37 protein-coding genes and 1 tRNA gene are annotated in these 41,044 nt (G+C 41.1%); 10 read left to right on the forward strand and 28 right to left on the reverse strand.

Going from position 1 to position 41,044, the window contains the following annotated elements:
* Window positions 1–230 precede the first annotated feature (230 nt).
* The 6 genes from F0227_RS19040 to dusA form a co-directional block, all read right to left on the reverse strand.
* Window positions 231–1,010 carry a phosphoadenylyl-sulfate reductase gene (locus tag F0227_RS19040; protein ID WP_171754835.1) on the reverse strand — a complete coding sequence of 260 codons (780 nt, stop codon included), beginning with the start codon at window positions 1,008–1,010 and terminating at the stop codon, window positions 231–233.
* Window positions 1,003–2,736 carry an assimilatory sulfite reductase (NADPH) hemoprotein subunit gene (gene cysI / locus F0227_RS19045; protein ID WP_171754836.1) on the reverse strand — a complete coding sequence of 578 codons (1,734 nt, stop codon included), beginning with the start codon at window positions 2,734–2,736 and terminating at the stop codon, window positions 1,003–1,005. Before cysI ends, F0227_RS19040 begins: the two co-directional genes overlap by 8 nt.
* Window positions 2,736–4,565: an assimilatory sulfite reductase (NADPH) flavoprotein subunit gene (locus tag F0227_RS19050; protein WP_171754837.1), complete on the reverse strand. Its 1,830-nt coding sequence runs from the start codon at window positions 4,563–4,565 to the stop codon at window positions 2,736–2,738. Before F0227_RS19050 ends, cysI begins: the two co-directional genes overlap by 1 nt.
* Before the next feature lie 87 nt (window positions 4,566–4,652).
* Window positions 4,653–4,883, reverse strand: coding sequence for a hypothetical protein (locus tag F0227_RS19055; protein WP_171754838.1), 231 nt, complete (start codon window positions 4,881–4,883; stop codon window positions 4,653–4,655).
* Window positions 4,884–5,093: 210 nt separating this feature from the next.
* On the reverse strand, window positions 5,094–5,303 hold the full coding sequence (gene pspG, locus F0227_RS19060) for an envelope stress response protein PspG (protein ID WP_171754839.1): 210 nt from the start codon (window positions 5,301–5,303) through the stop codon (window positions 5,094–5,096).
* Window positions 5,304–5,448: 145 nt separating this feature from the next.
* The gene (dusA, locus tag F0227_RS19065) at window positions 5,449–6,429 is read right to left on the reverse strand and encodes a tRNA dihydrouridine(20/20a) synthase DusA (protein WP_171754840.1); all 981 of its coding nucleotides are present in this window, start codon (window positions 6,427–6,429) and stop codon (window positions 5,449–5,451) included.
* 273 nt (window positions 6,430–6,702) lie between these two features.
* Here dusA and zur point away from each other — a divergent pair, with 273 nt between their 5' ends.
* A complete protein-coding gene (gene zur, locus F0227_RS19070) occupies window positions 6,703–7,152 on the forward strand; it encodes a zinc uptake transcriptional repressor Zur (protein ID WP_171754868.1) in 450 nt (149 codons plus the stop codon).
* Between the two features lie 15 nt (window positions 7,153–7,167).
* Window positions 7,168–7,629: a chemotaxis protein CheX gene (locus F0227_RS19075; protein ID WP_171754841.1), complete on the forward strand. Its 462-nt coding sequence runs from the start codon at window positions 7,168–7,170 to the stop codon at window positions 7,627–7,629.
* 84 nt (window positions 7,630–7,713) lie between these two features.
* Here F0227_RS19075 and pgi read toward each other — a convergent pair whose 3' ends face one another.
* Window positions 7,714–9,366, reverse strand: coding sequence for a glucose-6-phosphate isomerase (gene pgi / locus F0227_RS19080; protein WP_171754842.1), 1,653 nt, complete (start codon window positions 9,364–9,366; stop codon window positions 7,714–7,716).
* A gap of 276 nt (window positions 9,367–9,642) precedes the next feature.
* On the opposite strand from pgi, the gene F0227_RS19085 reads away from it, so the two are divergent.
* Window positions 9,643–10,062 carry a secondary thiamine-phosphate synthase enzyme YjbQ gene (locus F0227_RS19085; RefSeq protein ID WP_171754843.1) on the forward strand — a complete coding sequence of 140 codons (420 nt, stop codon included), beginning with the start codon at window positions 9,643–9,645 and terminating at the stop codon, window positions 10,060–10,062.
* A gap of 61 nt (window positions 10,063–10,123) precedes the next feature.
* Here F0227_RS19085 and F0227_RS19090 read toward each other — a convergent pair whose 3' ends face one another.
* Genes F0227_RS19090 through F0227_RS19100 form a run of 3 tightly spaced genes read right to left on the reverse strand, consistent with a single transcriptional unit; the run spans window position 10,124 to window position 13,837 of the window.
* On the reverse strand, window positions 10,124–11,335 hold the full coding sequence (locus tag F0227_RS19090; protein WP_317916671.1) for a BamA/TamA family outer membrane protein: 1,212 nt from the start codon (window positions 11,333–11,335) through the stop codon (window positions 10,124–10,126).
* Between the two features lie 3 nt (window positions 11,336–11,338).
* The gene (alr, locus tag F0227_RS19095) at window positions 11,339–12,433 is read right to left on the reverse strand and encodes an alanine racemase (RefSeq protein WP_171754844.1); all 1,095 of its coding nucleotides are present in this window, start codon (window positions 12,431–12,433) and stop codon (window positions 11,339–11,341) included.
* Window positions 12,434–12,442: 9 nt separating this feature from the next.
* Entirely contained in the window at window positions 12,443–13,837 is a 1,395-nt protein-coding gene (locus tag F0227_RS19100; RefSeq protein WP_171754845.1) for a replicative DNA helicase, read from the reverse strand.
* 189 nt (window positions 13,838–14,026) lie between these two features.
* Here F0227_RS19100 and F0227_RS19105 point away from each other — a divergent pair, with 189 nt between their 5' ends.
* The gene (locus F0227_RS19105; RefSeq protein WP_171754846.1) at window positions 14,027–14,788 is read left to right on the forward strand and encodes a DUF481 domain-containing protein; all 762 of its coding nucleotides are present in this window, start codon (window positions 14,027–14,029) and stop codon (window positions 14,786–14,788) included.
* Window positions 14,789–14,841: 53 nt separating this feature from the next.
* Here the strand turns inward: F0227_RS19105 and rplI are convergent, their stop codons facing one another.
* The 7 genes from rplI to F0227_RS19140 form a co-directional block, all read right to left on the reverse strand.
* Window positions 14,842–15,294 (reverse strand): 50S ribosomal protein L9, encoded by a 453-nt coding sequence (rplI, locus tag F0227_RS19110; protein WP_171754847.1) that lies wholly within the window; start codon window positions 15,292–15,294, stop codon window positions 14,842–14,844.
* A 32-nt stretch (window positions 15,295–15,326) separates the two neighbouring features.
* On the reverse strand, window positions 15,327–15,554 hold the full coding sequence (rpsR, locus tag F0227_RS19115) for a 30S ribosomal protein S18 (RefSeq protein WP_000090472.1): 228 nt from the start codon (window positions 15,552–15,554) through the stop codon (window positions 15,327–15,329).
* Window positions 15,555–15,624: 70 nt separating this feature from the next.
* The gene (gene rpsF, locus F0227_RS19120; protein ID WP_171754848.1) at window positions 15,625–16,023 is read right to left on the reverse strand and encodes a 30S ribosomal protein S6; all 399 of its coding nucleotides are present in this window, start codon (window positions 16,021–16,023) and stop codon (window positions 15,625–15,627) included.
* A gap of 463 nt (window positions 16,024–16,486) precedes the next feature.
* Window positions 16,487–17,224, reverse strand: coding sequence for a 23S rRNA (guanosine(2251)-2'-O)-methyltransferase RlmB (gene rlmB / locus F0227_RS19125; RefSeq protein ID WP_171754849.1), 738 nt, complete (start codon window positions 17,222–17,224; stop codon window positions 16,487–16,489).
* 9 nt (window positions 17,225–17,233) lie between these two features.
* Window positions 17,234–19,714 carry a ribonuclease R gene (gene rnr, locus F0227_RS19130; RefSeq protein WP_171754850.1) on the reverse strand — a complete coding sequence of 827 codons (2,481 nt, stop codon included), beginning with the start codon at window positions 19,712–19,714 and terminating at the stop codon, window positions 17,234–17,236.
* Window positions 19,715–19,877: 163 nt separating this feature from the next.
* Window positions 19,878–20,516 carry a tetratricopeptide repeat protein gene (locus tag F0227_RS19135; RefSeq protein WP_171754851.1) on the reverse strand — a complete coding sequence of 213 codons (639 nt, stop codon included), beginning with the start codon at window positions 20,514–20,516 and terminating at the stop codon, window positions 19,878–19,880.
* 209 nt (window positions 20,517–20,725) lie between these two features.
* A complete protein-coding gene (locus F0227_RS19140) occupies window positions 20,726–22,042 on the reverse strand; it encodes an adenylosuccinate synthase (protein ID WP_171754852.1) in 1,317 nt (438 codons plus the stop codon).
* 193 nt (window positions 22,043–22,235) lie between these two features.
* Between F0227_RS19140 and F0227_RS19145 the strand changes: the two genes are divergently transcribed.
* Entirely contained in the window at window positions 22,236–22,421 is a 186-nt protein-coding gene (locus tag F0227_RS19145; protein WP_171754853.1) for a DUF2065 domain-containing protein, read from the forward strand.
* Window positions 22,422–22,518: 97 nt separating this feature from the next.
* Here F0227_RS19145 and hflC read toward each other — a convergent pair whose 3' ends face one another.
* The 8 genes from hflC to tsaE form a co-directional block, all read right to left on the reverse strand.
* Window positions 22,519–23,487 (reverse strand): protease modulator HflC, encoded by a 969-nt coding sequence (hflC, locus tag F0227_RS19150; RefSeq protein WP_171754854.1) that lies wholly within the window; start codon window positions 23,485–23,487, stop codon window positions 22,519–22,521.
* Window positions 23,488–23,489: 2 nt separating this feature from the next.
* Complete coding sequence (gene hflK / locus F0227_RS19155; protein WP_171754855.1) at window positions 23,490–24,692, reverse strand: FtsH protease activity modulator HflK; 1,203 nt, start codon at window positions 24,690–24,692, stop codon at window positions 23,490–23,492.
* A gap of 27 nt (window positions 24,693–24,719) precedes the next feature.
* Window positions 24,720–26,027, reverse strand: coding sequence for a ribosome rescue GTPase HflX (gene hflX, locus F0227_RS19160; protein WP_171754856.1), 1,308 nt, complete (start codon window positions 26,025–26,027; stop codon window positions 24,720–24,722).
* Between the two features lie 29 nt (window positions 26,028–26,056).
* Entirely contained in the window at window positions 26,057–26,323 is a 267-nt protein-coding gene (hfq, locus tag F0227_RS19165) for an RNA chaperone Hfq (RefSeq protein ID WP_171754857.1), read from the reverse strand.
* A 171-nt stretch (window positions 26,324–26,494) separates the two neighbouring features.
* On the reverse strand, window positions 26,495–27,427 hold the full coding sequence (miaA, locus tag F0227_RS19170; RefSeq protein ID WP_171754858.1) for a tRNA (adenosine(37)-N6)-dimethylallyltransferase MiaA: 933 nt from the start codon (window positions 27,425–27,427) through the stop codon (window positions 26,495–26,497).
* Between the two features lie 8 nt (window positions 27,428–27,435).
* The gene (gene mutL / locus F0227_RS19175) at window positions 27,436–29,421 is read right to left on the reverse strand and encodes a DNA mismatch repair endonuclease MutL (RefSeq protein ID WP_171754859.1); all 1,986 of its coding nucleotides are present in this window, start codon (window positions 29,419–29,421) and stop codon (window positions 27,436–27,438) included.
* Entirely contained in the window at window positions 29,418–31,118 is a 1,701-nt protein-coding gene (locus F0227_RS19180; protein WP_317918059.1) for a LysM peptidoglycan-binding domain-containing protein, read from the reverse strand. The genes mutL and F0227_RS19180 overlap by 4 nt, the downstream gene beginning before the upstream one ends.
* A 17-nt stretch (window positions 31,119–31,135) precedes the next feature.
* Window positions 31,136–31,600 carry a tRNA (adenosine(37)-N6)-threonylcarbamoyltransferase complex ATPase subunit type 1 TsaE gene (gene tsaE, locus F0227_RS19185; protein WP_171754860.1) on the reverse strand — a complete coding sequence of 155 codons (465 nt, stop codon included), beginning with the start codon at window positions 31,598–31,600 and terminating at the stop codon, window positions 31,136–31,138.
* A 264-nt stretch (window positions 31,601–31,864) separates the two neighbouring features.
* On the opposite strand from tsaE, the gene queG reads away from it, so the two are divergent.
* A complete protein-coding gene (gene queG, locus F0227_RS19190; protein WP_171754861.1) occupies window positions 31,865–32,977 on the forward strand; it encodes a tRNA epoxyqueuosine(34) reductase QueG in 1,113 nt (370 codons plus the stop codon).
* Window positions 32,978–33,902: 925 nt separating this feature from the next.
* Here queG and F0227_RS19195 read toward each other — a convergent pair.
* Both F0227_RS19195 and orn read right to left on the reverse strand, forming a co-directional pair.
* Window positions 33,903–33,978, reverse strand: a tRNA-Gly gene (locus tag F0227_RS19195).
* Window positions 33,979–34,164: 186 nt separating this feature from the next.
* Window positions 34,165–34,710 carry an oligoribonuclease gene (orn, locus tag F0227_RS19200; protein WP_171754862.1) on the reverse strand — a complete coding sequence of 182 codons (546 nt, stop codon included), beginning with the start codon at window positions 34,708–34,710 and terminating at the stop codon, window positions 34,165–34,167.
* 141 nt (window positions 34,711–34,851) lie between these two features.
* Here orn and rsgA point away from each other — a divergent pair, with 141 nt between their 5' ends.
* The 4 genes from rsgA (at window position 34,852) to F0227_RS19220 (ending at window position 39,647) form a co-directional block, all read left to right on the forward strand.
* Window positions 34,852–35,907 carry a small ribosomal subunit biogenesis GTPase RsgA gene (gene rsgA / locus F0227_RS19205; protein WP_171754863.1) on the forward strand — a complete coding sequence of 352 codons (1,056 nt, stop codon included), beginning with the start codon at window positions 34,852–34,854 and terminating at the stop codon, window positions 35,905–35,907.
* An 83-nt stretch (window positions 35,908–35,990) separates the two neighbouring features.
* Window positions 35,991–36,857, forward strand: a complete 867-nt coding sequence (gene asd, locus F0227_RS19210) for an archaetidylserine decarboxylase (protein ID WP_171754864.1) — start codon at window positions 35,991–35,993, stop codon at window positions 36,855–36,857.
* A gap of 298 nt (window positions 36,858–37,155) precedes the next feature.
* A complete protein-coding gene (locus tag F0227_RS19215; RefSeq protein WP_171754865.1) occupies window positions 37,156–38,574 on the forward strand; it encodes an SLC13 family permease in 1,419 nt (472 codons plus the stop codon).
* Window positions 38,575–38,759: 185 nt separating this feature from the next.
* Complete coding sequence (locus F0227_RS19220; RefSeq protein WP_171754866.1) at window positions 38,760–39,647, forward strand: EamA family transporter; 888 nt, start codon at window positions 38,760–38,762, stop codon at window positions 39,645–39,647.
* Window positions 39,648–39,714: 67 nt separating this feature from the next.
* Here the strand turns inward: F0227_RS19220 and epmA are convergent, their stop codons facing one another.
* Window positions 39,715–40,689: an elongation factor P--(R)-beta-lysine ligase gene (gene epmA, locus F0227_RS19225; RefSeq protein ID WP_171754867.1), complete on the reverse strand. Its 975-nt coding sequence runs from the start codon at window positions 40,687–40,689 to the stop codon at window positions 39,715–39,717.
* Window positions 40,690–41,044 lie beyond the last annotated feature (355 nt).

Here is a 41,044-nt window from a genome sequence, read left to right on the forward strand (position 1 = left end):
GCTAGGCTGCTGCCTGACTGATTTTGCCAGTTAACCCTTGTGGGCTCTGCCGTGTCAGTGAGGGCGCATTATAGAGATCGAATTCACATTGGCAACCCTTTTTTTGCTCTTTTTTGTAAAAAACTCACTTTATGATTAGAAAACCATCAGAACTGCTATTTCTATAACTTTACTCAGTTTTAAAACACAACTTATCCACAGTTTTATTCAATACTGGTTGTTTATTGAGCTTATATTCCTAGCCCATCATTCTGTAATTCATTATCTTCATGTAAGCCACACTCTCTTTTTAGCCCAAAAAAACGAGTTTCATCTTCTCTCATCCCTTCTTTCCACTTACTTGTTGTATGTGTATCGCCTAAAGAACGGTAGCCACTCTCTTTTAAAGGATGATAAGGCAAATGATTCTCAGACAAGAAAGTATCTATATCCTCATCATTCCAATCAACAATAGGTAGAAATTTAAAAACACCATTTTGCACAGAAAGTATTGGTAAATGAGAACGAGTATCTGACTGCCCTCTTCTTAAGCCCGAGAACCAAGTAGTCGCACACAGTTCTTGCAATGCTCTTCTCATAGGCTCAACTTTATTAATCAAATTGTACTTCTTGATACCGTCAATGCCTTGTAACCACAACTTACCGTAACGTGCTTCTTGCCAGTTGGGGCTATCTTCTGCACGGTACACTTTAATATTGAGTTGCAACTTCTCGGTTAGCTCATCAATGAACAGGTATGTTTCAGGAAATAAATAGCCTGTGTCCGTTAGTATCACCGGAATATCCGGTGATTCATTTTTCAATAGCCCAAGCATGACGGCAGCTTGAATACCAAAGCTAGAGGAAACTACATGATTTCCTTCTATATGAACTAGTGCCCACTTAATCCGTTCTTCAGCAGTTAAACTTTCCAGCTCAGCATTGATTTCTGCTAGCTGTAAGCTTTGAGCCGCTTTATTTAGCTTAAGGTAGTCATCTAACCGATAAACTTTCTTCAAAGCATTAAGCATAAAAGTCTCTCTTAGAGATAATAACTTCCTCAATGACTCCTGTTCGTATTACAAAATCACCAAACGCTTCATCTTTTAGGCGATTGCTGGCCCATTCACTGACGAGCTGATCGATTTCTTCGAGTATCTGTTTATCGGTAATGTTCTCTTTATACATTTTTGGTACCCGAGTACCGGCTTTATTCCCACCAAGGTGTAAATTGTAACGACCGGGGGCTTTTCCTACTAAACCAATCTCTGCCAGCATGGCTCGACCACAACCATTGGGGCATCCCGTTACCCGCAAAATGATACTGTCATCTTTTGCTATACCATGTTTATCCAAAATGGCTTCTACATCAGTCACGAAAGAAGGTAAAAATCGCTCCGCTTCTGACATCGCTAATGGACAGGTAGGAAAGGCAACACACGCCATTGAGTTTTTACGCTGCTCAGACGTATCATCGTCAATTAAACCGTGTTCTTTTGCTATCTTCTCTATCTGCGCCGCATCTTCATTTGCTACCCCGGCAATAATAAGGTTCTGATTCGCTGTCATTCTAAAATCGCCTTTATGTATCTTGGCAATTTCAGCAACCCCCGTTTTTAAAGGTCGATCAGCAAAATCAAGTAAACGTCCATTCTCAATAAATAGCGTTAAATGTTGCTTACCATCAATACCATCAACCCAACCAATACGGTCTCCTCTGTGAGTAAATGAATATTGGCGAGTTTCGGCAAATGAAACACCGGCTCTACGTTCGACTTCTGCTTTAAATACATCAATACCAACTCGATCTAATGTGTATTTGGTTTTAGCGTTCTTTCTATTCGAGCGGTTTCCCCAATCTCTTTGCGTGCCTACGACTGCAGCGGCTATATCGAGTGTCTTATCTAACGGGATGAAACCAAAATCGTCGGCTTTTCTTGGATAAGTAGTTTCATCACCATGTGTCATGGCCAGTCCACCACCAACCAATACATTGAATCCAATAAGTTCGCCTTTTTCAGCGATGGCCACAAAGTTAAGATCATTGGCATGCACATCAACATCATTAACCGGTGGAACCACCACTGTCGTTTTGAACTTACGTGGTAAGTAATTGCTGCCTAATATTGGCTCTTCATCTGTTGTTTCAACTTTATCGCCATTCAGCCAGATCTCTGCGTACGCTTTCGTCTTCGGCAGTAGATGTTCACTAATTTTCTTCGCCCATTGGTAAGCCTGTTGATGTAACTCAGACTCAATCGGGTTGCTGGTACATAAAACATTTCGGTTTACATCACCAGCCGTTGCTATTGAATCGATACCAATATCATTTAGCGTTTGGTGCATAAGCTTAATATCTGGCTTTAATACACCATGAAACTGAAAAGTCTGTCGCGTAGTTAAGCGAATACTTCCATATGACGTGTGTTCATCAGCAAACTTATCGATAGCTAACCACTGCTTAGGAGTGATAATCCCTCCCGGCATGCGAGCTCTAAGCATTACATTATGTAGAGGTTCCAGCTTTTGCTTCTGTCTTTCAGCTCGAATATCTCTATCATCTTGTTGATACATTCCATGAAAACGAATCAGTTGAAAGTTATCTGCGGTAAAACCACCTGTAATTTGGTCTTGTAGATCGTTCTCAATTGTTCCTCTCAAAAAGTCACTGCTCTTTTTAAGACGCTCATTATCGGATAAAGGGCCTAAAACCTCTCCCAATACAGTTTGTTTGTCGGTTTGGTTTTGCTTGCTCATTAGTAGACATCCCTTTGATAACGTTTTTCTTTACGCAGATTATTTAGCAATTGCTCTGCTTCTTCTTTGTTAAGCTGACTTTCAGTTTCAATAATGTTGATAAGAGTATTGTGCACATCCTTTGCCATTAGATTTGCGTCACCACACACGTAGATATAAGCGCCTTCCTCTATCCACTTCCATACTTGTGGTGCGTTTTCTAAAAGTCGGTCTTGTACGTAAATTTTGTCTTTTTGATCACGGCTAAAAGCAACATCTAGTTTATTCAGCACGCCACTTTTTAAATATTTTTGCCATTCCACTTGGTATAAGAAGTCTTGCGTAAAAGTACGTTCGCCAAAGATTAGCCAATTTTTACCTGATGCTTCTCTGTTATCTCGCTCTTGAATAAAGCTTCTAAATGGAGCGATTCCTGTTCCAGGACCAATCATGATGATGGGAACATCATCACTTGGAAGTTTGAAGTTGTTATTGTGCTCTACAAAAACCTTTACTTTATCGTCTTCTTGCAGTCTCTCAGCAAGGTAGCTAGACGCTCCCCCTTGACGAGTTTCTCCGTTATTATCGTAGGCAACTAAACCAACAGTAAGATGCACTTCATCTTCTACTTCTAGTTGACTCGATGAAATGGAATATAGCCTTGGGGTTAAACGTCTCAATAGTTCAACCAACTGCTCAGCCGTTAACACTGTTTTCTTTATAGTTAGTACGTCGATGATTTGAGTTTTTGCAGCGAAAGTTCGTAACTTATTTTTGTCATCCACCAGCTTTTGTAACTTTTTACTAGCTGACAGTTCGGCAAATTTAGTGATCAACTGCGGGTTACTAGAGGTAATTTCGAACTTACTGATTAGTGCACTTCGGATAGACAATGAATCCCCATCGACATCAACACTTTCTACGCCAGACAAACCAACCGCTTCAAGTATTTTATCTGCAAGTTCTGCACTATTTTCATACCAAACGCCCAGTGCATCTCCCGGAGCGTATGTTATTCCTGAGCCTTCAAGATCGATCTCAATATGACGGATATCTTTATCTGATTCTCTACCAGTAATTTTTTGATTGGTAAGTAAGCTCGCGGAAAAAGGCGTACTTTTGGAATAGTGAGAAACATCCGTTGTCGCAATAGGTAATGGCACGACTTCAGCATCGTTCGATGCCTCAAACGCTTCTTTTATCTTTTCAAGAGCACTTTGCTGCCACGTTGACACTGAAGATTCATAATCAACATCACAATCAATACGTTCAATAAACGAAGTCGCACCTAATTTGGAGAGATAGCTGTCGAAATCTTTACCGGTTTGGCAGAAAAACTCATAACTGGAGTCCCCTAAGCCAATGACTCCATATTGTAAGTTCGTTAACTTAGGTGCTTTCTTTGACTGCAAAAACTCATGCAACTCAATGGCATTATCAGGAGCTTCTCCTTCTCCATTTGTTGATGCCACAATAATAACGTGAGTCTCTTTTGCTAAGTTCTTTCCTTTATAATCACTTGCATCATAAACGTTCGCTGTAATTCCACGAGCCACTGCATCTTGCATTAAAGCTTCCGCAACCCCTTTCGCATTACCTGTTTGCGAAGCGAATATAATCGATAGCTGGCTCGATATTTGAGTGGCAACTTGAGAAAGTGCAGGTTGAGAAGCAACTGGAGAGGTCGCGGCTTGCTGACTTATTCCCCAAAAATAACCACTAACCCAAGCCAATTGTTGAGGTGATAATTCCGACGTAGCCGACTGGAGTTGATTAATTTGCTGATCATTTAATGGGCTAGATAGCGCAGAGAGTTCCTTTAATAACATAGTCACGACATTCCTATTCATTGCGTAACTATAGATTAACCACTCCTTTTAATAACAAGAAAGAATAGAAGTTCATGTTTTATAACTTTTAGAGATATAGCAACACTATCACTTCTCTTCAATACGAACTTGATTAAAGCCAACAGCCATCGCAGACTTTGACGCTAAATCAAGATCTAAGTACTGACACTCTTCTCCGTGAGAATCCGTTAGCAACACAAACCCTCCTCTTGCATGCCTAAACTCAACAACCCAGCTTCCATCCTGAATCGAAGGCTCAATAATCGCTTCTACTAACTGCTTTTCTCGATATAGCAATTTTAACTCTGTAATCGTCATTGCTCCTTTCCTTGTCACTTTGCTTTATTACTATTTCATTCATCACTATTTTTAGCTTTGTCCCTATTAAGAATGGCTGATAGTTAACAATTTGCTAACTTTTGTTTGTTCTTATAAATAATAGCTATAAAAAACGCCCTAGTAGGGCGTTTAGTAACAATAAAGTCGATTTATTCTGTGGCTGTACTCTGTTTTTAAGCTGCGCTTTTCTTAACGAGCAGTAATCACATAGTTTTTATAGAACCATACACCAAGTGCAATCACTATCAACCAAGGGAGTAACTTCAGTGCAAACCCTAACATTCCCATCAGAAACATCATAAATATAGAGATGCCTATTGCGAGAAAAATGGTCACCATTGTTACACCAGTGAAAAACAGAACCCCTAAGAATACAAATAAGAACAATAGCTCGAACATAATATTTCTCCTTTTCTATTCATAGAGCAGGAATTAAGCCAACTTTAAAAATCAATGTAAATCATAAAGTTAAGATCCAGCCAAACAAAAAGCCACCTTTATAGCTGTGATAACTTGGTAAAAATAACCTATTTATTGGTTAAATTTACACATTTAGCTCTTTAGGGATTTTTGCTAAAGCTTGCTCTACCACTTCTATTCCCGCACCTTGCTTATGTGCATTCTCACTAATATGCCTTCTCCACTGACGAGCACCGGGCATACTCTGAAAGAGACCTAGCATATGTCGAGTGATATGGCCAAGATAGCTGCCATTTGATAACTGTTGCTCGATGTATGGATACATCTCTTCGACGATTTGGCTACGCTTCTTAATCTGTTTATCTTCTCCAAAGATCTTCTGATCGACCTGAGCCAATAGATAAGGACTTTGGTACGCCTCACGCCCAACCATAACCCCATCAACAAACTCTAAATGCTCTAGAGACTCTTCTAATGTTTTAATACCACCATTAAGGCCAATATTAAGATGAGGAAAATCTTTCTTAACTTGATAAGCCCTTGAGTAATCCAAAGGGGGGATTTCTCTATTTTCTTTTGGGCTAAGACCACTTAACCATGCTTTTCGCGCATGTATAATAAAGTCATCACAGCCCCCTTTCTCGTTTACAGTTGAGATAAACTCCGTCAAGAATTGATAGCTATCTTGATCATCAATACCAATTCTTGTTTTTACTGTGACGGGAATACTCACCACATCCTTCATGGCTTTAATACAGTCAGCAACCAATTCAGGTTCCGCCATTAGACAAGCGCCAAAACGACCATTTTGAACTCGATCTGAAGGACACCCAACGTTTAAATTGATTTCATCATAACCACGATCTTGCGCCAACTTAGCGCATACAGCTAAATCTTTTGCATTTGAGCCACCGAGTTGTAACGCTACGGGATGTTCTTCTTGGTTATAAGCCAAGAAATCGCCTTTACCATGAATAATTGCACCCGTTGTCACCATCTCGGTGTATAACAGAGACTGCTGTGTTAACAGACGATGGAAATAGCGGCAATGTCTATCTGTCCAATCGAGCATGGGTGCAATGGAAAAGCGAGATGAATGGTGCATAGAAAAGAACCTTGATAAATTCGATGAAAAGCAACCTGTGGTTGCCAATATCAAGCCTAAAAGCTTGCTTCTGATTGGCGCGCATTGTAATCGATCTTGTCATTTTCAGATAGCAAAGTTGTCAACAAGCGCAAATATTCTCAATTAAAATTACGCAAAATGATCTATTTACTTGATCCACAATAGGCTTTTATCTTAGGGTTACATTTCATAACGAACTATAATGTTTGTCTATAAATAGTGTATTATTAACATAGTTCGTGTATTTAGGGGATCAAATTGGATCAAGCGCTACTTGAACATGTCACGGGAATTTGTGAATCTCGAGGTGTGAGGTTTACTCCACAACGTAAGCGAGTATTTGAGCTTATATGCTGCAATAAAAGTGCGTCTAGCGCTTACGATTTATTAGAGCAGTTAAAAGAGAGTGAACCACAGGCCAAACCCCCTACAATATATCGAGCTCTGGACTTTTTGTTAGAGCAAGGCTTTATACATAAAGTTGAATCTAATAATAGTTTTATATCTTGTCGTCTATGTGGTCAGCACAAGCATCACTCTCAACTACTTATTTGTGACCAATGCGGTAACGTAATAGAGCAACAAGATGATAACCTGATGGCTTTGCTGGCTAGTAATGCTGAACAGCACGGTTTTCATATAACAGATCATGTCATTGAAACGCACGGTACCTGTCGGTCCTGCTTATCAACCCATGAATAATTAAGATAGAGTGTTATGCGCGCTGAATTTGTAAATCCGTTTTTAGCTTCATTAATGAACGTGTTAAAAACGATGGCTTCCTTAGAGTTGAAGCCTCAGAAACCAAGAGTTAAAAAAGATGAAATTGCCCGAGGCGATGTTTCTGGACTCATTGGTATGGTTGGAGATCAATCAAAAGGATCGATGTCGATAACTTTTGATGAAGGCTTAGCATTAGAAATAATGCAAAACATGCTAGGTGAGAGACCCAACGGTATTAATGAAGAAGTGACGGATATGGTGGGCGAAATAACCAACATGGTAACAGGAGGCGCAAAACGTATCCTTTCCGATAGTGGGTTTGAGTTCGATATGGCAACGCCAATTGTTGTATCAGGAAAAGGACATACAATTCGTCATAAATGCGAAGGGGCAATTATTATTATGCCTTTTACTTCTGAATGGGGTAACGCATTTATCGAAATCTGTTTTGAGTAAGTATCAAGTACTCTACATTTCTGTTTTGTCATAAAAAAAGCTGATGCATTGCATCAGCTTTTTCTCTATTACAAGCTTACTAACTTACGCTTTAAACACCTTGAAAGCGTTGATTAAGCCGTTAGTGGAGCTATCATGTGAATCTACCGGAGACTCATCAGTCAGCTCTGGCAAAATTTGGTTAGCTAACTGTTTACCCAGTTCTACTCCCCACTGATCAAAGCTAAAGATATTCCAGATAACACCTTGAACAAAGATCTTATGTTCATACATAGCAACAAGGTTACCAAGTACTCGCGGAGTAATCTTTTTAACCAAAATAGAGTTTGTTGGGCGGTTACCTTCAAATACCTTAAATGGAACCAACTCTTTTACTTCTTCAAGTGATTTACCTGCAGCAGCAAATTCCGCTTCAACTTGCTGTTTGGTTTTACCAAACGCCAACGCTTCTGTTTGTGCAAAGAAGTTAGACATCAATTTTTGATGATGATCACTTGCTGGATTATGACTCAATGCAGGAGCAATAAAGTCACATGGGATCAGTTTAGTGCCTTGGTGAATCAACTGATAAAACGCGTGTTGACCATTTGTTCCCGGCTCACCCCAAATGATTGGGCCAGTTTGATAATCAACTTCAACACCGTTTCTATCAACGCACTTACCATTAGATTCCATATTACCTTGCTGGAAATACGCGGCAAAGCGGTGCATATACTGATCATACGGTAAAATAGCTTCCGATTCTGCACCATGGAAGTTGTTATACCACAAGCCAATAACCGCTAAAATCACAGGTACATTACTTTCTAATTCCGTCTCAGAAAAATGCTTGTCCATTTCATGAGCACCATCCAGTAACTCAATATAGTTATCGTATCCAACACATAGAGCAATGGATAAACCAATAGCAGACCATAAAGAGTAACGACCACCAACCCAGTCCCAAAACTCAAACATATTGTCTGTATCAATGCCAAACTCAGAAACTGACTTAGCATTTGTTGATAAAGCAGCAAAGTGTTTTGCAACGTGCGCCTCATCACCAGCTTCAGCTAAGAACCAATCACGAGCAGAATGTGCATTGGTCATGGTTTCTTGAGTAGTAAATGTTTTAGACGCGATCAAAAACAACGTTGTTTCTGGGTTTACTTTTTTAAGCGTCTCAACGATATGAGTGCCATCTACGTTTGATACGAAATGCATATTCAAATGATTTTTATAAGGTGCAAGAGCTTCTGTCACCATATAAGGGCCAAGATCTGAACCACCAATACCAATATTAACAACATCGGTAATCGCTTTTCCTGTATAGCCTTTCCAGTCACCTGAAATTACACGCTCAGTGAATAGTTTGATTTTTTCAAGAACTGCATTCACAGCAGGCATAACATCTTGTCCATCAACAATAACTGGCGTGTTACTACGATTTCTAAGAGCAGTATGAAGAACAGCACGACCCTCAGTTTGGTTGATGGCCTCTCCTGAGAACATAGCATCAATAGCGGCTTTCAATTCTGTTTCATTTGCCAAAGCAAATAATTTATCCATTGTCTCCTGATCGACTAGGTTTTTAGAGTAGTCAACCAGAATGTCTGAACCAAACTGAGTAGAGAAGTTTTCAAAACGCGCTTCATCCTTTGCAAATAGCGTCTTAAGGTCCATATCTTGAGCAGATTCAAAATGCTCTGTTAAAGCTTTCCATGCTTGTGTTTGCGTTGGATTGATGTTTTTCAACATGGTAATTATCCCGATGTTACAATTGGCTATATTCGACTAACAGCAAAAAATGCGGTTAAATCGAACCCCGATTAAGCAAATCATATCCGTTTTACTCAATATCTATTTTAACTCAACATTGAGCAAAGCGTTGTTATTTATTTTCAGCTTCGAATTATGACGTAACTCGACAATGCTATCATTGAGTTATATCAGATTACCGATTAATCTCTGTCATAGTCGAAAAACAGTGTACTAAGAACACCTCAACAGAGTTATTTTGAGAGAAGAAACTATATGTGGCAGCAAAAAGAGCTTAACTTAAAAGCAAGAAAACGAGGGTTTCATCTTATAACTGATGAAATTGAACAACATATTTCTGAGATTTCTCAATTATCAGTGGGGATTGTTCATCTGTTTATGCAGCATACATCTGCAAGCCTAACTTTAAATGAAAACGCGGATCCTACAGTTAGAACAGACATGGAAAACCATTTTCATCAGATGGTTCCAGAAAATATGCCCTATTATCGTCATACATACGAAGGTTCTGATGATATGCCAGCCCACATAAAAACCTCTTTACTTGGTGCAAGTGTGACAATTCCAATTCGTAATGGACGACTAGCATTAGGAACTTGGCAAGGGATTTATCTCGGTGAGCATAGGAACAATGGCGGCAGTAGAAAGATTATCGCGACAATCAATGGCGAGTAGCGGCAATGATGAGTAGCGGCACAACTGCTACTCAATTCAAACTAACTGATTAGCTAACAGATTAAAATGGTTGGTTAACCATCACCCTAAACAGACTTTCTCCACTTCCCCAGGCCATTTCTGTGCGAACAACAATACCTTCAACTTGAAAACGAATCGCTCCTCCGGCGCTCCATTTCATATCTCTATGAAGTGTTTTAAGGTCATACTCATCTGCTACCCTACCGACATCAACAAACGCGACCCATTGCCACCAAGGTACTTGATACAAGTTGAAAATGGGCCAATCTCCAAGTGGTTGCCACTCAGGCATTACCCGATACTCTGCGCTATAGCTTACTGCACTCCTACCATGGAAGCGACCAGAAGTGTAACTCCTCAGTCGATACAAGCCTCCCAACTTTATCCCTTCATACTCTGAAGGACGATTGCAATGGCCACTCGAGCATTGATTCCATGTTGGTGTATCCGCGGTATATAAACTTAAAGCAAAAACCTGTTTATTAAACAGATCATTTATTGGGCCTAAATCCCAGTAATGGCTGTTTTCTAAAGACACCGTCGCCCATGACTCATCATCTCTATATTGAGGTGAGTAAGTCATATTGACGCTTGTTTTAGATCCTTGAGTGGGGTTCCTTGTATCATTCCTATTATCCCAATCAAATTGAACGGCGACGCCCCATGTCTGTTGTGGCTCCTCAAAAGTCACATCCAATTTTCGGGTAGAAAAGAAAGGCTGAATATTTAAAGAGGAAACACCACTTTCAAAAGGGGTTTTGCCTGAGATATCTCGACTGGGGGTGTAACCTGCTTGCGTTCCTTGCTTTTCTCCTTCTCCCCAAGGAAAGACATACCGAAAAGAAGCACGATACTTGGCTTCTTTGCCAGTTGTGACCGTCACATCACCTACATTGGAATCATTACTTCCTTGCTCACCAAGATAATAGTTACTATCAACATAGTTGCCTTGGTATAACTCGAAACCAAGTAACCAGTTATTATCTGTTTGATAATTAGCTACAGAGCCGTAGGTCATAAACGAATTTTTGTCGGTATAAAAGCCAGTGGCTAACACACTCATTTGGGGCTGCAATACCCCTTTGGCTACACCGGCTATTCCAATGGCGTTTCCGAGGCTGTCAGAAGTAAAAGCGAAAGGAACGACAGCGGATTCAGGCACCCAATTTGGCCAGCCATCTGCATATAAGAGATCGCTGTTAACCATTGATAACGAAAACAGGAGTGCACCATAAGTGCGAGGAATAGACACTCGCTACTCTTGGTGAGAGAGGTATATCATTTCTACACGGTCGGTTAATTTAGTGACCAACTCATAACCAATGGTTCCTATATGATTAGAAACATCTTCTGCTGGTAACTCCTCTCCCCACATAATCGCTTCATCACCCACTTTATCCTTAGCGTCAATACCAAGATCCACGGTTAACATATCCATAGAGACACGACCAACTAGAGGAACAATACGACCATTAACAAAAACAGGAGTACCATTTGGGGCCGTTCGAGGATAACCATCTCCATAACCAACAGCAATAACGCCGACTTTTGTCTCTTTCTCACATGTCCACGCACCACCATAACCGACTTTTTCACCTGCTTTAACCACTCGTACAGCAATCAAACACGACTTTAACGTCATTACAGGTTTATAACCTAAGGTCTTAGCAGGCTTATCATTAAATGGAGAAACACCATATAAAATGATTCCGGGGCGGTTCCACTCCAGTCGGCTTTCTGGCCATGATAGGATGCCAGCCGATGCTGCTAGTGAGCGCTCACCATCACAATGCTTGGTTATAGATAAAAATAGCTCTATTTGTTGCTGAGTCACGGGACTATCTAAATCATCTGCGCTGGCAAAGTGGCTCATAACATTGACGGGCTGTTGAACGTTCTTACAACGATTTAGTCTCGTAATGTACTCATCATACTCTTCCGGCTGTATGCCGAGTCGATGCATTCCTGTATCAACTTTTAACCATACTTTTATGGGAGTATCGATATTGGCCTTTTCAAGAGCTTCGAGTTGCTCAATATTATGAACAGCGGTATGCAAATTATTTGCAGATAGGATATCGAGATCTTCTGGGAAATAGAAACCTTCAAGCAATAGAAGTGGCTTAACGATTCCCGCAGATTTAAGCTGCAATGCTTCTTCAATTCTTGCAACACCAAAAGCATCGGCTTGTTTAATGCTATTAGCAATATTTAGGATGCCATGCCCGTAAGCATTGGCTTTAATGATGGCAACAATTTTACTGCCTGGTGACTGCTCTGCAATCTTATTAAAATTGTATTTTAATGCATCCAGATTAATACAAGCGGTGGCCGCTTTAATGTTGCTCATTCAATATCCTTATTCGTCGTCAAACGCAGGTCCAGCGTAATTATCAAAACGAGAAAACTGCCCTTGGAAAGTTAATCGTACCGAACCAATGGGGCCGTTACGTTGCTTACCAAGAATAATTTCTGCAATACCTTTTAATGTGCTGTCTGGGTGATAAACCTCATCTCGATAGATAAACATAATCAAATCGGCATCCTGCTCTATCGATCCAGATTCACGCAAATCGGAGTTAACTGGGCGCTTATCAGCTCGCTGCTCCAAAGAACGGTTAAGCTGTGAAAGAGCAACAACTGGAACATTCAGCTCTTTTGCCAACGCTTTTAGTGAGCGCGATATTTCCGCTATTTCCAATGTACGGTTATCACTTAAAGATGGCACACGCATTAATTGAAGGTAATCGATCATAATCATGCTAACGCCACCATACTCGCGAGCAACGCGACGAGCGCGTGAGCGTAACTCCGTCGGCGTCAGACCTGAGCTATCATCAATCAGCATGTTTTTCTTCTCCATCAAAATTCCCATGGTAGAAGAAATTCTCGCCCAGTCTTCATCATCCAACTGACCCGTCCGGATCTTAGTTTGATCCACTCGAGATAAAGAAGCCAACATACGCATCATCAGCTGTTCTGATGGCATCTCTAATGAAAATATAAGTACAGGCTTATCTTGAGCCATTGCGGCATTTTCACACAAGTTCATCGCAAATGTGGTTTTACCCATGGATGGACGAGCGGCAACAATAATAAGATCCGAGCCTTGCAAACCCGCTGTCTTCTTATTTAAGTCGGTAAAACCCGTATCTAAACCTGTTACTCCGTCTTGAGGAGATTTATAGAGTATTTCAATCCGCTCTAAGGTTTTCTCTAATATAGATTCAACGCTTTGCGGGCCTTCGTTTTCACTTGTTCGCTCTTCCGCAATGGCAAATACTTTTGTCTCTGCCAAGTCCAACAGGTCTTCTGATGTTCGACCTTGCGGATCATAACCTGCATCCGCGATCTCATTGGCAACACCAATTAAGTTACGAACTAAAGCTCTTTCCGCTACAATTTCTGCATAAGCGTTAATATTAGCCGCGGTAGGCGTATTTTTTGCTAAGTCAGCCAGATAAGCAAAGCCACCAACATCATCAAGTTGCTCTCTCTGCTCCAAAAACTCTGACAAAGTGATCAAATCTAGCGGATCACTATTCTCCAAAATTGATTTAACAGCTTCAAAAATATATCGATGAGGACGACTATAAAAATCTTTCGCTACTACTTTTTCGGCAACAGTATCCCAACGCTCATTATCCAATAATAAGCCACCAATAACTGACTGCTCTGCTTCCAATGAGTGAGGAGGCGCTTTGATCGCTTCAACTTGAGAATCAGTTCTGTTTTTATTGTGGACTTCAGCCATGGTTATACTCTATTACTCGTTATAGCCGGACATTATAGCGGCATTAGCCGCACTATAGTCAATCGATATTACTTAAAAATTGAAGTCATATTTTAAACTGTTCGAGCAGTTAATTAACATCGTTCTGACTAATATAATTTAACAAAACTTATACTCATTAAATTAACCGATAAATGAAAAGGGCAATGAGTGTCAACTAGGTCGCTAATCTTACTTGGGCTAATAACAAGTTCCGTTGTTTATGCAAATGATGATGTGGATGAAACATCTGAAAAACAGCCATCACCACTAAGTACTGAAGTTGAATTTGGTTATCAATCACACTCCGGCAACTCAGATACTCAGTCTCTGAACTCTCGTTTAGAAGCTGAGTACACTTCAGGGCAACATCGTCATTCTGGCGAATTTAAGCTGTATAAATTGGATAAAGATGGCGAAGAAGATAAGTTTCAGACCTCTTATCAACTACAAAGTGACTATAAACTCGGCAGCAAACTGTATCTTTATGGTAGTTTTCAAGGCATTGACTCCCGTCACAGTGCCTACTTTAAAGACTACACACTGTCAGGAGGACTTGGTTATCAATTTGCACACTCAGACGAGCTGCAATTAGAAGTCGAGTTTGGCCCCGGTTATCGTTATCAAGAGCCGAACTTAGACGAACTCGACGACGACGATTTGATTTTTCCCGATATAGTGCAAGAGCCTATTTTTAGAGGCAATGTCGCGCTGGATTGGCAACTGTTAGATACGCTATCTCTGTCTGGCCAAGTAACATTGGTTGCGGGGGAAAGTAATATGAGAACGGATTCAGAAATCAGTTTTACCAACAATATTACTGATGATATTGCTTTAAAAGTTTCTCAATCACGTCAGTACCATGACAAGGTGCCTGATGGGTTGAGTAAATCCGATAGCGTTTTATCGGTCAATCTTCTCTTTTCATTCTAAAAAAAACACCAGCACAAAGGCTGGTGTTTTTAATATCGTATCGATACCGAATATTACTCAGCAGCAACAACTTCTAGTTTAACTGTTGCAAAAACTTCAGAATGAAGTTGGATGCTAATGTCAAACTCACCAGTGTTACGTAGAGCACCTTCAGGTAGACGAACTTCGCTCTTAGCTACTTCAACACCTGCCGCAGAAACTGCGTCAGCGATGTCACGAGTACCGATAGAACCGAATAGTTTGCCTTCGTCACCAGCTTTAGATGCGATAACAACCGCTTCTAGTGCTGCAACTTTGTCTGCACGAGCTTGAGCAGCTGATAGTTGCTCAGCAACTTTAGCTTCAAGTTCAGCACGACGTGCTTCAAACATTTCAACGTTAGCTTTAGTTGCCATTACTGCCTTATTCTGAGGAATAAGGAAGTTACGAGCGTAACCAGATTTAACGTTAACAGTATCGCCAAGGCCACCTAGGTTGCCGATTTTATCAAGTAGAATAACTTGCATTGTTTAATCCTCTCTCTTAATAAAACGTGCGATTACTGATGCTTATCAGTGTAAGGCAGTAGTGCTAGGTAACGAGAACGCTTAATAGCGCGTGCTAGCTGACGCTGATACTTAGCGCTCGTACCAGTGATACGGCTAGGTACAATTTTACCAGCTTCAGTGATGTAGTTTTTAAGAGTTGCTACATCTTTGTAGTCAATCTCTTGTACGCCTTCTGCTGTAAAACGGCAGAATTTACGACGACGGAAGAAACGAGCCATGGGCTATCTCCTAATCTTAAATTTGAGTTAAGTTGATTGAGAAATTTCAAAGACTTTGCAGTCTACAAAATTACTCAGCTGCTTCTGGCTTAGCTTCTGGCTTAGCTTCTGAACGCTCTTCACGACGAGGAGCACGCTCTGCACGCTCTTCTTTTTGCTTAAGCATGATAGATTGTTCAGTGATAGCAGATTTAGTACGCATAATCATGTTACGTAGAACTGCATCGTTAAAACGGAAAGCAGTTTCTAGCTCATCAATCACAGCTTGATCAGCTTCAACGTTCATAAGAACGTAGTGAGCTTTGTGAAGCTTGTTGATTGGGTAAGCCATTTGACGGCGGCCCCAGTCTTCTAGACGGTGTACAGTACCGCCAGCTTCAGTGATAGAACCAGTGTAACGCTCGATCATGCCAGCAACTTGCTCGCTTTGATCAGGGTGCACCATGAATACGATTTCGTAATGACGCATTGGTTGCTCCTTACGGATTAGTAGCTTCCACGAATGGCTCGGTCGTCCAGGGGAAGCAAGGAACTAAGATAAATGACCGAGAATTAAGGACGGCAAATAGTATAGAAAATAGACGTCAGTAGCAAGGTATTTTTAACGAATCACCACGTTATATTTTTAGGTCAGTTAAAGGGGCAGAGTTTAGAGCTTCACTAAGGTATTCCACCGATGAGATATCGCTAGAAAAATACGCCCATATCAAGGCTAGATAATGCTCTGATAGGCATGTCGATTCGCAACAAAATAGGCCGTTAAACCGGCTTGTATTCCATGATTTAAACTAATCAGTATATCGCTATTAGAAAGGCCAGATTCAGTGAGAATCTGGCCTTTCTACATTGACAATTTGATAGCGACTAAGCTTGCAGAGGAGCAGAATCTATAGCCGCATAACCTCTGGATGTTTGAACCGCTATATTTGTTGCTATTTTAATCGCTGGCGAACCGCTTCAAATAAACAGACACCACTTGCGACTGACACATTCAAGCTAGACACCGAACCTGACATTGGTATTTTTATCAGGTCATCACATGTTTCGCGAGTTAATCGCCTCATACCGTCACCTTCTGCACCCATAACGATGGCTAATGGCCCAGTCAGTTTAGATTGATAGATATCATGAGTCGCTTCTCCCGCAGTACCAACAAACCAAACATTTTGCTGCTGCATAGCACGCATTGTTCTCGCTAAGTTAGTCACTCTAACCAAAGGTACCGTCTCAGCAGCACCACAAGCGACCTTACTTACAGTCGCGGTTAAAGGAGCCGACTTATCTTTAGGTACGATTACGGCTGCGACACCTGCTGCATCTGCGTTCCTTAGACAAGCACCTAAATTATGCGGATCGGTAACACCATCCAAAACTAAAAACAGTGGCTGATCATGCTGTGCAATAATGTCATCCAGATCATTCTCATTTAAAGCTTTGGCTGGTTTCACACGGGCAATAATACCTTGATGATTTGCGCCATTGGCTTTGTCATCAAGAGCTTTTCGGCCTGCTTGCTGAATAGAAACACCAAAATTTTGCAGTTGCTTAAGCAAAGGCATAAGACGTTCGTCTTCCCTTCCTTTCAGCACAAATGCTTCGATAAATCGAGCGGGATCTTTTTCTAATACCGCTTTTACCGCGTGTATTCCATATATAAATTCGTTACTCATTATTTAACTCTATTTAGATGCTTTGTTTTTTCCACGAGCTTTACTTTTATTTGCTCTGGACTTTTTCTTGCGTGCTTTTTCCGCTTTATTCTTTTTATTAGCAGGCTTTTTAGAACCAGATTCATCACTGGAACCGTCTGGACGCTTAGTTGGCTCAACCAAAGGTTTTGCACCTTTGCCTGATCGTCGAGACTTCACTTCTGCTTTTTTCTTCGACGCAAATTTTTTGTCTGCATTCGCTGCTCTTTTTTTGGCAGACTTTCCTTTGCCGCGTAGCTTACGACTTGTTTCCACTAATTCAAAGTCAATTTGTCGATCATCTAAATTAACCGACAATACTTTTACAGTAACGCAATCCCCTAGGCGATAAATCTGTCCAGAAGCTTCACCAACTAATCGTTGGCCTATCGCATCATACTGATAGTAGTCATTGGCTAATGCGGAGATATGCACCAAACCGTCGATATGCAGCTCAGACAAGCGTACAAAGAAACCAAAGCCTGTCACATTGGCAATCACGCCTTCTAACTGCTCACCCACATGATCTTGCATATATTCACATTTAAGCCAGTCAGAGACTTCTCGGGTAGCATCATCTGCTCTTCGCTCAGTCATGGAGCACTGTTCACCGTATACATCCATATCATCAAACGAATAATGATACCCACCCGTTGGTGTCCAGCGATCTTTGTTCTTCCCTTCCATTTTGGCGATAAGATATTTAATGGCTCGGTGCAACAGTAAATCCGGATAGCGACGAATCGGTGAAGTAAAGTGTGCATAGCGTTTTAAAGCTAAGCCAAAGTGTCCTGCATTGTCTGGGTTGTAAACCGCCTGCTTCATTGAACGCAAAAGCATGGTTTGGATCAGCTCTTTATCTGGACGCTGACTAATCGCAATCATTAATTCGGCATAATCAGTCGGAGATGGCTCTAACCCGCCATTCAGCGTTAAACCAAGTTCACTAAGGAAATCTTTAAAGCCTGTTAAACGTTGCTCCCCTGGAGACTCATGTATACGGAAAAGTGCAGGCTCTTTAAGCTTTTCAACCAATGATGCAGAAGCAATATTCGCTAATATCATGCACTCCTCAATCAGCTTATGAGCATCATTTCGGATTACAGGTTCTATTCGGTCTATCTTGCGCTCAGCATTAAAAATAAACTTCGTCTCGACGGTCTCAAACTCGATTGCCCCGCGGTTATCTCGCGCTTTTTTAAGAACCTTGTACATGTTGTGTAGTTCTTGAATATGCGGAACAACATTGGAGTAGCGCTCAATCAGCTCCTCATTTCCATTCAGCATTGCATCAACTTTGGTGTACGTCAGACGGGCGTGAGAGTTCATTACCGCTTCATAATGCTTGTAACCCGACAGTTTGCCACTAGCGGAGACCGTCATCTCACACACCATACACAAACGATCAACTTGCGGATTCAAAGAACAGAGGCCATTGGATAGTACTTCTGGCAGCATTGGTACGACTTGAGATGGGAAATAGACAGAGTTTCCTCGATTAATCGCTTCTTTGTCTAATGCAGTATCGGGTCTAACATAGTAACTCACATCAGCAATCGCAACCCAAAGACGCCATCCTCCAGTCGCTTTTTTCTCACAATAAACCGCATCATCGAAGTCTCGGGCATCTTCACCGTCGATGGTCACTAAAGGCAGGTCACGAAGATCAACTCGACCCGCTTTTGCTTCTTCTGGTACTTCTTCACCCAAATTAGCAATCTGAGCGTCGACCTCTTCAGGCCATTCGTTTGGTATTTGATGTGTTCGTATGGCAATTTGAGTTTCCATGCCCGGTGCCAAGTTTTCCCCAAGCACTTCAACGACTCGACCAGTCATACCTCTAGTTCGGCTTCCTCTATCGGTAATCTCAATCACCACCACATTACCCATTCTCGCCCCTAGACGAACATCATCAGGGATCAAAATATCTTGGCTAATTCGTGAGTCATCAGGAACAACATAAGCGTAACCCTGATCTAAAAAGAACCGTCCCACAATTTGGGTTTTTCGTTCTTCCAAAACGCGAACAAGACGACCTTCTTTCCTACCACGTTTATCTTTTCCGGTCGGTTGAACCAGAACTAAATCACCATGAATAATGGTTCGCATTTGATGGTGCGGCAGTAATATGTCGTTGTCTTTACCAACACTTCCTTCCGGTCTAACCCAGCCGTGACCATCTTTATGACCAATGACACTGCCTTTGATCATTTCGAGCTTATCAGGCAGTGCATAACATTGACGGCGAGTGAAAACCAACTGTCCATCTCTTTCCATTGCTCTTAAGCGTCGACGCAACCCTTCGTACTGGTCTTCACCGGTCAATCCAAGTACAGCAAACAGATCATTTCTGTTCATTGGTACATTGGCTTCTTGAAGATACTCTAAGATAAATTCTCTGCTTGGAATTGGGTTTTCATAATTATTAGCTTCGCGAGCGGCAAATTGATCAATAGGTGTTTTGTCCGACATAAGCAAACCTGCTCTTTTAGGAAGGAATATAGTAGTAAGTATACGCGATATATCGAGAAGAATCTGATTAAGCTACCGAAATGATTAATAAATTCATTTGAGGGAATAAAAAACGCCCTGATCATATCAGAGCGCTCTACATAAAATTTCTTAGCACGTTACCTTACCAAAAAACATCTCGCCGCTTCGCACGCGCAATAATGTTTTCAGGCATCCGTTGGGCGAGCCCAGTACGTAACATAGCGATTCTTTTATGCTCTCTTTTATCTGATGTCACTGAGTTATACAGCCAACGATAAGCATCTTCATAGTCTAAGGGGCTGCCATAGTCTCTTAGCAGTAACTCCGCAAGCTGAATACGCGCTCTAACATTCCCCATGGCCGCAGCTTCACGAAGGTAAGGAATCGCCCTCTCTTTGTCTTGCTGAACAAGAGTACCACGAGAATAATAACGCCCTAACTTCTCAAGCGCAGAAGGAAGACCTTGATGTGCGGCATTTTCAATATAGTAAAGACCGAGCTCGACGTCCTGCTCAACACACACACCCCAAGAGAGCATATCACCATAAAGAAATTCATACGCAGGCAGGCTTATACGTGTCGCACGCGCAACAATATCCTCAACCAGCTGACACTTATCTGCCTTAACTCGTTCTAGATGCTTATTGTCATCGATTAATCTGATTAGCTCTGCTTCTGTATATATCGGCACAGGAGCCCCTATCTCTGCTGTTTCAGCTTTTGCTTTCGACAGCGGGGACAACGCCAATAATAAAGAAGCGGCTATGATCTTAAGCTTCATACCTGCACTCTTTCTTTATACCGTGCTCTGTTATCGGCAATAACTAACCGGACTTTAGCGAAAAACTAATATCTAAGGCAGAATATTGCCGAGCTAAGTTAAAAACATACCGTTCAAAAGAGTATATGACAATAGCGATTGTCTATTATGCTAACAGTATAAAAAAACCGACCTGATTAGGTCGGTTTTTTTATTACAGAGTCTCAGATTTAAGAGTTAAAAGGATGAACCTTTATAATCGTCTCATTACGATCTGGACCAGTAGAAATAATATCAATCGGTACACCTGTTAGCTCTTCAATACGCTTAATGTAATCGATAGCAGCTTGTGGTAACTCATCAAGGTTTTTAACACCAAATGTACTTTCAGACCAACCTGGGACGGTCTCGTAGATAGGTGTTGCTTCTTCAAATGCTTCAGCAGCCATTGGAGAGACTTCCAGCACTGAGCCATCTTTCATCTCATAGCCAGTACAGATTTTCAGTTCTTTTAGGCCATCTAATACATCAAGCTTAGTTAAGCAAAAGCCTGAAATCGAGTTAAGCTGAACAGCACGACGCATAGCAACGGCATCAAACCAACCCGTACGGCGTAAACGACCAGTTGTTGCGCCAAACTCTTGGCCAACATCACCTAAATGTTTACCTACAGGGTCTTGCTTATCGATACCATCGTAAAGCTCTGTCGGGAATGGCCCTGACCCTACACGAGTACAATAAGCTTTAGTAATTCCAAGAATATAGCCGATATGACGAGGACCAAAACCAGAACCCGCAGCAACACCACCAGCAGTCGTATTTGAAGAGGTTACGTATGGGTAAGTACCGTGGTCAATGTCTAACAGTGTGCCTTGCGCACCTTCGAACATAATCTTATCACCACGTTGACGAGCTTTATCTAACTCATCTGTCACGTCGATAACCATAGAAGTCAGTAGGTCGGCATAACCCATGGCTTGCTCTAAAACATCTTCATAGCTAACAGGTTCTGCTTTATAAAAATGTTTAAGTTGGAAGTTATGGAAATCCATGACTTCTTTTAATTTTTCAGCAAATGCTTCTTTATCAAAAAGGTCGCCGACACGAAGGCCACGACGAGCAACTTTATCTTCATAAGCCGGACCAATACCTCGGCCAGTTGTACCAATGGCTTTTTTACCACGAGCGGCTTCGCGAGCTTGATCAAGAGCAATATGATAAGGAAGAATTAACGGGCATGCTTCAGAAATGAAAAGACGCTCACGAACAGGAATACCGCGTTCTTCTAAAGGTTTCATCTCTGTGAGTAGTGCATCAGGAGAGAGCACAACACCATTGCCAATCACGCATTTTACGTTGTCTCGAAGAATACCTGATGGAATTAAGTGGAGAACGGTTTTTTCACCGTCAATGACTAGAGTGTGACCTGCATTGTGACCGCCTTGATAGCGAACGGTATATTTTGCATCTTCCGTTAGTAGGTCAACAATTTTTCCTTTACCTTCGTCACCCCATTGGGTGCCTAGAACGACTACGTTATTTCCCATCTTTCCAGTTCTGCCTGCTAGTTAAAAATGGATTCTAGCACCTAACTTGATATCTTGCAGTCATTTTTTTGCCATAGAATGTCATAATGTAGTAACTCCTTAATTTAATTATAAATGTGACATAAAGCATATTTCCAAAAAAGGCATTCGTTTGCCTTCAGATTCATGTCACATAAAAGCAGGTAACATAAACATGACAAATTCAATCTGGTTAGCGATTGGTCTTTTATTGATTGCAGAAGGTCTCGGTCCACTGATCGCACCTAATGGATGGCGAAATATGGTGGCTGAAATGAGTAAGCAGCCAGACAATCAATTACGGCGAATTGGAGGTTGCCTAGTCGTTTCTGGGGCTGTGATTGCGTTTATGGTGCTATAAATTCAACTCATTATAAGTTAAGCCAATAATAAATCAGCAGACATAAAAAAGGCTTCATCACTGAAGCCTTTTATCACTATTAGTAATCACAAAAAGATTACTTACCAATCACACCTTTAGCGTCATTCATATATTTGAAGAACTCGCTCTTAGGATCAAGTACTAAGATATCATTCTTACTACTAAATGAACGCTCATATGCTCTAAGAGAACGTAAGAAACTAAAGAACTCAGCATCTTTCTTATACGCATCTGCGTAGATTGCTGCTGCTTTAGCATCCGCAGAACCTCGAGTCACACGTGCCGTTCTATCTGCTTCTGCAAGTACGGTAGCAACTTCAAGCTCAGCTTGAGCACGGATAACTTCCGCTTTCTCACGACCTTGAGAACGGTGTTTACGAGCAACAGATTCACGCTCTGCACGCATACGACGATAGATTGATTCACTGATTTCATCAGGTAAGTTGATTTTCTTCATTCTGAAGTCAACCAACGCAACACCAAGGTCGTTCATCGCACTTTCACGAGTACCATTTAATACTTCGCTCATGATAACGTCACGCTCACCTTCAATCTCTAATACTTCTTTAGAGACTTCAGATATACCATCATCAGCAAGAACAATAGCACCGGAACGAGGACCAGATACGATCTGCTTGATCTCTCTAGCACCGATTTCTGCACGAAGAATATCCGTTACTTTTCTTTCAAGTAGTGCCTGAGCAGTTAGTGTATCACCACCGCCAGTTGCCAAGTAAAATTGTCCAAAATCTTCGATTCGCCACTTAACGTAGGAGTCGATGATGACATCTTTTTTCTCGGAGGTCACAAAACGGTCAGCTCTACCATCCATTGTTTGGATAAGTGCGTTCAGCTCTTTAACTCGATCGAAGAGTGGCATTTTAAAATGCAAACCAGGCTCATAGATGCGAGACATTTCTGTATTGTCTTTCAGGACTCGGCCAAATCGAATAACGATTCCGCGCTCACCCTCTGGAATAACAAAAACAGACATTAGCAGCATCGCTAGCGCAGCGAAAATAACAGGGATCATTAACTTACGCATTCTTAGTATCTCCCTTGACGTGTGCTAGTTGAACTAGAGGATGATGTCTGATTTTGATTGTCAGATCTTTGTGATTCAAGCTCAATATCATCATAAGCAGATGTTGATTGTGCTTTACGTTTTGTCGACGTTTCACTTGAAGATTGGCCTAACTTATCAATAGGTAAGTACAACAGGTTACCACTTGATTCAGAATCAATTAACACTTTAGATGTAGCTGTGTAAACTTCTTCCATTGTGTCTAAGTAAAGACGATCACGGGTAACGTTTGGTGCCGCTTGGTATTCTGGTAGTAATTTCTCAAACTGAGCTACCTGACCAAAAGCTTCATTAACAATACGTTCGGTATAACCTTGAGCTTCTTTCTTCAAACGTTCTGCTCGACCAGTCGCTTTCGGCAAGATCTCATTTTTATACGCTTCCGCTTCACGAATGAAACGCTCTTCATCTTCTCGCGCTGCGATAGCATCATCGAAAGCATCTTTTACTTGCTCAGGAGGACGTGCTGACTGGAAGTTCACATCAACAACTATCAAACCCATATCGTAGTTATCGATAATACGGTTCAACGTTTCTTGAGTACTTTGACGAATTTGTTGACGACCACTGGTCAAAATGCTGTCCATCAATGAGTCACCAATCACTGCACGCAATGCAGAATCAGTTGCTTGACGCAAACTATCGTCAGCATTGGTTACTCTATACAGATATTTATAAGGATCCGACACACGGTACTGAACCCCCATTTCAACGGTTACTACATTTTCGTCTTTCGTTAACATGGTACCAGATGCACGTAATGCACGGATGGCTTGAACGTTAACCGGAGTAACTTCATCAATAAAGCGAGGACGCCAGTTCAAACCAGGATCAACGATATGATCGTATTTTCCTAGGCGTAAAACTACCCCTCTTTCTGCTTCACCAATTGTATAGAAACCAGAGAACACCCAGATAGCAATTGCTACGATGGCAATAAGACCTATTCCCATCGCTCCGCCGCTGCCACCTACTGAAGGTATTCCACCTTTTTTACCAAATTTTCCACCCAGCTTTTGACTTAGTTTATTGAACACTTCGTCCAAGTCTGGCGGTCCTTGATCTCGGCCACCGGAATTCCGGTTGCCACGATCTTTATTACCCCAAGGGTCATTATCGCGGCCATTATTATCGCCGTTATTGTTACCAGGCTCATTCCACGCCATTAGAAAGCTCCATCATTTGATATGACGTTATACTGTAGCAGTCCTTTGGTGAACGATAAAGTCACCTAAAACTGCCCCTTCTCTTTTCTCAAGTCTAGACCAATCTACTTGTTGCATTCGGATATTGATCAATAAGTTACCATCTGATTCATACTCTTCTTTTTGAATACTTTTCATATTGAAGAATGTACTACGAAAACGACCCTGATATTGGGGGGGAATTCGCAGCTGATACTGAACCATTTGGCTTGCCAAGCGCTCAGTGAGTGCTTGGAACAATAAATCAATGCCATTACCTTCCATTGCAGAAACCCAGACAGTTTGAGGTAAACCCTCTTCATCTCGTTCAATACGAGGTTGTTGTCCTTCAAGATTATCAATTTTGTTCATCACTACCAAAGAAGGGATTTCATTTGCTTCAATCTCTTCTAGTACTTCATGAACAGCACTCATATTCTCTCGAAAACGATCATCACTGGCATCGACAACATGCAGTAGGATGTCCGCTTCTTGTGTTTCTTGCAGCGTTGCTTTAAAGGCCGCAACTAGATCATGGGGGAGATGTCGGATAAAACCAACCGTATCCGCTAAAATAGCCACACCAACATCATCTAATTCGATCTTTCTTAAGGTAGGATCCAGTGTTGCGAACAGTTGATCCGCAGCATAGACACCCGCCTCAGTAATACGATTAAACAGTGTTGATTTCCCCGCATTGGTATAACCAACCAACGAGATTGTCGGAATCTCAGCTCGATGACGAGCTCGTCGGCCTTGTTCTCGTTGTTTAGCAACTTTCGCCAAACGACGTAAGATTGCTTTTATTCTGTCACGCAGTAGACGCCTATCGGTTTCTAACTGTGTTTCACCAGGGCCTCTTAAACCGATACCACCCTTTTGTCTTTCAAGGTGAGTCCAACCACGAATAAGTCTCGTTGAAAGGTGACGTAGTTGAGCTAATTCAACTTGCAACTTACCTTCGTGGGTTCGGGCTCTTTGAGCAAAAATATCCAATATTAGGCCAGTACGGTCTACTACTCGACATTTGCACAACAGTTCAAGATTTCGCTCTTGAGCAGGAGAGAGGGCGTGATTAAAAATCACAATTTCAGCACCAGTCAACTGAACAGCTTGAGCTATTTCTTGGGCTTTCCCTTCTCCAACATAGTATTTGGAGTGCGGAGCTTGTCGGCTACCGGTGATTACCTGTAACGTATTGACTCCAGCAGAAGATACCAGCATTTCACATTCGCTAAGATCTTCCCACTCACCATCCTGAGTGAAATTTATATGAACAAGAATAGCCTGTTCACCGGCTTCATAACGGTCAAACAAGCAACTAACCTCGTGTTAAATTATAACTATTAATCTTCAGATTTCTCTTGTTGACGCTCTCCATGAGGGCGTTCTGTGTTGCTGTGGTGTGTTACCGCACGTGCAGGTACTACTGTAGAAATCGCATGCTTATACACCATTTGATTTACTGTATTCTTCAAAAGAATCACAAATTGATCAAAAGACTCGATCTGTCCTTGAAGTTTAATACCATTAACTAGGTAGATTGAAACTGGCACACGTTCGCGACGTAGCGCGTTTAAGAACGGGTCTTGTAAAGATTGCCCCTTAGCCATTTTATATTCCTTATTTGTTTGTTGTTGTAATTATTTAGCTTATGGTGCTCGGCAATATTATTATTCTGCTTTTGCATTCGAGCTAAATGAATCAAATCAGCCTTTCCCATAACCTATAGATCATAAGAGAAAGACTTTCACGCAAAAACGATCACATTATACACAGCAAAATCAGTTTGAAGCTATTGCCTCTGACATGATCTTATACGACTGTTCAATGTTCTCGCTATCTAACCAAGTTAAATTATCCCAACTGCGTAACCAGGTAATTTGTCGCTTGGCCAATTGACGGGTCGCGCAGATTCCACGAAATTTCGCTTCCTCTAAATCACAATTCCCATCTAAATAATCCCACATCTGTCGATAACCAACACACCTAATAGAAGGTAAATCCGGATGAAGCTCTTTACGAGAATAGAGTGATTTCATCTCTTGTTCAAATCCGGCGTCGATCATTTTATCAAACCTAAGCTCAATTCGACGATGCAGCTCTGCCCTTTCCTTAGGCGCTATTGCAAATTGCTTTACGTTAAAAGGCAGTTCATCCCCTTTAACTTGAGTCAATTCAGTTAATGTTTTACCTGAAATTCGATAAACTTCCAATGCCCTTGATAACCTTTGAGGATCATTCGGATGAATTCTTTGTGCAGAGACGGGATCAAGATCTCTTAATTGAGCATGTAATGCGCTCCAACCATCCTTTTCTGCTTCTAATTCTATCTGCTTACGAACCTCTGGATCAGCCGCTGGAAGTGGTGATAAGCCCTCAAGTAGGGCTTTGTAATACAGCATCGTTCCGCCAACGAGCAGAGGAATTCTTCCTGCATTAACAATCTCGTTCATCTCGATCAATGCATCACGTCTAAAGTCAGCAGCCGAATACGCATCAATGGGATCTAAAATATCAATCAGCCGATGAGGAGCCAAAGCTAACTCTTCAGCACTTGGTTTTGCGGTACCAATATCCATACCTTTATAGATAAGTGCTGAGTCAACACTAATGATATCGACCGGAAACTGTTTTCTTAATTTTATGGCTAAGTCGGTTTTTCCTGAGGCGGTTGGCCCCATTAAAAATAATGCTAATGGTAGTTCTTTTTTCATTCTCTGGCTTAGCCAATGCTTAACTTGGCAATAGTTGTGTCAAAATTAACAGCCTGAACAAATTGTTTGTCAGATAATGGCAAAACTCCCTGCCATAACTGTTCTAATTCAGTAATTATTTGAATCCCTTCAGATAAAGTATAGTCACATTTTACCTTAGTGACTTCTGTTGCTAACCAGTTCGCTAGAAAAGCCTCATTAATATCACTTTTAGCGTCACCCAATAACAGCAACAACTCAGGAATTACGTGTTGTAAGTTTTGCTGACGTAATGGTTGAGGTACGCCCATTACCATTATGCTATCTATCTGCTTTTCTTTTAGTTGAATCGCAAATTTCTCTAGTAATGGTTGTCGTTGCATCGCCTTTTCCACTAACTCTTTACCCACCTTAATTGACAATGGGACAAGCAAAGGTTGCACCGTTAATGCTTGCGAGTCTGTTTGCAACTGGCCTAATACGCGATACCACTCTGCCTTTTCAAGTGACAATAATGCGGCATCATTATCAGTTTGCACAAGTAAGTACTTACTTTCAATTATACAGATTGCCTTTCCTATTTTACTGATTGGCTTTTCTATTTTGTCTAATTGATGATTACTCTGCTCTGGTTGATGTCTATCTTCACGATTAATTTTAACATCATCAAATTCTGGGGTGGTTAGCAGCTCTTTATATGCCTTTAATTCTTTTTGGCTTGGCGATGGCGTTAATTCATTACTTTTAGATCGCTGCTCTTTTTTTGAATATGACGCTCTAGGTATCGCACCATCACCATTGTTGATGTTGGCTTGTTTTTGCTCGTTTTCATTTACCGCTTTAGTCCCAAAACTATCTTTATAACCCGCTCTACCAGGATAAGAGGGGATATTATTGATCACCTCTTGTTCTCTATATGTCGCCACAGCAGGTTCTTCAACTTCCGACTTTTGCTCAACATTCGAATCGTTATCGACTCCATAAGCTGATTGGGTAGTTTTCGGCTGATCAATGTAATGGCTTTGCGCTAAAGCATCTGATAACGCTTGATAGATAAAATCATGAACCAGACGAGTTTGATGGAAACGTACTTCATGTTTTGCTGGATGTACATTAACGTCCACCTGATGTGGATCAAGCTCAATAAACAGAACATACGCAGCAAACTGATCTGACATCAAACTTGTTTGATAACTTTGGCGAATAGCATGGTTTATAAGCTTATCTTTCATCATGCGTCCATTCACATAACAGTACTGCAAATCATTTTGTTGACGAGCACCATCAGGAGAAGTAATCCAACCATGCAACTTCATTCCATTGTGTTCCAGTTGGATACTAAGCATGTTTTTAACAAAGTTACTGCCACAAACTGCGCCAATTCTTTTCTCAGTCTGCAGTTGATTCTTGGCACTTCGGTACTGTCTTACTCCTTTACCGTTATGTCGTAAGTTAATGGTGACATCAAATCGGCTGAGAGCAATACGCTTTAACAGCTCATCAATATGAGTAAACTCTGTTTTCTCAGTTCGAAGAAACTTTCGTCTGGCAGGGGTATTGAAGAACAGATCAAGTACTTCTACAGAAGTACCAATAGGATGTGCCGAAGGTTTCAACTGCACTTCCATTTCGCGACCTTCACTATACGCAGCCCAAGCCTGATCTTGTGTTGCAGTACGGGAAGTCAGCGTTAACCTAGATACAGAGCTGATACTTGCTAATGCTTCACCTCTAAACCCCAAGCTAACAATAGCTTCGAGATCATCCAGCGTATGAATTTTTGACGTGGCATGACGACTCAGCGCAAGCGTCAACTCATCTTGAGGGATACCTTTACCATTATCGCGAACACGAATTAACTTACTGCCCCCCTTCTCGATATCAATATCGATACGGGTAGCACCAGAGTCTAAGCTATTTTCTACCAACTCTTTAACCACTGAAGCAGGTCTCTCAACCACTTCTCCAGCTGCTATTTGGTTCGCCAGTCTCGCCGGCAGTATTTTTATCGTCATCTATTTGGTATAACCAGAACTTGGCCAACAGCTAGCTTATCGGAACGCAGCTTATTCGCGCTACGGATACCATTAACTGTCACACCGTATTGAGAAGCGATTTTACTTAAGAATTCCCCGCGTTTTACTTTATGTTTACGAATAGGAACATCTTTAAGTTTGACGGTAATTTTCAGCTTTTGTCCAACCCAAAGGGTCTCTTTTTTCAGCCTATTCTGTGCTTTGATGCTAGCCACTGTGACTTTGTATTTGGTCGCTATTTTACCGAGATACTCTCCAGACTTAACTACGTGGGTAATCACCTTTGTTTCTACTGGGTTTGCTTGTTTTTTAACAACAATAGGTGAACGATTGGCTGGAATGATCAGTACCTGACCAATAGCTAAGCCGCTGCTTTTAAGATTATTAGCACGCATTAATGCCTGTGTGGTGACACCATATTTTTTTGAAATCACAGATAAAGACTCTCCTCTAGAGACTTTATGCTTCTTCGCATTTCGCCGTTGTGCAAACAGAGTGCCTTCAGGTGGTGTGGTTTCAAAGTACTGAACAATCGCTTTGGTTAAAGCTGTCGCCAACTTATCTTGATGCGTTCGCTGGAAAAGCAGCTTTTCCTCAGTCGGATTAGAGATAAAACCCGTTTCAACCAATACAGAAGGGATATCTGGTGACTTTAAAACGGCTAGACTAGCGTGGACAGGATCTTTTTTATGTAAACGTGTCACTTTCCCCATTTCCTTTAGGATATGAGTCGCAACCTTAAAGCCCTCTTTTTGAGAATGACTGAATTGCAGATCTAACAAAGTTTGGCTGACATTTTTATCGGTATTCGTTTTTGACAGAACTTCACCTGCGCCACCTAATAACTCAGATTGCTGTTCTTGTTTTTCTACCCAGCGAGCTATTTCTGAGTTTGCACGCGACATATTCAATACGAATACGGAGCCCCCTCTAGGTTTAGGAGAGCGAAAACTATCTGCATGAACAGAAATCAACAGATGGGCTTTATTTTTTCTTGCAATAGAAGAACGTTTATTCAGGTTAACAAAGTAGTCACCTTTTCGCGTCATTACCGCTTTGATACCTGGAATGCTATTTAGTTGCTGAGCAATCTTTTGCGAAATACTTAGGGTTGCATGCTTTTCATATTTTCGAGTAGGTCCGATAGAGCCGGGATCTTCACCACCATGCCCCGCATCTATCGCCACGATAATATCTGCCGTTCCTGCTAATTGAGAGGCATCTTTACTTACTTTTGGCTGAGTAACCGTTGCACTGCTTTTAGTTGGCGTTTTACTTGATGCTTGGTGTGGAATATCAATCACTAATCGGTGACCATACTCTCCACCAGGTGTTGGCTTTAATTTAAATAAATTGGCCGCTGCTTTTCGTTTTAATTCAAAAACTAGACGATAAGTACCTTTCTCTGGTGGGGTGCTTTTACGGACTTTGCTTAGAATTTTGCTGTTTTTAACCGTAATCGGCAATTTTGTATCAATGTTGGTTTTTTTCAGATCGACAACTAAACGATAGGGGCTGGATAAAGTAAAAAAGCTATACTCGACTTCAGTTTTTAGATCAATAACCACTCGAGTTTCGTCTGGCGACGGCCAAACTCGTAGACTTTCCAACGTATTTGCAGAAACGTTTGATGTTAACGCAGCAATCAATGTTGTGAATAAAATCAGGCAAAGTATTCTAAACTGCTTATAAATCAAGATAGCTCCATTCTACTAAGCAAATTTAAACCATAATCATTATTGGCCACCAAATAAGCAACTCTCTGCTCACCATGATAACGCAACTCAATATCTAGATCGGCTTCAGGCAGTAAACCCTGACCTTTCTCAGGCCACTCAACCAAGCAAATCGCATCATCGGTAAAATAGTCTCTTATCCCCATAAACTCGAGCTCTTCTGGATCGGCCAGCCGATATAAATCAAAGTGGTATACCTGCCAAGAAGCCAATTGGTAGGGTTCAACCAGGGTGTAAGTAGGACTCTTAACATTGCCTATATGACCGAGCGCTCTAATAAAACCTCGACTAAACGTTGTTTTGCCTGCACCTAAATCACCATGTAAATATATAGTTGTTTGTTGGCTGCATAAACTGGCTAAAGACGTTCCTAATTGAATAGTCGCCTGTTCATCATTTAAAGTCGTTGTTATTGTCTTCATTGTACTTATTTATCTTCTATCTTCACTGATTACAAAAATCAAAAGAACAGCAATAGTAAACCTTATTCAAATTGAGAGACAAGACCCTAGCGAATAAGTTTCAAATTTACTACTACTTCAGAGAAACTCAATGGCAATCTTCTCTTCAAACAGCCAAGTTAAATAGCCTGTTCTGCTCAGCGATACATCCATCGATTGAGTTGTTTTAGTATATAGATAAATCAGCTAAAATTGATGTCATTATTTATAATAATTTTAATTATCATGGACTATCAAGAACTATCTGACAATATCAAAAACTGGGGAAAAGAACTTGGTTTTCAGCAGGTTGGTATCTGTGATATAGATTTATCTAAGTATGAACAAGCGATGCTTGATTGGTTAGATGCGGGTTACCACGGTGAAATGGAATGGATGGCCAGACACGGCACGATGAGATCCCGACCAGATGAACTACTGCCCGGTACCTTACGAGTTATCAGTGTAAGGCTGGATTATCTACCACCTGAAGCTCAGTTTTCTTCTGATTTAAGGGACACTAATCAAGGATATATTAGCCGCTACGCACTTGGACGCGACTATCATAAACTATTAAGAAATCAGCTTAAAAAGCTTGGTCAAAAAATAGAGCAACAAGTCAACGAACTAGGTTATAGACCCTTCGTTGATTCCGCCCCTATTTTAGAACGACCTTTAGCACAAGAAGCCGGTTTAGGTTGGATTGGTAAACACTCGCTTATTATTAACGAGAATGCAGGTTCCTGGTTTTTCTTAGGTGAACTACTTGTTGATATACCACTGCCCGTGGATAAACCAGCAACAAATGAGTGCGGAAAATGTCGAGCATGTATAACCTCCTGTCCAACGAACGCGATTATTGATGACGCAGTTGTCGATGCAAGAAGGTGCATTTCATATTTAACTATTGAGCTTGACGGTACTATCCCAGTTGAATTTCGAAAAGCGATAGGGAATAGGATATACGGCTGTGATGACTGTCAGTTAGTTTGCCCGTGGAATCGCTTCTCTGAGCTAACGGAACAACCCGATTTCTATAGAAAAAAAGAATTCCAATCTAATGAATTATTAACGCTATTTTTATGGAGCGAGCAGGAGTTTTTAAAAAGATTAGAAGGTTCCGCAATACGACGCATTGGTTACATTCAGTGGCTAAGAAATATCTCCGTCGCATTAGGCAATGCTCCTTATTCATTAGAAATAGTAAGCGCACTCGAGAATAGACTAGGTATTAACTCCATATTGGATGAACATATTACTTGGGCAATTGAACAACAAACGAATCAACTGCCGTATAAAAACACAAAAACAGAGCGATTAATCCGTATCGTACAAAAAGGATTACCACGTGATGCCTAAAATGGGCACTTTATTGATTAGTGCCTATTTCCATTTTCCGCTTATACCCATTCAAGTACTCAAATATAAATTAATGCAATTGGTATCATTTCTTTATATAAATAATAATGACTATTTTATGAGCTATTTATTTGACATTGCCCTCAAAAATGAGGTGTGGAAAAGAAATATAGCCTTATAGCAAAACGTTTACTTAGAAAAAGTTAAACACATTAGTAAGAAATGACAAAGATCAATGAAAAATCAGTTAATGATCCTTTCAGATCATCCCCCACCAAAGAGAAAACCCACTACAACTCTTAAATATCAACAGGTTACGTTTGATTGATTGGATAATTAGACCTTTGTTTTCATAGTAATGATCTTGCAATAATAAGAAATATCGTAGGGAAAATAATTTTATTCACTAGGTTATCCACAGAACTTGTAATGTGGATAAGTCTGTTAATTATTTTTTAAAAACTGGACAGAGCCACCGAAAATGCTGAGCTAAAGCGGTGGAAAATTTTTATTGATAAAACACTAAGTATTTTGATGTTTGATGTAATGCTTCACAGCATTAAAAGAGCGATACAACTGGGTATATTACCCAACAGCAAAGGATAAATTGCTTTTGTGAGATTTTGTAAAACTTGGAACAAGATAAAGAGCAGTATTTTCTCAAAAGAGAAATTGGTTGCGACGCTGGATTTAAACCCATGACCTTCGCTGGGTTTTATGAATGGCTAAGCCCGACGAGCTAGCAAATCACAACACCTTTAAACTTAATTGCAGAGGCTGGACTTGAACCGATGACCTTCGCTAGGTTCTATGAATAGCTGAGCCCGACGAGCTAGCGAATCACAACACCTTTAAATTGGTTGCGGGGGCCGGATTTGAACCGACGACCTTCGGGTTATGAGCCCGACGAGCTATAAATAAAATTTGGAGCGACACACGAGGTTCGAACTCGTGACCTCAACCTTGGCAAGGTTGCGCTCTACCAACTGAGCTAGTGTCGCAAACTGAATCGTCTTTCGTCGTTCAGGGCTGCGAATTATAAGAGCATTTTTTTGTGATGCAAGTCCTTCTTCAAAAAAAGTGAGTTTTTTTTACTACTTGCTGAAAAAAGAACCAATAAACTCACCCAGAGGAGTGCATTAACACGCTAACTCCTCATATTGATGTCTCTGAGTATGGAGCAGAGACTAAATAGAGAAGATGTTGTCTCGATAATATTTCAGTTCCGCAATAGATTCACGAATATCATCTAGTGCCAAATGGCTCCCCGTTTTAGAAAAACCATCCAATACTTCTGGTTTCCAACGACGAGTTAGTTCCTTTAAAGTACTTACATCAACATACCGATAATGGAAATACTCTTCTAGTTCAGCCATATGCTTGTATAAAAAGCGTCTATCCTGCCCAATACTATTACCACAAATAGGAGATTTTCCTTTAGGAACCCACTTCTCTAAGAAAGTAATCGTCTGCTTAATCGCTTCTTGCTCATCAATATTGCTTGCACGAACTCGCTCTACCAGCCCACTACCTGTATGTGTTGTTGTACACCACTCATCCATTTTATCTAATTCTTGCTCTGACTGATGAACAGCAATGGTGGGGCCTTCCGCTAATATATTTAATTCGCTGTCTGTCACAATTGTCGCGATTTCGATGATCTTGTGCTGTTCCGGGTCTAACCCCGTCATCTCAAGATCTACCCAAATTAAATTTTGATCACTGAATGACATTGATGAATTGCCTATTTTGTCGATAAAAAAGGTATGATACTCGTCCAAAGGTGAAACAACCATAGGCTGTGTTAACGTTTCGAGGTTTCTCGTTACTGTTGAACAACGTAAAAATAGCCCCCGATAAGGCAACAAGATACTGTGGCAAAAAAGAAAAAGCTGACAAAAGGTCAAGTTCGACGCGTTCGAAACAATCAGAGTAAGCGTCTGAAGAAAGACGATAATGTTCAATGGAACGAAGAGATGCTAGGCGACACAAAAAGTGGTCTAGTCATTACTCGTTTCGGTCAACATGCTGACATTGAAGATACCGTCACAAAAGAGATCCATCGCTGTAACTTGCGTAGAGGCATTGAAAGTCTTGTCTCTGGAGACAATGTAATTTGGCGGGCAGGTCTTGAATCTATGGCTGGCATTTCAGGTGTCGTTGAAGCGGTAAAAGAGAGAAGCTCCATTTTAACTAGGCCAGATTATTACGATGGTTTAAAGCCTGTAGCTGCTAATGTAGACCAAATGGTGATTGTATCTTCTGTATTGCCTGAACTGTCTCTCAATATTATCGATCGCTATCTCATTGCGTCAGAAACATTGCATATAGCTCCTCTTATTGTTTTGAATAAAATTGATTTACTCTCTTCTGAGCAAATAACCGAGTATCGTGAACAGCTCTCCATTTACGAAAAAATTGGCTATAAAGTTCTATTTGTAAGTAAAGAGTCAGGTGAAGGCATTAGTCAGCTTGAAAGCGAATTACAAGATAGGATTAATATTTTTGTTGGGCAATCTGGCGTAGGAAAGTCTAGTTTGGTCAATGCATTGCTACCAGAGGTTAACGTTGAAGAAGGTGCGGTGTCGGAAAACTCAGGATTAGGCCAACACACCACAACAGCAGCTCGACTGTACCACTTCTCTACTGGCGGTGATTTAATTGATTCTCCAGGAATACGAGAGTTTGGTCTGTGGCACCTAAACCAAGATGAAGTGACAGAGGCATTTGTTGAGTTTCGTCCACATCTAGGAGGATGCAAATTTCGAGACTGTAAGCACCTCGATGATCCCGGCTGTATTTTGCGCCAAGCCGTTGACGAAGGAAAGATATCTGCAATACGCTTTCAGAGTTATCACCGAATTATCGATAGCATGACAGAGAACAAAGCCAATCGACAATATTCTCGAAACAAAAAAGCCGATCTTTAATTACTAGAGACAATTAACATACTGACAACCTTGGTAAGATTAAGTACTATCTTGCCACTTGTCTGACACTAAATGACATCATTATGAAACTATCTGATCGAATTAAAATTTGGTTCCAAGTCTGGGCACCAAAACATGCCATTACCCGACTTGTCGGTTTATTAGCCGCAGCCGAGCTGGGGAAATTTACTACCATGATAATCCGACTGTTTATCAAGCAGTACAAGATTAATATGGACGAAGCTCGCCACTCAGATCCTGCTTTTTTCTCGTCATTTAACTCTTTTTTTGTTAGAGAACTAAAAGAGGGAGCGAGACCCCTGACGGAAGATAGCAATGTGATCACTCACCCTGCGGATGCATGCGTCAGTCAATTCGGTGCTATTGATGATGGTCAGCTTGTTCAAGCCAAAGGACACCAATATTCTGCACAAGAATTATTAGGTGGTGATGCTGATTTGTATAAAGAGTTTGAAGGCGGTGATTTTGCGACGCTTTATCTCTCTCCTAGTGACTATCACCGTGTTCATATGCCATGTGATGGTATCTTACGTAAGATGATATACGTACCAGGAGATCTCTATTCAGTAAATCCTCTTACCGCCGAGAACATTCCTAACCTGTTTGCCAGAAACGAGCGTGTTGTCTGTATTTTTGACACCAAATTTGGCCCCATGGCTCAGATACTTGTTGGTGCAACCATTGTAGGAAGCATAGAGCTTATTTGGGCAGGAACAGTCACTCCACCAAGAGGGAACAGTGTATATAGCTGGGACTATCCAGCATCAGGACACAACGCTGTTTCACTAAATAAAGGTGAAGAAATGGGCCGCTTTAAACTGGGCTCAACGGTTATCAATCTATTTGCTAAAGAAGCCATTGATTTTGATTCCAGTATGGAGAATGGTGTCACCACTCGATTAGGAACTCCTTACGCCAATATCAAATAATCGATATCCTTCATTAATAAAATCATCAATATTAAGTCATAAGCAAAATTGACATTGCTTATGACTTTTTTGCTTTAAATGCCTCAATTTATTGACCAATAACAAATCGCTGAAAAAAAATTCCTTCTTATTTTCAAAACTCTATGCGGATCTTAGTAAGCAGGTTTAGCTTACTTTATGCTAGTTTGCAGACAATTTTAAACTTTAGACCGATGGCCAATGAAAACACTCTTTTTAACGTCAAAAATGTAAATTCAAAGGTAAGCCTTTCGGTATCAATAACGAGGTTACGCGTACGATGAAGAAAAAAATCAATCCGGCAACGCTAATAAAACTCTTTATTTGCTTTGCCATCCCGTCTTTGGTTTTGATGATACCGATTGATTCCATCCCCATAGATGATCTCACATTAATACAGCACCGCCTCTTAGCGATATTTTTGTTAGCTGCGCTACTATGGGTATTGGAACCTGTCCCAGTGTTTGCAACTTCAATTCTTATTATTGCCCTTGAACTGATAATGATTTCAAATAAGGGGCTGCATCTATTCAGAGAGCCCCCTCTTGGTCATGATCTTGGCGAATTGATGAATTATAAAGATATTTTCAGTGCATTTTCATCACCAATCATCATTCTATTCATGGGGGGATTTGCTCTCGCTATCGCAGCCTCAAAATACGAATTAGATAACAACCTTGCACGAGTATTGTTAAAACCTTTTGGTAAAAAACCGAAATTTATCATGCTCGGTTTAATGCTAATTACCGCTGTATTCTCTATGTTTATGTCTAATACCGCGACAACGGTTATGATGCTGGCTCTACTAGGCCCAATCGTAGCATCGGCACCCAAAGGAGATTTGGGTATTAAGGCTCTGGTGTTATGTGTGCCCATTGCTGCTAACACGGGTGGTATTGCAACTCCGATAGGGACACCTCCAAACGCCATTGCCTTACAGTACCTCACTGGTGAAAACAGCATCGACTTTCTTTCTTGGATGATGATGGGACTTCCATTTGTGATTGTGCAATTAACTTTTGCATGGTTCCTACTACAAAAACTGTTTCCCTCTTCCCAAGAGGAGATGACTTTAAAACTGGATGGTTCATTTAAAAAGAGTTGGCGAGCTATCGTCGTCTATGCCACATTTGCAGGCACCATTCTACTTTGGATGACAACAAAGCTGCACGGCATGAACACCTATGTGGTATCGATTATCCCACTTGCGGTGTTTACCCTTACCGGCATTATGGGCAAAGAAGAGTTGAAACAGATCAACTGGGATGTACTCTGGCTTGTTGCTGGTGGTATTGCCATCGGGATAGGGTTAGACAAAACGGGATTAGCTGAAGCACTCGCACACGCTATTGACTATGAATCTCTATCGCCATTCTCAGTCGTCATAACCTTATCTTTGGTCTGCTGGATTATGGCCAACTTTATGTCTAACACCGCAACGGCTAACTTGTTAATGCCAATAGCCGCCGCCATTGGCGCCTCAATGGAAAGCTTAGTGAGCATTGGAGGGTTACAAGGACTACTAGTCGTCGTCGCATTCTCAGCGTCACTGGGTATGATTCTTCCTGTATCCACACCACCTAACTCATTGGCATACTCTACTGGCTTTATTGAAAGCAAAGATATGGCGAAAACAGGGATCATCATTGGTGTTGTAGGCCTTCTTATTGTTTATGCCGCAGCACTCGTTATCACCTGATTTTTCAGTTCAAGTAACTTAATCTAAGAAGCACCTGTTATTGGTGCTTCTTTACTTTGTCATATAAGTCAACGTTCGCTCAGCAACATTAATCCCTCTCTGATGAATTTAATTCACTCTGCTCTCGCGGTTATTAAGATATTCGGGTAGCATGAATTCACCATCAATTGAAAATAATTATCATTATGAGCTATGAGTGGCTTGCTCTCGCAGCGGCGTTTTTATGGGCAATTTCCAGTTTAGTATCTGTCACGCCTGCTCGTCATCTCGGCTCATTTGCATATAGCCGATGGCGGATGGGCTGCACAGCCGTCATGTTAAGTGCTATGGCGCTAATTAGTGGCGGTTGGCTAACCGTCACTAGCCAACATCTTACTCCCATGATGTTGTCAGGATTGATCGGCATATTTATAGGTGATACTGCTCTATTCGCCTGCATGAACAGAATGGGCCCACGACAAGCCGGACTCCTCTTCTCTTGTCATGCTGTTTTCTCCGCCATTATCGGTTATTTCCTGTTTAGTGAGACCATGCAGGGAAAAGAGTTACTTGGCGCCATTTTTGTTTTTTCTGGCGTACTAACCGCTATTTTCTTTGGTAAGAAAAAACAGCAACAGCACGACTGGGAAGCGGTTAAAGGAAACATTTGGATTGCCGTAGCATTAGGATTACTTGCTGCACTCTGTCAAGCTTTAGGGGGCATTATCGCTAAACCAGTAATGCAAACAGCGGTGGATCCAATAGCTGCATCAGCTATCCGAATGATTACCGCTTTTATCGCGCATCTCACCTTCCGGTTGTCAGGCTCTAAGTTAGCTCTAGCACTAAAACCCATCACGTTGCGTATCTTTTTGATAACAGCTCTAAATGGTTTTCTTGCCATGGCGGTAGGCATGACATTGATACTCTATGCTTTGAGAGATGGTAATGTTGGCATGGTGGCGCTTCTCTCTTCAACAACACCTATCATGGTACTGCCAATATTATGGATATACATCAAACAGAGACCGAACAAATTTGCTTGGCTGGGGGCATTGATCGCCGTAATAGGTACTGGGCTCATTGTAAATTGATAAACAGAAAGGTCAGATTGCGCTGGGTCTGACCTTAATTTAAAGGAAAATTTAGATGGTTTAATGGCTATGCTCTTGGAAAAGAAAACGCTGTTACTTCATCTATATGCTGGCACTTCAACGCTAACATAACTAATCGATCAATACCCAATGCCACTCCGGCACACGCAGGAAGCCCCGCTTTTAACGCATCGATCAAATGGTAATCAATAGGCTGCATTTCTAGCCCCATTTTCAGTCGCTGCTGATTATCTTCTACAAATCTTGCTAGCTGCTCATCCGCATCATCCAGTTCATGGAAACCATTTGCGAGCTCTATTCCTTTAAAATAGACTTCAAAACGATCCGCAACTCGTGGATCACTCTTATTAATCTTTGCTAATGCAGCTTGGGAAGCAGGAAAGTCATACACAAATGCTGGCGATTTCTGACCGATATGAGGCTCAACACCAATACTAAAAAGTAGTTGTAATAACGTATCTCTATCTTGTTCATCGGCAGCAATATCCTCTAAGCCAATATTTTTAGCCACCTTTTTTAGAGCTTCCATTGAAGCTTCCAAAGGACAAACCTCTAGTACACTTAAAAATGCTTGTTGATAGGTCATTCTTACTGCTTTTCCACTATCTAAAACACGTTGTAGTAGCTCATCCATTTCATCCATTAAATCATGATGATCAAAACCAACCCGATACCACTCCAACATCGAAAATTCAGGGTTGTGATAACGTCCATTTTCTTCATTGCGAAACGCTTTACCAATCTGATAAATAGACCCACTTCCCGCCGCAAGAAGTCGCTTCATATGAAATTCAGGGCTAGTCATTAAGAACAGTGACTGTCCAGTTGAATAACCGGGACCAACAAAATGAGTCTTAAAAGTATGTAAGTGAACATCCGTCACTGTTGCATGACTTATCGCGGGTGTTTCGACTTCCATCACCTCTCTTTCTAGAAAGAATTGGCGAATAACTGAAAGCAGTTGAGCCCTGTTTTTAAGTTGTTGAATTGTTGCACTAGGTTGCCAGTTTTGTATTGTCATATTGCTATAAACTATTGGTAGATATGTAAAATTAAAATCGTTAAACGTTGCTCAGTGATACTTGTCACACATTACGTAAATCCTGACTTCTCTCTAGCATTTCTACGGCAAAAATCCATCAATATCAATTTTTTCCTGACATTGGTGCCGTAAACTAGTTAAAGGAATTAATTTAATAATAACGATCTAATGCAATTGCTGTTGGGATGGGCTTAATCACATAAGTTCATCCCTCATTATTTTGCTCACTCACACTGGAGGATAACTGTGAAAACCATAACCACAGATATCGCGGTCATCGGCGCTGGCGGCGCCGGTCTTCGTACTGCTATCGCAGCGGCTGAAGCCAACCCCG

It is taken from the genome of Vibrio sp. 99-8-1, from assembly GCF_013114595.1.
Taxonomy (GTDB): domain Bacteria; phylum Pseudomonadota; class Gammaproteobacteria; order Enterobacterales; family Vibrionaceae; genus Vibrio.

Excerpts from the sequence above, each read along its gene's own strand:
- dusA (WP_171754840.1), bottom strand. The coding sequence starts at position 6,429 with ATGCACCATTCATCTCGCTTTTCCATTGCACCCATGCTCGATTGGACA.
- hflC (WP_171754854.1), bottom strand. The coding sequence starts at position 23,487 with ATGCGTAAGTTAATGATCCCTGTTATTTTCGCTGCGCTAGCGATGCTG.
- miaA (WP_171754858.1), bottom strand. The coding sequence starts at position 27,427 with ATGAAAAAAGAACTACCATTAGCATTATTTTTAATGGGGCCAACCGCC.
- rpsF (WP_171754848.1), bottom strand. The coding sequence starts at position 16,023 with ATGCGTCATTACGAAATCGTATTCATGGTGCACCCTGATCAAAGCGAG.
- cysI (WP_171754836.1), bottom strand. The coding sequence starts at position 2,736 with ATGAGCAAGCAAAACCAAACCGACAAACAAACTGTATTGGGAGAGGTT.
- tsaE (WP_171754860.1), bottom strand. The coding sequence starts at position 31,600 with ATGAAGACAATAACAACGACTTTAAATGATGAACAGGCGACTATTCAA.
- rplI (WP_171754847.1), bottom strand. The coding sequence starts at position 15,294 with ATGCAAGTTATTCTACTTGATAAAATCGGCAACCTAGGTGGCCTTGGC.
- F0227_RS19040 (WP_171754835.1), bottom strand. The coding sequence starts at position 1,010 with ATGCTTAATGCTTTGAAGAAAGTTTATCGGTTAGATGACTACCTTAAG.
- F0227_RS19050 (WP_171754837.1), bottom strand. The coding sequence starts at position 4,565 with ATGAATAGGAATGTCGTGACTATGTTATTAAAGGAACTCTCTGCGCTA.
- epmA (WP_171754867.1), bottom strand. The coding sequence starts at position 40,689 with ATGACAATACAAAACTGGCAACCTAGTGCAACAATTCAACAACTTAAA.
- F0227_RS19145 (WP_171754853.1), top strand. The coding sequence starts at position 22,236 with ATGACAAATTCAATCTGGTTAGCGATTGGTCTTTTATTGATTGCAGAA.
- hflK (WP_171754855.1), bottom strand. The coding sequence starts at position 24,692 with ATGGCGTGGAATGAGCCTGGTAACAATAACGGCGATAATAATGGCCGC.
- hfq (WP_171754857.1), bottom strand. The coding sequence starts at position 26,323 with ATGGCTAAGGGGCAATCTTTACAAGACCCGTTCTTAAACGCGCTACGT.
- orn (WP_171754862.1), bottom strand. The coding sequence starts at position 34,710 with ATGTCATTCAGTGATCAAAATTTAATTTGGGTAGATCTTGAGATGACG.
- rnr (WP_171754850.1), bottom strand. The coding sequence starts at position 19,714 with ATGTCGGACAAAACACCTATTGATCAATTTGCCGCTCGCGAAGCTAAT.
- F0227_RS19215 (WP_171754865.1), top strand. The coding sequence starts at position 37,156 with ATGAAGAAAAAAATCAATCCGGCAACGCTAATAAAACTCTTTATTTGC.
- F0227_RS19135 (WP_171754851.1), bottom strand. The coding sequence starts at position 20,516 with ATGAAGCTTAAGATCATAGCCGCTTCTTTATTATTGGCGTTGTCCCCG.
- F0227_RS19100 (WP_171754845.1), bottom strand. The coding sequence starts at position 13,837 with ATGGCTGAAGTCCACAATAAAAACAGAACTGATTCTCAAGTTGAAGCG.
- pgi (WP_171754842.1), bottom strand. The coding sequence starts at position 9,366 with ATGTTGAAAAACATCAATCCAACGCAAACACAAGCATGGAAAGCTTTA.
- F0227_RS19220 (WP_171754866.1), top strand. The coding sequence starts at position 38,760 with ATGAGCTATGAGTGGCTTGCTCTCGCAGCGGCGTTTTTATGGGCAATT.
- rpsR (WP_000090472.1), bottom strand. The coding sequence starts at position 15,554 with ATGGCTCGTTTCTTCCGTCGTCGTAAATTCTGCCGTTTTACAGCAGAA.
- rlmB (WP_171754849.1), bottom strand. The coding sequence starts at position 17,224 with ATGAGTAACGAATTTATATATGGAATACACGCGGTAAAAGCGGTATTA.
- mutL (WP_171754859.1), bottom strand. The coding sequence starts at position 29,421 with ATGACGATAAAAATACTGCCGGCGAGACTGGCGAACCAAATAGCAGCT.
- queG (WP_171754861.1), top strand. The coding sequence starts at position 31,865 with ATGGACTATCAAGAACTATCTGACAATATCAAAAACTGGGGAAAAGAA.
- pspG (WP_171754839.1), bottom strand. The coding sequence starts at position 5,303 with ATGTTCGAGCTATTGTTCTTATTTGTATTCTTAGGGGTTCTGTTTTTC.
- F0227_RS19085 (WP_171754843.1), top strand. The coding sequence starts at position 9,643 with ATGTGGCAGCAAAAAGAGCTTAACTTAAAAGCAAGAAAACGAGGGTTT.
- alr (WP_171754844.1), bottom strand. The coding sequence starts at position 12,433 with ATGAGCAACATTAAAGCGGCCACCGCTTGTATTAATCTGGATGCATTA.
- F0227_RS19055 (WP_171754838.1), bottom strand. The coding sequence starts at position 4,883 with ATGACGATTACAGAGTTAAAATTGCTATATCGAGAAAAGCAGTTAGTA.
- F0227_RS19075 (WP_171754841.1), top strand. The coding sequence starts at position 7,168 with ATGCGCGCTGAATTTGTAAATCCGTTTTTAGCTTCATTAATGAACGTG.
- asd (WP_171754864.1), top strand. The coding sequence starts at position 35,991 with ATGAAACTATCTGATCGAATTAAAATTTGGTTCCAAGTCTGGGCACCA.
- F0227_RS19140 (WP_171754852.1), bottom strand. The coding sequence starts at position 22,042 with ATGGGAAATAACGTAGTCGTTCTAGGCACCCAATGGGGTGACGAAGGT.